This window comes from Candidatus Accumulibacter phosphatis (assembly GCF_012939955.1).
GTDB lineage: Bacteria > Pseudomonadota > Gammaproteobacteria > Burkholderiales > Rhodocyclaceae > Accumulibacter > Accumulibacter delftensis.
In genome coordinates, this window is the sequence record NZ_SPMY01000014.1 from 1 (window position 1) to 46,533 (window position 46,533).

At 62.1% G+C, this 46,533-nt stretch carries 40 protein-coding genes, 2 rRNA genes and 4 pseudogenes; 21 read left to right on the plus strand and 25 right to left on the minus strand.

From position 1 onward, the window contains the following. Positions 1-400: 400 nt before the first annotated feature. Positions 401-880: a PEP-CTERM sorting domain-containing protein gene (locus E4Q23_RS04910; RefSeq protein ID WP_169065601.1), complete on the minus strand. Its 480-nt coding sequence runs from the start codon at positions 878-880 to the stop codon at positions 401-403. Between the two features lie 607 nt (positions 881-1,487). On the opposite strand from E4Q23_RS04910, the pseudogene E4Q23_RS04915 reads away from it, so the two are divergent. From E4Q23_RS04915 to djlA, 3 genes and pseudogenes are all read left to right on the plus strand, one after another. Next, positions 1,488-2,174, plus strand: a pseudogene (locus E4Q23_RS04915) (ribonucleoside-diphosphate reductase, adenosylcobalamin-dependent); the annotation flags it as partial. Positions 2,175-2,528: 354 nt separating this feature from the next. Further along, on the plus strand, positions 2,529-3,095 hold the full coding sequence (locus E4Q23_RS23585) for a PEP-CTERM sorting domain-containing protein (RefSeq protein ID WP_248595253.1): 567 nt from the start codon (positions 2,529-2,531) through the stop codon (positions 3,093-3,095). A gap of 648 nt (positions 3,096-3,743) precedes the next feature. Next, on the plus strand, positions 3,744-4,517 hold the full coding sequence (gene djlA / locus E4Q23_RS04925; RefSeq protein WP_169065602.1) for a co-chaperone DjlA: 774 nt from the start codon (positions 3,744-3,746) through the stop codon (positions 4,515-4,517). A gap of 60 nt (positions 4,518-4,577) precedes the next feature. Here the strand turns inward: djlA and E4Q23_RS24485 are convergent, their stop codons facing one another. From E4Q23_RS24485 to E4Q23_RS04935, 3 genes are all read right to left on the minus strand, one after another. Further along, the gene (locus E4Q23_RS24485; RefSeq protein WP_272873632.1) at positions 4,578-4,703 is read right to left on the minus strand and encodes a hypothetical protein; all 126 of its coding nucleotides are present in this window, start codon (positions 4,701-4,703) and stop codon (positions 4,578-4,580) included. A gap of 53 nt (positions 4,704-4,756) precedes the next feature. After that, positions 4,757-5,533 (minus strand): DUF4239 domain-containing protein, encoded by a 777-nt coding sequence (locus E4Q23_RS04930; RefSeq protein WP_169065603.1) that lies wholly within the window; start codon positions 5,531-5,533, stop codon positions 4,757-4,759. Positions 5,534-5,617: 84 nt separating this feature from the next. Then, positions 5,618-5,827, minus strand: a complete 210-nt coding sequence (locus tag E4Q23_RS04935) for a hypothetical protein (RefSeq protein WP_169065604.1) — start codon at positions 5,825-5,827, stop codon at positions 5,618-5,620. 386 nt (positions 5,828-6,213) lie between these two features. On the opposite strand from E4Q23_RS04935, the gene E4Q23_RS24490 reads away from it, so the two are divergent. From E4Q23_RS24490 to E4Q23_RS04970, 7 genes are all read left to right on the plus strand, one after another. Then, positions 6,214-6,624, plus strand: coding sequence for an outer membrane protein transport protein (locus E4Q23_RS24490; protein ID WP_169065605.1), 411 nt, complete (start codon positions 6,214-6,216; stop codon positions 6,622-6,624). After that, positions 6,614-7,573 carry an OmpP1/FadL family transporter gene (locus E4Q23_RS04945; protein WP_336511607.1) on the plus strand — a complete coding sequence of 320 codons (960 nt, stop codon included), beginning with the start codon at positions 6,614-6,616 and terminating at the stop codon, positions 7,571-7,573. The genes E4Q23_RS24490 and E4Q23_RS04945 overlap by 11 nt, the downstream gene beginning before the upstream one ends. A gap of 134 nt (positions 7,574-7,707) precedes the next feature. After that, positions 7,708-9,936: a DUF3604 domain-containing protein gene (locus E4Q23_RS04950; protein WP_169065607.1), complete on the plus strand. Its 2,229-nt coding sequence runs from the start codon at positions 7,708-7,710 to the stop codon at positions 9,934-9,936. Then, the gene (locus E4Q23_RS04955; RefSeq protein ID WP_169065608.1) at positions 9,933-10,871 is read left to right on the plus strand and encodes a peptidyl-prolyl cis-trans isomerase; all 939 of its coding nucleotides are present in this window, start codon (positions 9,933-9,935) and stop codon (positions 10,869-10,871) included. The genes E4Q23_RS04950 and E4Q23_RS04955 overlap by 4 nt, the downstream gene beginning before the upstream one ends. A 50-nt stretch (positions 10,872-10,921) precedes the next feature. Then, positions 10,922-11,890 (plus strand): HupE/UreJ family protein, encoded by a 969-nt coding sequence (locus E4Q23_RS04960; protein ID WP_423753308.1) that lies wholly within the window; start codon positions 10,922-10,924, stop codon positions 11,888-11,890. Positions 11,891-12,032: 142 nt separating this feature from the next. Beyond that, the gene (locus E4Q23_RS04965; RefSeq protein ID WP_169065610.1) at positions 12,033-13,136 is read left to right on the plus strand and encodes a diguanylate cyclase; all 1,104 of its coding nucleotides are present in this window, start codon (positions 12,033-12,035) and stop codon (positions 13,134-13,136) included. 327 nt (positions 13,137-13,463) lie between these two features. After that, positions 13,464-14,003, plus strand: coding sequence for a flavodoxin (locus E4Q23_RS04970; RefSeq protein WP_169065611.1), 540 nt, complete (start codon positions 13,464-13,466; stop codon positions 14,001-14,003). A 220-nt stretch (positions 14,004-14,223) separates the two neighbouring features. On the opposite strand, the gene E4Q23_RS04975 is transcribed toward E4Q23_RS04970, so the two are convergent. Then, the gene (locus E4Q23_RS04975) at positions 14,224-15,861 is read right to left on the minus strand and encodes a DUF1254 domain-containing protein (protein WP_169065612.1); all 1,638 of its coding nucleotides are present in this window, start codon (positions 15,859-15,861) and stop codon (positions 14,224-14,226) included. Positions 15,862-16,400: 539 nt separating this feature from the next. On the opposite strand from E4Q23_RS04975, the gene E4Q23_RS04980 reads away from it, so the two are divergent. After that, the gene (locus E4Q23_RS04980) at positions 16,401-17,030 is read left to right on the plus strand and encodes a class I SAM-dependent methyltransferase (RefSeq protein WP_169065613.1); all 630 of its coding nucleotides are present in this window, start codon (positions 16,401-16,403) and stop codon (positions 17,028-17,030) included. Between the two features lie 162 nt (positions 17,031-17,192). After that, positions 17,193-18,047 (plus strand): penicillin-insensitive murein endopeptidase, encoded by an 855-nt coding sequence (mepA, locus tag E4Q23_RS04985; RefSeq protein WP_169065614.1) that lies wholly within the window; start codon positions 17,193-17,195, stop codon positions 18,045-18,047. A 402-nt stretch (positions 18,048-18,449) separates the two neighbouring features. On the opposite strand, the gene E4Q23_RS04990 is transcribed toward mepA, so the two are convergent. The 3 genes from E4Q23_RS04990 to E4Q23_RS05000 form a co-directional block, all read right to left on the minus strand. Further along, the gene (locus tag E4Q23_RS04990) at positions 18,450-19,190 is read right to left on the minus strand and encodes a DUF47 domain-containing protein (RefSeq protein WP_291995773.1); all 741 of its coding nucleotides are present in this window, start codon (positions 19,188-19,190) and stop codon (positions 18,450-18,452) included. Between the two features lie 104 nt (positions 19,191-19,294). Continuing rightward, complete coding sequence (locus E4Q23_RS04995) at positions 19,295-20,308, minus strand: inorganic phosphate transporter (protein WP_169065615.1); 1,014 nt, start codon at positions 20,306-20,308, stop codon at positions 19,295-19,297. Between the two features lie 13 nt (positions 20,309-20,321). Further along, a complete protein-coding gene (locus E4Q23_RS05000; RefSeq protein WP_169065616.1) occupies positions 20,322-20,960 on the minus strand; it encodes a DUF47 domain-containing protein in 639 nt (212 codons plus the stop codon). 1,255 nt (positions 20,961-22,215) lie between these two features. On the opposite strand from E4Q23_RS05000, the gene E4Q23_RS05005 reads away from it, so the two are divergent. After that, positions 22,216-22,527 carry a methyltransferase domain-containing protein gene (locus E4Q23_RS05005; protein ID WP_272873634.1) on the plus strand — a complete coding sequence of 104 codons (312 nt, stop codon included), beginning with the start codon at positions 22,216-22,218 and terminating at the stop codon, positions 22,525-22,527. 519 nt (positions 22,528-23,046) lie between these two features. Here the strand turns inward: E4Q23_RS05005 and E4Q23_RS05010 are convergent. The 9 genes and pseudogenes from E4Q23_RS05010 to E4Q23_RS25110 all read right to left on the minus strand — a co-directional run. Beyond that, entirely contained in the window at positions 23,047-23,337 is a 291-nt protein-coding gene (locus tag E4Q23_RS05010) for a putative quinol monooxygenase (protein ID WP_169065618.1), read from the minus strand. A gap of 73 nt (positions 23,338-23,410) precedes the next feature. Continuing rightward, a complete protein-coding gene (locus tag E4Q23_RS05015) occupies positions 23,411-24,319 on the minus strand; it encodes an oxygenase MpaB family protein (RefSeq protein ID WP_169065619.1) in 909 nt (302 codons plus the stop codon). A gap of 706 nt (positions 24,320-25,025) precedes the next feature. Beyond that, on the minus strand, positions 25,026-27,719 hold the full coding sequence (locus E4Q23_RS05020; protein WP_169065620.1) for a DEAD/DEAH box helicase: 2,694 nt from the start codon (positions 27,717-27,719) through the stop codon (positions 25,026-25,028). Next, the gene (locus E4Q23_RS05025; RefSeq protein WP_169065621.1) at positions 27,716-27,895 is read right to left on the minus strand and encodes a hypothetical protein; all 180 of its coding nucleotides are present in this window, start codon (positions 27,893-27,895) and stop codon (positions 27,716-27,718) included. Before E4Q23_RS05025 ends, E4Q23_RS05020 begins: the two co-directional genes overlap by 4 nt. Continuing rightward, a pseudogene (locus tag E4Q23_RS05030) lies at positions 27,892-28,419 on the minus strand (zeta toxin family protein). The gene E4Q23_RS05025 and the pseudogene E4Q23_RS05030 overlap by 4 nt, the downstream one beginning before the upstream one ends. A gap of 106 nt (positions 28,420-28,525) precedes the next feature. Beyond that, positions 28,526-30,154, minus strand: a complete 1,629-nt coding sequence (locus tag E4Q23_RS05035; protein WP_169065623.1) for a site-specific DNA-methyltransferase — start codon at positions 30,152-30,154, stop codon at positions 28,526-28,528. A 27-nt stretch (positions 30,155-30,181) separates the two neighbouring features. Next, positions 30,182-30,391 carry a hypothetical protein gene (locus E4Q23_RS05040; RefSeq protein WP_169065624.1) on the minus strand — a complete coding sequence of 70 codons (210 nt, stop codon included), beginning with the start codon at positions 30,389-30,391 and terminating at the stop codon, positions 30,182-30,184. A 52-nt stretch (positions 30,392-30,443) separates the two neighbouring features. After that, positions 30,444-30,596, minus strand: a pseudogene (locus tag E4Q23_RS25105) (hypothetical protein); the annotation flags it as partial. A 56-nt stretch (positions 30,597-30,652) separates the two neighbouring features. Next, positions 30,653-30,916, minus strand: a pseudogene (locus E4Q23_RS25110) (hypothetical protein); the annotation flags it as partial. A 483-nt stretch (positions 30,917-31,399) separates the two neighbouring features. On the opposite strand from E4Q23_RS25110, the gene E4Q23_RS05050 reads away from it, so the two are divergent. The 3 genes from E4Q23_RS05050 to E4Q23_RS05060 all read left to right on the plus strand — a co-directional run bounded on the left by E4Q23_RS05050 (position 31,400) and on the right by E4Q23_RS05060 (position 34,008). After that, entirely contained in the window at positions 31,400-32,053 is a 654-nt protein-coding gene (locus E4Q23_RS05050; RefSeq protein ID WP_169065625.1) for an SDR family oxidoreductase, read from the plus strand. A 102-nt stretch (positions 32,054-32,155) separates the two neighbouring features. Continuing rightward, the gene (locus E4Q23_RS05055) at positions 32,156-32,815 is read left to right on the plus strand and encodes a DUF998 domain-containing protein (protein WP_169065626.1); all 660 of its coding nucleotides are present in this window, start codon (positions 32,156-32,158) and stop codon (positions 32,813-32,815) included. A gap of 350 nt (positions 32,816-33,165) precedes the next feature. Then, positions 33,166-34,008 carry a putative RNA methyltransferase gene (locus tag E4Q23_RS05060; RefSeq protein WP_169065627.1) on the plus strand — a complete coding sequence of 281 codons (843 nt, stop codon included), beginning with the start codon at positions 33,166-33,168 and terminating at the stop codon, positions 34,006-34,008. A gap of 106 nt (positions 34,009-34,114) precedes the next feature. On the opposite strand, the gene E4Q23_RS05065 is transcribed toward E4Q23_RS05060, so the two are convergent. The 4 genes from E4Q23_RS05065 to E4Q23_RS05080 form a co-directional block, all read right to left on the minus strand. Then, positions 34,115-34,639: a peroxiredoxin gene (locus E4Q23_RS05065; protein WP_169065628.1), complete on the minus strand. Its 525-nt coding sequence runs from the start codon at positions 34,637-34,639 to the stop codon at positions 34,115-34,117. Positions 34,640-34,753: 114 nt separating this feature from the next. Continuing rightward, complete coding sequence (gene gor / locus E4Q23_RS05070) at positions 34,754-36,112, minus strand: glutathione-disulfide reductase (RefSeq protein ID WP_169065629.1); 1,359 nt, start codon at positions 36,110-36,112, stop codon at positions 34,754-34,756. A 96-nt stretch (positions 36,113-36,208) separates the two neighbouring features. Beyond that, on the minus strand, positions 36,209-37,306 hold the full coding sequence (locus E4Q23_RS05075) for a hypothetical protein (protein WP_169065630.1): 1,098 nt from the start codon (positions 37,304-37,306) through the stop codon (positions 36,209-36,211). Between the two features lie 103 nt (positions 37,307-37,409). Continuing rightward, positions 37,410-37,886, minus strand: a complete 477-nt coding sequence (locus E4Q23_RS05080; protein WP_169065631.1) for a TerB family tellurite resistance protein — start codon at positions 37,884-37,886, stop codon at positions 37,410-37,412. A gap of 119 nt (positions 37,887-38,005) precedes the next feature. On the opposite strand from E4Q23_RS05080, the gene E4Q23_RS05085 reads away from it, so the two are divergent. Both E4Q23_RS05085 and E4Q23_RS05090 read left to right on the plus strand, forming a co-directional pair. Beyond that, complete coding sequence (locus tag E4Q23_RS05085; RefSeq protein ID WP_169065632.1) at positions 38,006-40,243, plus strand: thioredoxin domain-containing protein; 2,238 nt, start codon at positions 38,006-38,008, stop codon at positions 40,241-40,243. Between the two features lie 38 nt (positions 40,244-40,281). Then, positions 40,282-40,638: a hypothetical protein gene (locus tag E4Q23_RS05090; RefSeq protein ID WP_169065600.1), complete on the plus strand. Its 357-nt coding sequence runs from the start codon at positions 40,282-40,284 to the stop codon at positions 40,636-40,638. 85 nt (positions 40,639-40,723) lie between these two features. Here E4Q23_RS05090 and E4Q23_RS05095 read toward each other — a convergent pair whose 3' ends face one another. Next, the gene (locus E4Q23_RS05095; protein WP_169065633.1) at positions 40,724-42,340 is read right to left on the minus strand and encodes a 4-hydroxyphenylacetate 3-hydroxylase family protein; all 1,617 of its coding nucleotides are present in this window, start codon (positions 42,338-42,340) and stop codon (positions 40,724-40,726) included. A 93-nt stretch (positions 42,341-42,433) separates the two neighbouring features. On the opposite strand from E4Q23_RS05095, the gene E4Q23_RS05100 reads away from it, so the two are divergent. The 3 genes from E4Q23_RS05100 (at position 42,434) to E4Q23_RS05110 (ending at position 44,820) form a co-directional block, all read left to right on the plus strand. Then, positions 42,434-43,114 (plus strand): TetR/AcrR family transcriptional regulator, encoded by a 681-nt coding sequence (locus E4Q23_RS05100; RefSeq protein WP_169065634.1) that lies wholly within the window; start codon positions 42,434-42,436, stop codon positions 43,112-43,114. A 103-nt stretch (positions 43,115-43,217) separates the two neighbouring features. After that, on the plus strand, positions 43,218-43,871 hold the full coding sequence (locus E4Q23_RS05105) for a DsbA family oxidoreductase (protein WP_169065635.1): 654 nt from the start codon (positions 43,218-43,220) through the stop codon (positions 43,869-43,871). Positions 43,872-43,899: 28 nt separating this feature from the next. After that, entirely contained in the window at positions 43,900-44,820 is a 921-nt protein-coding gene (locus E4Q23_RS05110; RefSeq protein ID WP_169065636.1) for a transglutaminase family protein, read from the plus strand. Between the two features lie 58 nt (positions 44,821-44,878). Here the strand turns inward: E4Q23_RS05110 and E4Q23_RS05115 are convergent, their stop codons facing one another. The 3 genes from E4Q23_RS05115 to E4Q23_RS05125 all read right to left on the minus strand — a co-directional run. After that, complete coding sequence (locus E4Q23_RS05115; RefSeq protein ID WP_169065637.1) at positions 44,879-45,652, minus strand: hypothetical protein; 774 nt, start codon at positions 45,650-45,652, stop codon at positions 44,879-44,881. 422 nt (positions 45,653-46,074) lie between these two features. Continuing rightward, a 5S ribosomal RNA gene (rrf, locus tag E4Q23_RS05120) occupies positions 46,075-46,188 on the minus strand. 106 nt (positions 46,189-46,294) lie between these two features. Further along, positions 46,295-46,533 (minus strand): 23S ribosomal RNA (locus tag E4Q23_RS05125); the annotation flags it as partial.

Sequence of the window (46,533 nt, forward strand, 5' to 3'; positions counted from 1 at the left end):
GTTAATGTGAAAGTCGCGTATGCGACTCACGAACCTCCCTTCTCCCCCTGCGGGAGAAGGGGCAGGGGGAAGAGGGAAACGGTCATGACTTTCATGATTTGGGGTGTCTCCACGTGTCATGACCGTTAATGTGAAAGTCGCGTATGCGACTCACGAAACGCCCTTCTCCCCTCGCGGGAGAAGGGCCGGGGGAAGGGGGGCGGTCATGACTTTCATGATCAGGGGTGTCTCGACATGTCACGACCGCTAGAACAGGAGGGCCGGTGCGCTTACGTGAGATACCGCACGCCTGTCCTCTACTCTACCCATGTCCGCGTGACCCCGTGTCCGTGCGTGTCCGTGGCGCAAAAGCAAAAAGGCCCCGCCGGGGCGGGGCCTGTAACGGGCCTTGCTCGGGACCTCAGGCCGCCTTGCGGCGGCCCAGCGCTGCCAGCAGCGCCGCGCCCACCAGTGCCAAAGACCCCGGCTCGGGCACGCTGATCGAGCTCAGCGTGATGTTGCCCGGCCCCTGAATCTCGGTACTGTAGGCTCCGAAGTCGCTGTTGCTGAATCCGGTCTGAACGAGGAAGTAGTTGACCCCTGCCACCAGGCTGTAGGTGAAGCCGGCGAGGCCGATTGAGGGGTTGTCGTCGTTGCCGATGAGCACGTTCAGAAGCTGCTGCGTTTGGTCGAACGCGAGCTGGTACAGGAAGCTGTAGTTATCCCAGCCGAGGGGGTTGGTCGCCGTGCTCTGAAAGGTGTACGAGCCGCTCTGGTCCACAAAAAACCCATTCACATCGTATGGCGTGTTGGTGCCGACGCCAGACAACACGGTTGGCGGGTTGCCGGCGATGGGCCGATTCCAAGTGGGAGCACCGGCCGTAGTGTCGTTGAAGCTCACGACGCCAGCTGAGGCCAAGCCGCAGCTAAGCATGGCAACCGCTGCAACGGCGCCGCGCGCCGCTAGGTGGGATGCAAATTTCTGAAAAGCCGTACGCATTGTGACTCCGTGAAGTTATGAATTGAACTGCCAAGCACGTGGCCTGCAAGATTCGCACCAAACCGTGATACTGATCGTTTGCGGGCGCCGGGATGACCGGGTTCATTAGAACGGGGGCGCCGGTTCGCTTACGTGAGATACCGCACGCCTTGCCAGAATTGTCCGCGCCGGGGCGAAATCGGCGTCCACGAGCCGACATATATCTGCTGCGAGCAAGGCGGGACTGGGGCCTGGAACCTTTGGTTTGAGCGCGAAGAAAAGTGGGCCGAGCCACCGAAGAGAGGGCGATTGGCGCAGGCTGGCAGCGGACGGGCCTCGACGCTCACGAAACCTGACCCTTTTTCGCTCACTTAATGTGAAAGTCGCGCAAGCGACTCACGAAACTCCCTTCTCCCTTGCGGGAGAAGGGGCAGGGGAAGAGGGAAACGGTCATGACTTTCATGATTTGGGGTGTCTCCACGTGTCATGACCGTTAAACGAATCCATGAGATCCACGGAAGTTGGCGATCTGCGCGACGCCGCCTACCTGGCGTCGGTCGAACTGGCCAGGGAGCGCGGCCACTTCCCGCTGTTCAACGCCTAACTTTATCTCTCCGGCAGCAACTTCGCCTCACGACTGCCGAACGACATCAAGAGCCAGATCCGCAAGCACGGCCTGCGCAACTCGCACCTGTTGTCGATCGCACCCACCGGCACCATCTCCCTGGCCTTCGCCGACAACGCCTCGAACGGCATCGAACCGCCGTTCTCCTGGACCTACAGCCGCAAGAAGCGCATGGCCGATGGCACGCTCAAGGAATACGCCGTCGAAGACTACGCCTGGCGGCTCTACAAGCACCTCGGCGGCGACGTTGAAAAACTCCCCGATTACTTCGTCACGGCGCTGGAAATCTCGGCCAAGGCGCACAAGGACATGGTCGCCGCCGTCGCCCCGTACATCGACACCTCGATCTCGAAGACGGTCAACGTCCCCGCCGACTACCCCTACGAGGAACTCCAGGGCCTCTACATGAGCGCCTGGAAAGCCGGCCTCAAGGGCCTCGCCACCTACCGCCCGAATAGCGTCATGGGCTCGGTGCTCTCGGTCGAATCGAAGAAGCAAGCCGAAGAGAAGAAGCAGCCGCAGAACTTCGTCAGCGGCGACGCCAACCGCCGCCTGTCGATCAAGACCCTGCCGGCGCCGGTGCTGGCCAGCACCGGCCGCGGCTAGCGGCTACCGGGACGGGAGTTCCACCCGCTAAACTACACAACATTGCCAAGCCGCAACCAAGACCTGGCCCCGATTCTCGATTCCGTTCCTGATCGCTGCAAAGGATTCGTGCGGCCTTGCTGGCGGCGCTGGAGTGTCGACTTTTTTTTACACTGGCCGACCGACGAAATACCGTAACGATCGTTAACAAACTGTTTTAAAAAGACAAACAGAATCTGGCATAAATCTTGCTTTTGTCTCTCTGGGCCCGCCGGAACGTCGGGCCAACAAGTGCGAACTGCCCGTTTAACAACACGGGCAGAGGTTTTTTTAGTTTAGCTCCCAATGAAGGAATTAATAATGATAAAGAAAACCCTGATCGCGGCTGGACTTGCTGCCGTCTTAGCCGGCCCGGCTTCCGCAATACCCATCGAAGTTACTTTCAACGTCGCTGCTCTCGGCACCTTCACGGCCAATACTGGCGACGTCACGACTGCGAGCACCATTTCCAGTGGCGCTCCTGACTTGGTTGCCGCGATCATCGCGAACAACATCGGCCTGGTCAGCGGAACCACCGTCCTGTTACTTCCGGACCCGCTGCCCGTGAGCGTTGGCGGAGTGTTCACGAAGCAGTTTGAGACTCCCTTCGGGACTTTTCTTGAAACCCTGACAGTGACGTCGACCACCCCTGGGATGAACTCTTTGGGCGTGTTGGCCGTAGGCACGATCAGCCAGATCGTCGGAGTTGGATTCGATCCGACGCCGGTCTACTGGTCAGCCGCCTACACGCAGAATGCTGGTCCCGGCGGACAGATCAACGGGTCGTACAACAGCTCCACCACGCCGCCGGGGGACGTTCCGGAACCCGCTACACTCGCCCTCCTCGGCATTGGTTTGGTGGGCATGGCTCTCCGCCGCCGCGGCTAACCCACGGTGGGCAGTATGTAGTTACGATCGGGTTGCCGGTTTTTCGGCATCCTGATCGCTGGGGCAGGTCCTGATCGAATTGCCGGCAAGCGTTGCCAAGCAAGCGGATCAGAACCTGCCCCAGTCTTTTCCAGTTTGCCAGCGAAACGTGCGTTAGACGACTACGGTCGTGCCCCCTGGCAGATCGAGGAGAGCCATGGGGTAGTGTGGAGGACAGGCTTTCGCCTGCCCTGCCCATCAAACCGTGCATGCCGTTTCCCGCACACGGCTTTCCGAGGGTTTAGGTCGTTTCGTGTGGGACCGACCCCGGTAAGGGGGATGCCCCTGCCGAGCCCTGCAGGCGCTTCCACCCCTAGCCCCGCCCCCGCGGGCGGTGAAGTCCTTTCCGCCGGACGAGCTCGGGCGCCGGCCGCGTAGTCGCAACCCATTTGCCCTGTACTATATAGTGACGGGCGAAGGAGCTGGCAGAATGCGGGGAGGCGGGCTGAAGCACCGTGCCTGCGTACTGCGAACGGTCGGACTTTCCCTTGGCCTCCACAAGCGGATCTTTCGCAGCCATCGGATATCGCCCGATGAATCGGGCGGTCGAAGGCTGTTTTTGAGGGTAAGTACGCCCTGCCGTTTTCTTGAATGTTATCGGGAGTCGCCTTGTTCAAGCTAATTGGCGTCGTTGCAGGGTTCTACTTTTTCGGGTTCTTCGGAGCGCTTCTCGGCCTTTTTCTCGGGTCGATCATCGATCGTGCGCGCGCCTATGGTGCGGGCGGCATAAACCCGCTGCAGAATGCGCTTCGCCAAGCCGTTTTTCTCGAGACGATGTTCATCTCGATGGGCAAACTGGCCAAGGCAGATGGCCATGTCTCGCCAGCCGAGATCGAGCATGTCGAGCTATTGATGCAGAAACTGGGCATGACCCCGGAACATCGCGTTCAGGCGATCGCCTTGTTCAAACGGGGCGCCGACCCAGCGTTCGCCATCGACTCGACCTACGCCAGGTTCATGTCGGTTTGTGGTCACACCCGGCATTTGAAGCAGGTCTTGCTGGTCTATCTGATCTCGATGGCGACGGCTGACGGAGATATCAATCCGCCCGAAGAGGGCGTCCTTGCCGACATCGCCCACCGTCTTGGCTTTGATCAGACCACGTTCAAGCAATTGATCGACATGGTCCTGAATCAATCCCACTTCGCCGCGGGCCAACCCAGTACGGAAGCCGCGCTGGATGACGCCTACAGGGCTCTGGGCGTGACCAAAGACCATACGGACCAGGAAATCAAGCGCGCCTATCGCAAGCTGATCAGCCAGTACCATCCGGACAAGTTGATCGGACAAGGCCTGCCGGAAGACATGATCGCGCTGGCCAGTGAAAAGGCCAAGGAGATCCAGTTGGCGCACGATCTGATCGAGCGGCACCGGAAGATTTGAATTAGCGAGAAAACTGAGCCAGCCTCTTGTTCAGAAGAATGACTGCGTCGCAGCTTTGGACTAGCTTTCCTTGTGCGCGACGACGACCTGGCGGCGAGCACGCGTCGCCAGCTCATAGGTATTGACGTCATCCATCGTGTGACCATCGAAATGCATGCTGACGGCACGGGATCGCTCAGCCGGCACGCCAGCGCGCCGGTACCAGTCGTGCGCCTGCCGGGCAGGAGAAAGTTCATTGCTTACTTCATGCTGGCGCGGAGATCCTTCATCACCTGGTCGGTGGCCGTCACCCGGATGAGGCCCAGCCGAGGATATTCGATGTCCCGGATGACATAGACGCAGAGCGCAATCGCTGCGGCGAAGCCCAAGATATGCAGCCAACTCCGCTTCGGGTTGGCGGCCATTCCGAATCCTGCGAGCAGCGCGCTGCAAAGTCCCATGGCGAACAGCAGCCCGAAGATCGTCGGCGGCGGATGGATGCGGGTGGCGGCAGTGCGCGACGTGGTGATGTTGTTCATCTCGTTCAACGCACCCAGCACCAGGTTGGTGGTGGCGGTGTCCTTCTTCGCTTCGCAAAGTGCGATGGCCTGCTTCCAGATTTCATCCTGCAAGGCGATCGAGCGGGCGAGTTCCGCCTCCGCCGCGGCGACGTCCGGGAGCTTCTCAAAAGTGGCGATACGTGCATCGGTATAAGCGCGGAACAGGTCGCGCAATCGCCCCTGCTCATTCACCGGGAGCAGATCGAGATAGCTCCAGGCCGTGCCGATGTCATTAGCCTCGTCGATGATCAAATGGCGGCGATCGTCGAAACGCGATGCCGCCCCGGAGAAGGTGAAGGCGAGGAGCAAGCCGAACAGCGCGAAGACCGCCCCCTCGACGGCACCCACACCCGTCGGGGCGCGTTCCGGAGTATCCGCGTGCATGCGTCGGCCGATGCGCCTACCGAGTTCGAGAAAAAGGACCATGCCCAGGAAAAAGGCAATGGCGAAGGGAGCAGATTCCGGATCCATGAGCATGGCTAGATGAATGTCTCGTTGATTGTGACGACGTTTCGCTGATGAAGTCGCGGGCCGCAATTTGGCAGATACGGCGCGCGTGTTTCACAATTGAAGCCAGGGCTTCGTGCGCTTGAACACAGTCTGCGGGAGAGTGTGGACGACGATGGTAGTGGTGTCGGGCGCCACTTCACGAACCACCTCGATGCTGCGCCCGATGATGCAATCCATTTCCAGTATCGAATCCGAGTAGCTGCCGAGGTGCGACATGCCCGGAAACGCCTTGTTCGGACTGGTCGGTTGGTGCATCTTCATGACTGCGAACGAACGTGAATGGATTTTCGCGAAATGTAACTTACACCGGGAGAAGCCGTCAATCGCCAATTTTTAGCCGGCATGCGAGCCCATACCGGCATAGCGGCTGGGGGCGTCCAACGGTCATGACAGTCGAAACACCCCGGATGATGAAAGTCGTGACCGTCCCCCCCTTCCCCCTGCCCCTTCTCCCGCAAGGGAGAAGGGAGTTTCGTGAGTCGCTTGCGCGACTTTCACATTAACGCGATTGCCGTGTCGCTTGCCGTGCCCAGGCGCGCTGCCGTAAGATCGCCAGGGGCAGACCTTCGCCATCGTTTGTCGCGCGTGCGACCCCTGACGAGAACCCAGCGAGGTAATGCAGCCGCAGACATTTCATGGAGGGCAGCATGTTATTCCAGCGTCGCTTCAAATCTACCCCCACCGACTGGCGCAGCGAAGTTCCCGGGCACTACTGTTCGCTCGTCGCCCTCGCTGTCGCCACCTTGGCAACTGGTCAGGCGTTCGCTGGCGGCATGCTTGCCTACGAAGTCGGGACGGCCGATGTCGGCCTCGCTTCGGCGGGTTACAGCGCGCGTGCGCAAGACGCGTCGACCGTCTTTACCAATCCCGCCGGCATGACCCGTCTGGAAGGCACGCAGGCCCTGGCCTCGGGGCAGCTGCTTTGGGCCAACACCAAATACTCGATCGGCTCGGGGACTTCGCCCCTGCTGGGCAACGACAATGGCGGCTACGCGGTTGGATCGGGCGGCTGGTTTCCTGGCGGCGGCGCTTTTTTTCAGCTACAGCGTGTCACCTGAACTGAAACTCGGCTTCGCCCTGGCCGGCAATTTCGGCGCACCATTGAAGTACGACAACGACTGGGCAGGCCGTTACTACGTCCAGAGCACGACGATGCTCGGCCTCTCCTTGCTGCCCAGCATCGCCTTCAAGGTCAACGACAAGCTTTCTCTCGGTTCGAGCCTGAATGCCATGTACGGGATGTATACGAACCAGGTGGCAATCAACAACCCTGCGCCGATCTTCGGCGACGGCAAGCTGAAGCTGGATGACAGGACCTGGGGCTGGGGCGCCAACCTCGGTCTTCTCTACGAGATCGACGAGGGGACCCGAATCGGGCTGACCTGGAATTCGCAGGTCGATCTCGACTTCGAGGGGCCGGCAAAGTTCTCCAAGCTCTCGCCTGGTGTCGCAACGGCATTGAACAACGCCGGTCTGCTGAACTCGACGATCAAGGTCGGCATCAAGGTTCCGCAACAGGTGATGGCCAGCGTATTCACGCAACTTGACCCGCGATGGGCGCTGCTCGGCAGCGTCGGCTGGCAGCAGTGGTCAAAATTCGGGGCCATCCACATCGGTATCGACGATACCTCGAATCCGGTCAGCCTGACCACCGACATTCCCTTCAAGGACACCTGGCACGTCGCCACCGGCGCGCAGTATCGCTTGAGCGATCCGTGGCTGCTCAACTTCGGAGTGGCCTACGACTCGGGTTTCCAGCCGGATGGTTCGACGGTCTCGCCGCTGATGCCCTTGAACACCGCCTGGCGTTTCGGCGCCGGTGGCCAGCAACAGCTGAGCAAGACAACCGTATGGGGCGTCGCCGCGGAATACATTTATGGCGGGACGCTGAAGACGGATTTGCAGGGCACCGCGCCGGTCGCCCTTGGCGGTCGTGGCAACCTGATCGGCTCGTACGACAACACCGGCACGCTGGTGATGAGCGTTTACGGCAACTGGAAGTTCTAGCGTCTGTCAGCAATGGACTCGGCATGCCCAAAGCCAGCCAAGGTGCTGGTCGCGGAGCGACACCGTTCCAAGCTCTGGCGCAGCTGGCGCGCAACATGAAACTGCAGCACTTCCCCGTGAGGAGAAAAAAAACCATGCGAAACAGACCGACAAGCATCGTCCCTGCCTTGCTCGCCATCGGACTCGTGGGTCTGACGTCAGCACCGAGCTTCGCACAGCAGAAAAACCCCGAACGCAATGTCTACTACGGCGAAACCCATTTACATACCAGCTGGTCGTTCGACGCCTACGCATTTGGCGACACGCAGACCGGGCCCGAGTCGTTCTATCAGTACGCGACGGGCAAACCGACCTTGCATCCGGGCGGCTACCAGGTGCAGATCACCAAACCGCTCGACTGGGGCGCAGTCACCGAGCATGCCGAGTACATGGGCATGGTCCAGGAAGCCATGGATCCCGAGTCGCCGCTGCGCAAGAGTTCGCCGCTGCTGGCCCGGGCCTTCGAGGACGGCGTCAGGGCCGATGGGCTGCTGGCTTTCAAAGTGCTGTCGCTGGCGATTGCCAAGGGACTGCCGATCAAGGAATTCAGCGATCCGGCCGTCGTCGCGCCGGTCTGGAAGCGGGTCATCGACATCGCCGACAGGTACAACAAGCCGGGCAAGTTCACGACCTTCGCCGCCTACGAGTGGACTTCCACCCCGGATTCCAAGAACCTGCATCGCAACATCTTCTTCCGCGATTCGAAAAAAGTACCGCAAGTGCCGTTCACGCCCCTGGACTCGCCCGATCCGCGTCATCTCTGGAGCTGGATGGACCAGCAACGCGCGGCAGGCAACGACTTGCTGGCCATCTCGCACAACGCGAACCTGAGCAACGGCACGATGTTTCCGACCGAAGTCGATCACACCGGCCGACCGATCGACCGCGCCTGGGCGGAGGCTCGCCTGCGCAACGAGCCGCTGACCGAGATGAAGCAGGTCAAGGGGCAATCGGAGACGACGCCGGGGCTTTCGCCCAACGACGAGTTCGCCAACTACGAAGTCTTCGTCTGGCATCTGCTCGGCAAGAAAGGCCCGCCGCCGAGCGAATACGGCAGCTACGTACGCCAGGCCTACAAGGACGGCCTGGCCATGGAGCAGGCACGCGGTTTCAATCCCTACAAGCCCGGCGTCGTCGGCGGCTCCGATTCGCACGTCAGCGTCGTCCCCTACCGTCAGAAGAACTTCTTTGGCGTGCACGGTACGGTCGACGACACCATCGAGAAACGCATCAACGGCGCCACGGTGCTCGGACTGAACAGCCTCTGGGTCACCCCTGCCGGTCTGAGTGCGGTGTGGGCCGAGGAGAACACGCGCGACGCACTCTTCGACGCGATGCGACGCAAGGAGACCTACTCGACCAGCGGCGTGCGCATTCCGCTGCGTTTCTTCGGCGGCTGGGGGCTGGATGCCGGCATGCTCAAGCAGAAGGAGTGGCTGAAGACAGCCTACGCCACAGGCGTCCCGATGGGATCCGATCTGCTGCAGCCGACAAGCAAGGCGCCCTCCTTCGTGGTCTGGGCGGCGAAGGATCCCGACAGTGCCAATCTCGACCGCGTCCAGGTCGTCAAGGGCTGGAGCATCAACGGACAATCGTTCGAGAAGATTTACGACATCGCCTGGGCGGGGGCACGCAAGCCCGATGCGAGCACCGGCAAGGTGCCGGCGATCGGGTCGACGGTGGATCTCACGAAAGGCACGTACACCAACACCATCGGTGCGGTGGAGCTGAAAACAGTGTGGACGGACCCCGACTTCGACGCAGCCCTTGATGCTTTCTATTATGTCCGCGTGCTCGAGATTCCGACGCCGCGCTGGAGCAGCATGCAGGCCGTGAAACTGGGCAGGGTTCCCCCGAGCGGCAGCGGGTTCACGGCAGTGATCCAGGAACGGGCATGGAGTTCGCCGATTTGGTATACGCCCAGTGCAGAGGCGCGCAAGGCCAGCAAGCCAGGGTTGACCATCGCTGAGCTGAGCAAGCAGGGCGCGCAGATGCTCGGCGACGCGCAGCTCAAGGAACTGCTCGTCGGCAAGACGGTGAAAGTGCGCAACTCGGTGACCGGCCAGCACTTCGAGATCCTGCACGGCGCCACCGGCCGGCGCCTGATAGCGTCGGTCGACGGCAAGGCAGCGGACTTGCGCGAAGTAGGCGAGATGATGCACGGTGGTGACCCTGCCTACGAGATTCGCGACGGGCGCCTGCGCACGGACATCAACGGTAGCGAATTCGATGTCGCGGTCTACCGGCTCGGCGACAAGTACCTGGCGGCGCGCAGCAACGAGTTCGGTTACGCGAACTACGAGGTCGAGCCGGTAAAGGAATGAGCAGCGCTCCCGCTGCAGCCAGCGTTCCGCAGCCATCACGCGTGCAGCGCTGGCTGCGAGAGCCACTGCTGCAGTTTCTGGTCATCGGCGGTGCGCTGTTCGCGGTCTATGGCGCACTCAACCCGCAGACTGTTGTTCCATCCCAGGCCAATCAGATCCGGCTCACGCGCGACGATCTGCGCCAGATGGCAATGGTGTGGGCGGCAAAGTGGCAGCGCCCGCCGACGCCGGAGGAACTGCACAGCCTGATCGAAAACAAGATTCGCGAAGAAATCCTCTATCGCGAGTCGCTCGCACTCGGCCTCGACCAGAACGACACCATCGTCCGCCGTCGCTTGGCGCAGAAGATGGAATTCCTTGCCGAAGACACGTCCTCGATCCGCGATCCCGCTGCCGCGCAACTGAAGCTGTGGTTCGCAGAGAACCGGGCGAGCTTCACTTTGCCGGACCGGATGTCGTTTCGCCATGTGTACTTTTCACCCGACCAGCGCGGCCTCGGGGCGCGGGATGCGGCCGTCGAAGCACTGGGAAAGCTCGTCGGCAAGCCCGCCGACTCGCCGCTAGTCGCCGAGATTGGCGATCGTTTCATGTTCCAGGATTACTACGCCGAGCGCGTAGCGGAGCAGGTGGCCAGTGTGTTCGGAACGGCATTTTCCCAGTCGCTGTCCGGGCTTACGCCAGGCGCCTGGATCGGGCCCATCGAATCGGGACTGGGCTGGCATCTGGTGTTCATCGATTCGATCACACCGGGACGGGTGCCGACATTTGACGAGATCGAGCCGGAAGTGAAAGCCGAATGGATCAACGTGCAACGCGCCGAAGCCAAGCGCAAGGTGTTCGCCGCGATGCGCGCGCGCTACGAAGTCGTGCTGCCGCCGCCGGATGAAAAGGATGCTCCCGTCGCCGGAACGGAATCGACCACAAACACTCGATGAACAGCGGCATGCGGATGTTGGCGCTGTTGCGCTGGGCATTGCTCAGCGCGATGCTATCGATCCTCCTCGCGTCGGCTGGCGCCTGGGCGCACGAAACGCGTCCCGCCTATCTCGAAATCAACGCCACCGCGCCGGGCCGCTACGACGTGCTGTGGCGGACGCCGGTGCTATCGGGAAGGCCGCTGCCAATTGCGCTGAAGTTCGCTGAGGGCACGTACAACGTCACCGAACCCGCTCTGCGCGAACTGTCCGATTCTCTGCTCGAGCGTCGCGTGATCGAAGCTCCCGGCGGCCTTGCCGGCACGCGTATCGACATCGTCGGCCTACAAGCGACGATCACCGATGTCCTGGTGCGTGTGCAGATGCACGATGGCAGCCATTCGACCACTCTCGTCCATCCCTCGCAGCCGTGGCTGGAAATCGCCGCGGAGCGCGGCTGGCTGTCGGTCAGCGGCGCTTACCTGCGGCATGGCATCGATCATATCCTTTTCGGCTACGACCACCTGCTGTTTGTCCTGGCACTGATGCTTATCGTGCGTCAGACTCGCATGTTGCTGTGGACGATCACAGCATTCACGGTCGCGCACTCGATCACGCTGGCACTCGCAACGCTTGGACTGGTGCACCTGGCGGGCCCGCCGCTTGAGGCCAGCATCGCACTTTCCATTCTGCTGCTGGCCAGCGAGGTCGTTCGCTTGCAGCGCGGCGAAGCGAGCTTGACGGCGCGCTTGCCATGGCTGGTCGCGTTCTCTTTCGGCTTGCTGCATGGACTCGGATTCGCCAGCGCGCTGGCCAGCATCGGCCTGCCGCGCGGCGACATTCCGCTCGCCCTGGTGGCCTTCAACATCGGCGTTGAACTCGGTCAGCTCGCTTTCGTTCTCGTCGTGCTGGCGTGTTTGGCGTTAGCCAGGCGAATCAAGCTGGCGACGTCATTGGTGCGCTACGGCCGCGCCACCACGCCCTATGTGATCGGGATTCTGGCATCGTTTTGGTTCTTCGAGAGGCTGGCGACGTTCTGAGCAACTGATGCCCTTCAGCAGCTTGGCGACGTCGCAACTTGCGCGACCTGCGCGCGTCGCGAGGCGCTACACTGCGTTCTCGCAAGCACCAGACAAGACGTCATCCACCCACCCCGGATATGCCAAGACAATGCGCCGCAATATGTCCGTAAATCAGTACCTTGGCGAGCTGTTGCTCGGCACCGACCCGGCCATGCGCTTGCGCGTGGCGCAGACCGGACTGGGCCTCTTGCTGATGCTCACCGGCATGGCGGTCGTACTGTGGGCAGCTTGGGCGCTGCACTTGCCGCGTGCTCCGCTGCATCTCTGGACGCTGAGTTCGTTGTTCGCCATCGTCATGGTCTATATGACTATTCGCTGCGGTTGGTCACAGCACTTCAAGGACCCCTCTCTTACCTTGCCGCAGATGGCCATTGCCATTATCTGTAGCGCCAGCGGTTATGCGCTGATGGGCCCGGTGCGCGCAATTGCGTTCCCTAACTTGCTGATCATTCTGATGTTCGGCATGTTCGGCCTACGCGCGGCCAGCGCCTTTGGGATCAGCATTTTTGCTTTATTGGCCTTTGGCCTGAGCATGGCTTTGATGACTTCGATCGATCCCGATAGCTACCCGCCGACCGTCGAATTGGCGCATTTCATGATGCTGAGTATCGTCGTTCCCGCGGTTTCGGTCCTGGCCGGGCGTTTGAGCCGCATTCGCCGCCGCCTGGGCCAGCAAAAGCAAGAGCTGACGGTGGCGCTCGAACAGATCAAGCTCATGGCCGCACACGATGACTTGACTGGCTTGTTGAATCGCCGCCACATGCAGGTCCTGCTCGAGCAGGAGACTCAGCGCAGTCTGCGCTCCGGACGGGGCTTTTGCTTGGCCCTGCTCGACATGGATCATTTCAAGCGCGTCAATGACCGGCATGGCCACGCCGCGGGTGATGCCGTACTGCGCGCCTTTGCCAATAGCGCGCAGGCGGTCTTGCGCCGCTCGGACGTACTGGCGCGCTGGGGTGGTGAAGAGTTCGTCTTGATGCAGGCGGACACCAGCATCGAGTTTTCTAGAGCCACCATGGAGCGGCTGCGTGAGCAGGTGACGAAGCTGGAACTCACTTTTGGCGAAAAGCGCTTGCACGTCAGCTTTTCGGCCGGACTGACCGAACACCGTGCCGGTGAGAGCGTGACCCAGACCCTGGAGCGCGCCGACCGCTTGCTCTACGACGCCAAGGCACAGGGCCGCAACCGCGTGCTGGCGGACTGACCGAGCCAGCAGGCCAGGGAGGCAAGGCGAGCAGCGAGCCTGCTCGGTGCGCGCCACGGAATCCCCCCCTCTCGCCTGCGCCAAGCTGAGCACTCCGGAGGAGACTTCGATGCCGGCCCTGCCCGCGCCGCCAGCCGGCAAAGCGTGGAATCGGACGCCCTCGAACACGGCACGCTCCTTGCTTAGGGATCTTCATCGACAAGGAGATCACATGGAAAACATTCACTATCCGACGCCCTATCTGCTCTACACCGCCGACGCCATCGTCAGCGATGCCTGCCTGCCGAAGGCAGCGAAGCACAATCGAACCCTGGCGGCGTGACGATCATGACCAAGATCGGCATTTTCTTCGGTACCGAGAGCGGCCGTACGCATCTGGTCGCCAAATACATCGCCAAGAGTCTGGGTGACGCAGCGAGCACGCCGATCGATATCGGCCGCGCAACGCTGGCCGACTTCCTCGCCTACGACGCCCTGATCCTTGGTAGCCCGACGCACGGCGGCGGCCAGCTGCCAGACCGCTCCGTCGCCGCGTGCCCGCCAAGTTGGCAGGCATTTCTGCCGCAACTGGCGGGCGCCGACCTGTCCGGAAAGGTAGCTGCCATCTACGGTGTCGGCGACCAGAAACAATATCCTGGCGCTTTCGTCGACGCGATCGCTGTTATCCAGAGCACCCTATTGGCAAGCGGAGCCCGCGTCGTCGGGCGCTGGCCGACCACCGGCTACGATTTCGCTGCTTCTCGGGCAGTCGCCGGCGAGCATTTCCTTGGCCTGGCGCTTGACCAGATCAACCAGCCGGGATTGACCGGACAACGCGTCGAAAGCTGGCTGGCGCAGGTCCGACCGGCCCTGCTGCCGGGTGTGTGATGACGACGCTTGGCGTTTTGGCAAGTCTGCAAGCTTGCCGCGCCTTGCTGATCGTCGGCGCGCCCGCCCCGGAAAGCGGCGGCAGGAGGGCGCAGTCCGGTCCCTGCAGCGATCGGCTGAGGTCTCCCGGAATGCCCGCAGATGGTGCCCTCCCAGCTCGGTTTTGCACCACCACCGAGCACCTGCCGCAGAGAAGTGACGCTGCTCGGGCAGAAATCGCCTACGACTTGCTGCCCCCCTTGACCAATTCGATCTCGCTCGGGCGCCAGGCCTTGGTAAAGAAGGATTCAAGCGGACTGTAGAGACGCAGGATGGTGAACCAGCCTTTCCCCGGCAGGGTCTGGATCCAGTTGCCGCGCTTGATGCCTTCCGGCTGGGTAGGAGCGAAGTAGATCGTCGTCGAGCCATCGGCGTTGGCTTCGGCTGCGGGTGACGGGTAAGTCTGGCTGCCGGCGCGCGGGTAGCGCTGCGGCGTGTCGAGCATCGAACGTGTCTGATTGTCGTAGACGGTGAACGACCAGAAGGCACGCGCGGGGATATCCTTCGGCAGGGTCAGCTTGTAAGTCTTGCCGCCGTCGAAGGGCTCGCTGTTGGCGTCGAGAAAACCCATCAGGTACTGCGAACCAACGTCCGGGATGCGCATGATCATGCCCGGGGAGTCGAGGGTGTAGCCATAGTAGAACGCCGTCCGCGAGTCCAGCGTGCGCGCCCCGGTCGGCGGTAGCGGCTTGAACATGCCCTCCTTGGTCAATTGCGGCGGCGGCGTCTCGAAGTTCGCCCCGCCCTCCCACAGCATGTTGCCCCACTGCGACCCCGGATAATAGTTCCAGTCATGCGCCTGGCTGTAACGCCAGTTCAGGGCGCGCCCTGCGGCGTTGCCCACGGCCGCCGCGTCGGTGAGAATCTTTTTCATCCGCTCGTCAGGATTGAAAGGCTTGCCTTTGACGATGCCGATTGCCGCCAGTTGCCCGCTGAGTTCCACGTCGTAGCTGCCGGCCGGCTCCTGCTGGACGTTTTCGTTGATCATTTCGAAGAACGAGTAGTCGTTCGGCGGAATGGTGTTCATCACCCGGCCACTGGCCTCGACAAATCTGGTCTCGGGAATCGCCGCGTTGCGTCCCAGGCGGACCTCGCCGGCGAGCGCGGTGGCAATGCTGGTACCGACGCCGCCCGCGGTGTAGGGGTAGATCTTGATGCTCTTCTTGATCAAATCGACGGCCGGCTTCGGGTCGTTGTCCACCAGGAAGGAACGCGCGGCGTAGAGTACCCGTGTCGTCTGCGCACGTGCGATGAAGAAACCACCATCCGGAAGCGGGCCGTCGTAGCCCGGTGGCAAAAGCAGGTACTTGCCGCCCTCGCCGCGGTCAGGCCCGGGGAAGCCGATATCGATGACCCAGGAGAACCACATGTCGTTGATCGTGCCCAGACCCTGCGGCGGCTGTTCGACGACCATCGGCCCTTTGCTCAGATCCACCACCGCCATATAATAGACCGTGTCGGCGTTGGCGGTGAGAAACAGCGACTTGGCATCCATCAAGTCGGGGAAGATGACCACCGTGTTGTCCTCGGCACCAATGCTGAGGAAACCCTTGCGAATCGCATACGCCGAAGCGCCACGAAAGCTGTTGTTAAAGACGTTCAGGGCACGCGTGAAGTCGAGCGTGTCATAGACCTTGCTGGCCGTTTCCACGCTCGGCGCACCATCCTTGAATTCGAGCGTGCCAATGCGCGTCTCGACCTTGTCGGGCGTCGTCAGCGAAGCCGGGATGGCGCTCTTTTCCTGTGCGCTCGCCAGTTGGGGAAGCGCCAACAGCAGGCACGAGGCGAGAGTAGTCAGCGGTTTGATGAGTGGCTGCATTGCTTTGTCTCCTTGAGTATCGGTCAGTCTGACGCGCCAGCAGCGTCGTGGTTCTGTGCCCACCGGAAGGCGATGCGGGGAGCCGCGCAGCCCACGGCCAGCCGGGAACTGGCGTCTATCTGCCGGGCCGAAAACGCCCACCTCGGTCTCAGTAGCGGGCGCTGCACGGCAGATGGGACGTGCTGGACGGGATCGCCGATGGCGATCAGCAGAGCGATTGTAGGGCGGGATCGGCCAAAGTCAATCGTTCAGCATAGAGGAAGCAAGCGTCGATCATCGCTCTACACCGAGCGCTGTTGCGAAGAACATGCCCCCTGGAAGAGCGCGCCCAGCCAGCACCGCTTCCCCTGCCGGCTGCTTCGTATTACGCTCCGTACTGGCGGTCGTGCTTCGTCCCTCCAGGGGAGCCAGGAAAACCCAGCGAGTCACGGTCGATCCCGACAAAGCACTGGGGTGGTCGCGCCGAGCGCCGAAGCGAAACGTAGCGACGACACCCGTGTACATCCTCCACTACTGGCCCAAAAGCCACTGCCCGTGACATGACAAACACAAGCGCGCCCAATTATTTCGATCTCAACGCCGCCACCTGGGATGCCGATCCCGCCAAGCAGTCCCGCGCGCTGGCGGTCGGCAAGGCCATTCAAGCCCAGATAGCCCTGTCGCCGCAGATGCAGGCGCTGGAATACGGCTGTGGAACCGGTTTGCTCAGCTTTGCCCTGCAGCCGCAGCTCGGCAACATTACCCTGGCCGACAGCTCGGAAGGAATGCTGGCGGTGTTGAACGAGAAGATCGCCGCCCACGCCATCACCAACATGCGCGCCACGAAGCTCGACCTGGTCACCGATCCCCTGCCCCCGGATCGCTATGCGCTGATCTACACCTTGATGACCTGTCATCACATCGCCGACACCGACGGCCTGCTGCGCAGCCTCTACGCCTTGCTGGCGCCTTCAGGCTACCTCTGCATCGCCGATCTCGACGCCGAGGACGGGTCTTTTCATGGTCAGGGATTCGCGGGCCACAATGGTTTTGATCGTCGCGAACTGGCGGCAAGAGCCGAAGCGGCGGGATTTGAAAAGGTGGCTTTCACGACCGCATTCAGCATGACCAAGGGCGCAGGCGCAGCGCAACGCGAGTACCCGGTCTTCCTGATGGTGGCGCGGAAGTAGGGCCGTCCACACGCGCATCGCCTGCCCGACCGGGGACGATGCCTGGTCTGCTGGTGCTCCCACCGCCCCTCCCTTGATTGCTTTATCTCCTTTGCACTGAACGCCGCCGCGCGCAGCCGCACTTTCCTCGCCAGCAAGCATCTACTACGCAGACTTTCAGCCATGAATCGAAACCTCCTGCCAGCCCCCATCACCCGCGCCCTCCTGCTCGCCACCTGGCTCACTGCCGGGGTGACCGGCACTGCCCTGGCCGGGCCCTGGGCTGAGGTAACGACCCCCAGCGCCGGCCCCACCAAGGTCATCGGCGGGGTTTCCAGCGGCTGCATTGCCGGCGCCCAAACGCTCCCCGCCGAAGGCGACGGCTACGTCAGTATCCGCCGCTACCGTAACCGCTTCTACGGACACGCAGATCTGTTGCACCTGGTCTCCGACCTCGCCCGCAAACAGGCCACGCGCGGCCCGGACCTGATTATGATCGGCGATCTGAGCCAGCCCCGAGGCGGGCTGATGTCCAGTTCGCACCGCAGCCATCAGAACGGACTGGATGTGGACATCTGGTTCCAGCTCGCCCCCTCCGCCGCCGTCGCCAACCGTGATACCGCCAACCAAGCCGACCCGCCAAGCATGGTCACCCCGGACGGCGAGGGCTTGAGCGCCCTCTGGGGCGACGATCAGCTGGCCCTGCTCCAGGCCGCAGCCGAAGATCCCCGCGTGGAGCGCATCTTCGTCAACGCCGCCATCAAGCGGGCGCTGTGCGCCAGCGATGGCGACAGGGCGTGGCTGCGCAAGCTCCGCCCGTGGTTCGGACACGACGCCCACTTCCACGCCCGCTTGCGCTGCCCGCGCGACAGCAGCGAGTGCACGCCGCAGGCCGCCATCCCGGCCGACGACGGTTGCGGCAGTGAACTGGACTGGTGGTTCAGCGCCGAGGCCCGCCAACCGGCGAAAAAAAGCTCAACTCCCAGGGCCGAGCCGGCGACGCCGGCAGCTTGCCGGCCGCTCCTCTCGATCAACTGAGAGCACGGGGCCGCGGCGCAGATCGCTGCGCCGAGAAGCGCTTTTCTCATCGCCCCCGATGGCACGCTCACAGCTTTTTTGATCACCCCCTGCTCGGGTAAATTGATGACTGACTCCGCTCTCGGACGGGCCGGCAGCGACCATCGGCCAGCTTTGTCGTGCCTCCACCTTGACCGCTTCCGGCTCAGCGATGACCGCTAAGTTTGACGAAACCAGCGTCCGTAGCAAGTCGGCGAGCCGACGCTAGGCGCAAAGACGCAGCAGCAACGAGCGCCATATTCTCGCCGACCCTTTGCTCGGCTCACACAAGGAAGCCCCCGGCAAAGCCGGAGGCTTCCTGTAGCGGAGACTGATCAATCCGGCAACGCTCGCTTGCCGTTACGCCGCCACTCCACCGTGGCCTCAGGAGTTTTCGATCAGGATCCCTTCAATGATCTGGGCTGATTCCTTGCAGCGGGCGAGCACCCTTTCCTGCTGTGAGTAAAATTGCCGCATCCGAATGGCCAGCAAAGCGGCATTGTCGTCGCCCTCATTCTCGAACAGCGTCTTGATCGCCCGCTGCATCACAGCGTCGGCCTTTTCCTCGATACGTTCGATTTCCAGGCACAGGTTGACGGTCTCTTCGCTACGCTCCTTGTCCTTCAGTGAATTGATGGCGCGATTGAGGCGGGTACAGGCGTCAACGGCCATCGAAGCCAATTCACGCGAGGCGGGCGTGGCCTCCGAAACATCGTAGATCGCCACCGACTGGGCAACATCCTGGGCTGCGTTTACCACAGCGTCGAGTTCGAGGGTCAGTGCATAGACCTGTTCCCGATTGAGCGGCGTGACGAACGCCTTGTGCAGCATGTTGAGCATGTCCTTCTTTATCTGGTCGGCGCTGGCTTCGTTCATGTTGACTTCTTCGACCAGGGCGGCGACATCGTCCTTGCTGACGCCCAGGCTGGTAACCAGGCGGAGCACGGCGTTGGCACTTGCCAGAACGCGCTCGCTATGTGCTGTGAGAAGAGAAAAAAACTCGGAACGCTTTGGTAACATGGCTAGTTCCCCTTGATAGGCATTTGTATGACAAATTTTGGTGACAGGAAGCAATGACTGCGGCAATACACCAGAAGCGAGCGGGCAATGGCGATCCGCGCTCACTATGGGCTCCGCAGCCCCCCTGACGTGGCGCTGCAGCGATGGCGCGAGCAAGGCGGGACGGCGCCCAGGCGGGGCGCCGTTCCCGACCAATACCGCGTCGGGGCCTAGAATGATTTGGTTCCGATATACCAGAAGACCGCCGCCATCAGCCCGGCAGCGGGAATCGTCAGGATCCACGCAACCAGGAGATTGGCGGTGATCGCCCAGTGCACCGCCTTGACGTCGGTCGCCGAACCAACACCGATGATGGCGCCGGTAATGGTGTGCGTCGTCGACACCGGAATGCCCCCGAGCGTCGCCAGTCCAAGGGTGATCGCGCCGCCCATCGAAGCACAGGAACCACTGACCGCATTGAGCTTGGTGATCTTGGTGCCCATGGTCTTGACGATTCGCCAGCCGCCCAGGTAGGTGCCCCAGGCGATCGCGAAGTAGCACGAGTAGATCACCCACGTCGGCAGGGTGGCCACGTCCTTGGTTGCGACCCCGGCCGTAATCAGCAGCAGCCAGATGATACCGATCGTTTTCTGCGCATCGTTGCCGCCGTGACCCAGGCTATAGGCCGCCGCCGCGAACAACTGGCCGCTCTTGAACCATTTCCCCGCCTGATGAGGTGAGTGCTTTCGGAACACCCAGGAGACCAGAACCATCAGCAGCCCCCCGATGATCACCCCGACCAGCGGTGAAATGATGATGAACGCCAGGATCTTGCCGAACCCCTCCCAGACGATGGGCGCACCCGAGCCAGACTTGGCGACCGTCGCGCCAACCAGGCCACCGACCAGGGCGTGCGAGGACGACGACGGGATTCCGTAGAACCAGGTGATGATGTTCCAGGCCAGCGCCCCCATCAAGGCACCGAAAATGACGTAGTGATCAACGAACTGCGGACTCACCGTGCCCTTGCCGATCGTGGCCGCCACCTTGAGCTCAAAAACCCATAAGGCGGCAAAGTTGAAAAAGGCGGCGAAGATTACCGCCTGCTTCGGCGTCAGCGCACCGGTGGCAACAATTGTCGATATGGCATTCGCGCCATCATGAAATCCATTCATGAAGTCAAACGCCAAGGCGATCGCGATCAGCAACCCCAGCACCCAAATGCTGATAGTCAAACCTTCCATCTTGGCCTACCTCTCAGGAGTTTTCGATCAGGATCTCTTCGATCATTTTGGCTGCGTCCTGGCAGCGATCCAGGACGCCCTCTTGAAGCGAGTAGAACTCCCGCATCTTCATGGCTTGCCAAACATTGACCCCATCCTGGAAGAGGGCGGTGATCGCCTTGCGCTGCACCCGGTCGGCCTTGCTCTCGATCTCCTCGATTTCCTTGCACAGATTGAGTGTTTCCGCGCTGCGCGTCTTGTCGGACAGGGCCATGACGGCGCGGTTGAGGCGCATGCAGGCATCGGCACTGAGAGACGCCATTTCGCGGGCTTCGACGGTCGATTGCTTGATGCTGTACATGCCCAGGGCGTTGGCGACGTCCTGCAGCGCATTCAGCGTCTTGTCGAGATCCGTGGTCAGTGCGTGAATCTGGTCACGGTTGATCGGCGTGGTAAAGGATTTGTGCAGTCGCTCGATCAAGGCGGCCTTGATCTTGTCGGCCTCTTTTTCATTGAGGTTGACCTCGGCGACCAGAGCCGGAATATCCTCGCCACCGTCACCCAGGCCGTTGATCAGGCGCAAGGTCGCGTTGGCCCCTGCCACTACTCGTTCGGAGTGTGCGGAGAGAAGTTCAAAAAATTCTTTGCGCTTCGGCATCAGACTACTAAACATACGACTAACCCCCCGTGCTATCTGCCCTCTCGGGCACCCACCAGTAAGAACCCCCACGCCGAGCGAAGCTCGGCACCCTTTGCGGCGACTATCAGATCAACCACCGACGGTTTTCGACACCTTACCGATTCCTCTCGGCCGGAAATCCACCATCTGGACGACTCCAACACATCGCCCGTACCGCAAGCTGACTCTTGTTATCAGCCCTTCTGCTTGCTCTCTTCGTTCACGACGCGCTGCTCCGGCCCTTCGCCCTGACCATGGAACCTCGAACAACGCGAGTATCTCGCCGGGTTTCTGCGCGCCAAAGCCGGCCGGTTGCGGGGCGGAATCGCCGCACAAACGGCTGGCCATGCAAGCTCGCCGACCGAGCACGCCATTTGCGGCGTGCCTGGTTCGGCGACAACGTCACTGCGCAATGGATGGCCTTGCGCCACCCGCATGGACCTCTCCTGCGGACTCCCGAGCACCGCGAACTGGTCTTCGAGGGCCTCGCCAGAGTCCGAAAAGCTAGCCCTCCCGACCAAGAAGCACGCGCCGGGTGCCATCTCCTGCGAAAGTACGAACTCCCGTCCTTCGCGCCGTCGCTGCTGGTGGAAGCGCAACACCCCGTGCTGCCCTGGCGAGCGCCTGAACCGGAATTCGACGCATGGCCTGGGGGCTAAGCTTGCCGTTGCCTTGGCGGTAGAGATGGCGATGTGCGCCCGCGCTGGTGCGGCAGCCGCACTGACGGGGGAGGAACGATCACCATCGGAAAACGCGGTCCCGGACACGCCGAAGAGCGATGCTTTGGCTCCTGCCAGGCAATCGCTCAACGTATCGCGGGAAGGCGTGGCGAAGGCACAGATGCACGACAGACGCAGACAGGCTGCACGGACACGCACACCTTTTATTCGAGCGTTACGAACGTGATCGCCATTCACCTGACAAGAAATACGTGGCACTCGCGGCAAAGACAAAGGCATCAACGTTCTCAAAAAACCAGTTTTGTAAGCGAAGCGAAAAGTGACCGCAATTATGCCACCCACGAAAGAAGAAAACAGTAAATATGTAAAGTTGTTTTTTGTATTTTTTTAGCCTTCGGAGTGGAGATTTCTGCTCGGCGCCAAAGACATCCCCCTAAGGAGGAAACTTGCCGCAGCAGAGCATCGTCGAGCACGGGGAAGCTCCACACGACCAATCTATCGCCGATGGTTCGCCGCGGCCACGCCGTGAGGCGGTCGATTGAACGTGACCCGCCGGCCGCATACTCGATCTGGTCTCCGATCCCCCGCCCCCAGAACGCTATGCGCCGATCTACACCTTTATGACCTGTCATCACATCGCGGACACCGACGGCCTGCTGCGCAGCCTCTACGCCTTGCTGGCGCCTTCAGGCTACCTCTGCATCGCCGATCTCGACACCGACGGCGGGTCTTTTCATGGTCAGGAATTCGCGGACCACAATGGTTTTGATCGTCGCGAACTGGCGGCAAAAGCCGAAGCGGCGGGATTTGAACAGCCAGGTTTGACGACCGCGTTCAGCATGACCAAGGGCGAAGGCGAAGGCGCGGCGAACCGCGAGTAGCCGGTTTTCCTGATGGTGGCGCAGAAGTAGGGCCGTCCACCAGGAGTCCCCAGGCCACGGCCTGTCTGACCGAAGCTGCAGCATTTTCCGCTGCGGCCACCATACCCACCCTCCCCACCCTCCGTCATTGCGAGGAGGCGCAGCCGACGCGGCAAACTAGAGGTTTGGCTTTTCGCATGGCCACTGTATCAATGTGCCAATCTGTCACTGCGGCGGAAAAGAGTGAGGCGATGAAACTGGATTGCCACGTCGGCTGCGCCTCCCCGCAATGACCTGCGGGCAGATTGCCGCGCCGAGAAGCGCTGTTCTCACCGCCCGGGATGGCACGCTCACAGCTGTTTTGATCACGCCCTGGTCGGGTATCTGATGACTGCCCCGCTCTCGGACGGGAGGCCCGTCGGCAGGCCGCCAGCAACCTGCTATGTCGTGCCCCCCTTGGCCCGACGAGCGCAATGCGAAGCATGACCGCGCTTTCCGCCACGACGATGGTCGCCGATGGTCGCCGATCGTGCGCCGCCGTCAGGCGAGCTGCCTGAAGCGGTGAATCAAGGGTGGCTGCGCCAGCAGCGCGCTGGCCAGCCTGACAGCCTCGGCGACATGCGGCGTCGCCAGGTGCGCGTCGGCGGCGGCCTGATCGCTCCACTGCTCGACCGTCACGAACTCGCATGGGTCGTCCTGATTGTGGAACAGGTCGTAGCCAAGGCAGCCGCCTTCGTCACGACTCGGGCCGCACAAGTCGCGCAAGATCGTTGCCAGCACTGCCTCACTGCCTGCCCGGGCTGTCAGCCGGGCCATGATCCTGATCGCCATTACCTCGTCCTCCTTGGTCCTGCTTCGATCCTTGCTCCTGGGCGCGGCGTGCAATGGCCATGCCGCAGCTTGATTATCTCTCCGTAGCCCTTCCCACGACCCTGTTCTCGCCGGAAAACGGGCAGCGCAGCGTCGCCGCCCCGTCCGCCGGACCCGAGGGTGGCGGCCCCAGCCCTTCGATCCGATAGCCACCGGGATAGTCGCGTCGTGGCACTTGCGTGCGCAGCTTCGGCTGCCGGCGCTTTGGCAGCCAGCGCAGCACCCGGGCGCGTGTGCGCAGCGCGTTTTCCGCGAGCCATGCCAGCCAGCGCGGAGCCGGGCGCAAAGCGAGCGCGGCAAGCAATGGCGGATCGAGCAGGGCGTGAATGCTGTTGCGGACCAGTGGCCGCAGTAGCGCGGGAAACCAGGCGGCAAAGAGTTCACGCGTCGCCAGGGCGACGCGCTGGCTGGCGGCCGTGCAGTGAAAATTGTCGGCTTCGTATTGGCGGCTATAGCCTTCGAATTCCGCATAGTCGTCGGGAATGTCATGGATCGACATGTGCTCGCCGACCTGCCGCCAGAACCAGAACCAGAACCAGGCCAGCTTTTCGGTTTCAGTCATGCGCCGCCAGCCAAAACGCGCGTTCCAGCGGATGGGCTCGAAGACGAAGCTTGACAGCACGTACAGATAATCATCGTTGGCGATCCGAAAACGTCCATGCAGGGCGTTGATTCGCGCGATGGCTCGCGAGCCGCGCGGACTGTCGCAACCGTGCTCAATGATCTCGCTCACCAACAGATCGGTGTCGTCGTAACGTTTCTGGGCACGCCTCTCGAATTCCCCGCTGCCGTGCAGCAAACCGCCAATGCGCGCTGCCGCAAAGGTGCGGAACAGGGCCAGTTCGAGCGCCCGCGTGGTGTCCCAGGGAAAGGTAATGGTTGCCAGCCGACGGGCAATCGTCTGGCAGTCTCTGCGGGGATCGGGTTCCTGCTCGGTGGCCATCGGCTTCGCCTCGCGACCTTATGTACGCACATCATTATAGGCGGCACCGGGTCGGCGCGGCGCTGCCATGGGAATGGCCCGCACTTCTCGCCGCCACGGCCTGGACGGCGAGAGCCGGAAGGTCCCGGTTGAGGAGTCGATGGAAGCACTACACGAAGTTTCAACGGCCCAACAGGGCGAGCGCCTGAGGACAACTCCACAAACTGAATCGTCGTCCGCCAGCTTTCTGGTGTCTGGCGGTCATCGGAAAGGGTTCGCTTGCCGGCAGGTCATCGCCCAGAACTGACGGTGATGGCCTATTGCGCCTACGACGGGTATCGAGTCGTTCAGCGCCTGCAACGGGGGACGGCGTTAGCGGCGGCGTCGAAGCGCACGGATTTGGCGGCGATGAATGCACGCAAACGCAGTCGGAGCGACGACAATCAGCGTCCGGTACTTGCTGCGAAGCGGGCATTCCGAGAGGAACGGTCTTCATCTGGTCGTCTGCCTGAACGGACCTTGGCTACTCAAGCCGGTTCAGGCCGCGATGAATCGCGTGGCGGACGCTTTACGAGCGTAGGGCTTGCCTCAGCAGCGCCGATCGTTAATGTGAAAGTCGCGCAAGCGACTCACGAAACTCCCTTCTCCCTCGCGGGAGAAGGGTCAGGGGAAGAGGGAAAACGGTCATGGCTTTCATCATCAGGGGTGTCTCGACATGTCATGACCGTTAGCTTCTGCCACCGAACCGCAGCGCCAAACCATCCAAGGTCATGTTCTCCACAATCTCGTCATGCGGTATCAGTAGATATCGCCACGGCTTGCCGACATGGTTCGCCGCATGATCTGAGGCATTAGTGCACCACTTGACGGCGGCCTCCTTCTTGGCAATGACAATCGGGTCGTCAAGCTCTATGCGCTTCTTGGGTTCCAGCACGTAGATCGTGGCCGTCGTTTCAGCAACGAAGTCGGGCTGGTATTCGAAGTCCTCCGCGCCGTTCCGGTAGTAGATCTGGAACTGGCCCTTGGCCGCCTTGAACCACTTGAGAGCATCGCGTTCCAGAATCACGGCCAGTTTACGTTCCGAGTCGGAGTCGAATTTCTGCACCGGGTACAGGCATTTCGAAAAGCCGCCGAACAGGTATTTCGCCATGTTGCTCTTGTCCGCCGGCTCCACCCGGTAATTGGCAGGCGGTTCCTGCACCGAATAGGTGTAGGCGCTCTGCTTAAGCTCGGTATAGCCCTTGCTGATCTTCACTTCGTAGCCAGCCACGTCTTCCCAGTAATGCGCCTGCATGTGGGCATGGATGAAGCGCGCAATGTCGCGCTGGTAGCAGCGCAGCACCTTGCGGGTATCGTCCTCGGACAGGTAACCCTTGAAATGCTGCACCGTTTGCGTCGCCAGTTCGTAGAGCAAGTCGGCGTGTTTGTCGTAGGAAATGTCGTCGAAGTCCACCAGGCCACTGACCACATAGTCTTCGACGCGGGCTTCCTCGAAACCATCACGGCGCAAGGAAACGACATCCAGCTGATTGGTGCGCAAGTGCTGAATCCATAGCTCGTCAGATACCGCCGGATATTTCAGCGTGGCCAGCTCCAGGGTAAACGGTTTGAACCCGGATTTAACTTCGCCTTTTGGCACCACCAGGATGCGCGGAATGTCGATGGTTTGCTGCGTCACCAACTCGACGGTCATTGCCACCACAGCCGCAAAGTCCGGCTTCTCGGTCACACCCTCCAGCTCCAATTGGGTCGGCTGATGCTGTTCCTCGACCGCTTTGACGATGGCGGCCTGAATTTCCGGTTTCTTCAGATACTCGATGGTGGGCACAGTCTGCGGCTGGTTTTCCAGCTGGCGGATGATCTCATAGGTGATCTGCGCCACTTTCTGCTCTGCCGGCTTGGTGAACACAGGCGCCTGATCCCGCCCGGCCACCGTCGTGCTGCTCGTCGCGTGGGCTGGCCTTAAGCCCAGCTTGGTGGCCAGTTGCGATTGCGACACCAGCGTGGTCGTCTTCTGCCCAAGGGTATCCGTATCCAGTACCACCGCTTGCAAGTGAATCGCCGAGTCGGGCTTGTTGGCCTCGCTGATGATTTCCTGGAACTTGTCATGGGCAACGATGTTCAGCCGATCCACAACCGTTACGCCGGTGCGTTTGCCATAGGGCAGGCGCAGGCCGCGCCCGATGGATTGCTCGATGAGGATGCGGGCGTTGGCCGCCCGCAGCGGCACGATGGTGTAGAGGTTGGTCACGTCCCAGCCTTCCTTGAGCATGTTGACGTGAATCACCATCTCCGTTGGCTCGTCGGTGCGCTCGACCTTGAGCAGGCGGCCAATCATCGCCTCTTCTTCCGCACCGGTCTTGCTCGAATCCACCTGGATGACCTTGTCGCGGTAGCGCCCCGCGAAAAAGTTGTCCGACTTGATCAGCTCGGTCAGTTGCCCGGCGTGGGTGGTATCGCGCGCAATCACCAGCAGAAAGGGTTTGACGATGGCGTTGTCGCTCTCGCGGGCGTACGTCTCCAGCTCGACCTTCACGCTTTCATGCAGCCGAACGCCGTCTTCCAGCTTCAGCCGCTCTATCTCCTCAACCGACATGCCCGCAGGATTGAAGTTCTTGCGCGTTACCACGGCCGGTTCCTTGACGAAACCATCCTTCATTGCCTGACCCAGTGGATAGTCGACAATCACGTTCTTGAACGCCACGGCACCTCGCGGGGTCTCGACAAACGGCGTGGCGGTCAGCTCCAGCCCCAGGATCGGCTTCAGCTCGTTAATGGCGCGAATACCGGCGCTGGCCCGATAGCGGTGTGATTCGTCCATCAACATCACCAGATCGGGCAAGCCGGCCAGATAGTCGAAGTAACTTTCGCCGATGTACTCGGAAAGCCGCTTGATACGCGGCGACTTGCCGCCGCGTACCTCGGAATTGATCTTCGAGATGTTGAAGATGTTGATCCGGACGCCGCCGAAGAGCGTACCGCTGCGCGGGTCACGCTGATCGTAGTTGTCGCCGGTGATGATCGAAGGTGCATCGATGGCGAATTCCGCGATACCCCGGAACACGTATTTGGGATGATTGCGGTCGCTGAAGTCGGCGATCAGCTTGTTGTAGATGGTCAGGTTCGGCGCCAGCACGAAGAAGTTGTCGATGCCGTGCGCCAGGTGCAGATAGCTGATGAAAGCCCCCATCAGCCGCGTCTTGCCGACGCCGGTGGCGAGCGCGAAGCAGAGCGAGGGAAAATCGCGCTCGAAGTCCGTCACCGAAGGAAACTCGCTGCGGATGGCTTCCAGCGTTGCCGCGACATCGGCGCCCTTTGCGGGCGGAGCAATCTCCGTAATGCGGTCGAGAATCTCCAGCGAGCGGCGCTGCGGATGGCGCAGGCTCAGGCGGCCGGCAATGGCGTTGACGTGGCGGTTCATCGGGGCATTGGCTTTGCGTTCGGCTTCACATGCACGCACTCGCCGTTGCGCTGGACGACAAGCTCGGTATTCGTACTCAGCGCCACTTGCTCCGCCCGTTTTGCAGCACGGCGGATGGCAACCCAGGAAGCCGCCGAATCAGGGTCTTTCGCGAGTTCGATTTTTTTCTGGTTCATGGTTTTTCTCCCCAATTGCTCAGCACCGGCTCATCGCCCGCATTGTCATAGATGGCCCAGGCATCCACTGCATCGCGCTAGACCTGCTCAAGATTCCGTAGCCCCGCCACAAAACGCCTGCGGATACCATCATCGGGCACGTCATGCCCACCCTGGCGCACGCGCTCTGCCACCCGGTCAATCGCCATTTCCGAGTTTGGCAATGACAGGAAAAACAGCGTGACGTGATAGCCGGCCTCGCGCCAAAGGCGAACGCGGCGCGCATAAGCCACACCGGAAAGTGTCGTCTCGAAGGCAAAACTCGCGCCACGTCGTTCAAGCTGAGCCATGCTTTCCAGCATGATGCGCGCCGCCTTCAGCGCCGCCACCTCCGGCGCAAACGGCGATAATCCGGCCGCAATCAGATCGGCATTGATGAACTGCGGACATTCCGCCTCATTGGGCAGAAACTCGCGCGCGAAGGTCGTTTTCCCCGCACCGTTCGGCCCGGCAATGATGATGATTTTCTTCATGGCAGCATCCAGCACCTTCCGAGAGATTTCCGACACGCTGCGTCGGAATTCGCCGCCAGCATCAGTTGCAGACAGGCCCGGCATGTGCGGCGGCGCAGCGCCACTTTGTACACGCCAATCATGTCTCGTCCCCGTCAAAAAGGCTCCGCTGGCCGGGTTTGTGTGGTTCCTTGGGCAGGTTTTCCACCTGCAAGGAATAATCGTCGTGCCCCCACTCGCAGCGGGCGAGCACCTGGTTGGGAATCTTCTTCACCGTCAGATTGGGGTAGGCATCGGCTGCATTTATCCCCATCACGCGGAATGACGTGCAAAGGACAAGCAGCGACCGATCCGGTCCGACCGCGTCGGAGAGTTGCTGCAATTGCTCGTGGGTCAGGCTGGCGGTAGTGACATAGACGAAGTCCCGCTCGGTGGAACGGCCGTGCTGCCAATACACCGCGTCCGAAGGCGCATAGGTGAATCCTTCGAGCTTGCACAACGCCTCGGCCAGCATGGCGGCGTTGTAGTCGTGGTTGATGACCCAGTTGCCCCACTTGTCCTTTTCCAGCAGCGATGGCGCCAGACGGTAATAGCGGAAACCGCCGCCGCCTTTCCAGATCACTGCCTTGCTGATACCGCCGGTGTCCTCGCCGTCGATGACCTTTTTCAGGCGCGGAATGATGTGCGTATGGCAGTGCTCGCCCAGTTCGACCATGATCCAGCGCCGGCCCATCTTGTGAGCAACGGCGCCGGTGGTGCCGGAGCCGGCGAAGGAGTCGAGGACAAGGTCGCCGGGGTTGGTGGCGATCTCTATAACGCGCTTCAAGAGGCGCTCGGGTTTGGGAGTGCCAAAAGATTCGTCCTCTGGGAACAGCGAACGCATTTCATTTTTCGAGGTGCGATTGCTTCCCACATCGTCCTTTGACCACAAGGTCCGTGGAACCAAGTCGCCAACTTCCGACAGATACCGTTTTATACTCGGCCGAGCATTTCCGGTCGGGCCCCACCAGACTCGCCCATCCTTGTCCAGCTCACGAAGTTTCTCTTCCGAAATTCGCCAAAACCGGCCTGCCGGCGGCGAAAACTCCCGACCAGTCGGTCCTGTTATCTTGTATTGACCTTTGGAGTACGGCTTGTTGGCATATGGGTCTCCCGGTAACCAAGCCCCTCGTGGGTCGTTGTCTTGATTTGCATAGATCGAATTTGCCGCATCAGTGCGCGCAAGCTTTCTAGGAATCCAATCTGGAAGCTTTGAGTAAACCAACAAGTGGTCATGGTCAGTTGAAAACTGTCGGGCAGAGTTTCGAGGTGAGTCTGCTTTCTCCCAAATAACATTGCAGACGAAGTTCGCGCGCCCAAACACTTCATCGCACAACACCTTCAGGTAATGCGCCTCGTTGTCGTCAATGGTGATCCATAGCGAGCCGTCCTCCGACAACAGCCGCCGGATGATCTCCAAACGATCCCGCATCAGCGACAGCCAGATCGAATGCTCGACGCCGTCGTCGTAGTGCGTGAAGGCGCTGCCGGTGTTGTAGGGCGGGTCGATGAAGACGCATTTCACCTTGCTTGAAAACTCGGCCTCCAGCGCCTTCAACGCCAGCAGGTTGTCGCCGAAGATCAGCCGGTTGTCGAAGATGTCCTTGTCGCTCATTCGATGGGCGGCGTGATAACACCGGGCCGGGTCTTCCAGCAGGATGCGCGGCTCCAGCTGCGGCCGGTTCTCCTTGCCGATCCAGGTGAGTTCGAGTTTTTGTTTTTTGCTCATTGCATTGCTCTTCTCGATATTTTTTGGTCAAGCACCTTGAGGCGGCGCCTGAACCTGCTGCTGGGCATCCTGCTCGGCCAGTCGGCGCAACACATGGTTGGCGCGTGGCTGAAAATCCGTGCGATTGCTCTTGGCGCTCACCACGAAGTCGATGGCGCTGGTCGGCCTGGGGTGCTGCCGAAGTTCGGCGGCACTTCTGACCTTGAAGCCCTGGCAGGCCAAGGCGACGGCGGGCACGGGTGATTTTCAGGCCGATTTCGTCCGCACCGTTAGCGATCTCGATGCGGGTCACCAGCAGCTTGGCATCCGGCGAGATTGCGCCAGCCAAGGTCGCGTTGAAAATAGCCCCCGCCGTCTGTGCACCGTTGACGATGGAGAGCTTCTTGAAGCCGAAAGTGCACCTTTCCGGGGCTCCTGCCGCCGGCGTGATGGTTTCGGCCATGGCCGTGATGCCGTTGTTGAGATAGAAGAAGTCGCCGGGGCGACTGCGTACTGTCTAGCACCCAGCACCTCGTCGCTGGCGCCGAAAACGCCTTCGAAGAGCTGGAACTCTTCTGATAGCAAGTCGAAGACGCGTTGGTCGGCGAGCAGGGCGCCCTTCGATAACGGCGAATTGAATGTGAACAGAGCGCCATCCACCTGGTGCGGCTTGAGATCGACTTGAGCATCGACCAACACTCCGGCCAGCTTTTCGCCGCTGTCCGGCGGGCAGCGGCGCGTCAGCTCGCAGGCAAGATATTGGCGGTGGTAGGCGGAAATCACTAGCCGGGTTCTATGGGTATTTTGGGGATTGTCCTGCAACGCAGAGGAAAATCCAAAATAATCTCGAAGGGAAGTGTAGCGCTGCTTTCCTGAAGATGGAGACGCTTTCGGCAGACGTGGAATCGGCGCTGAATCCTGGCGCTGCTGCAATTCATAGTTGCCGGTGGGGCAGGTTTCAGAATTCAGCCGACGCTCAAGGCGCATACCCCCAATGACCGCAGTGGCCGACCAGTGGTCGTTGGAAGCGAGCTTGACCTTCCCCAGCGTCCAAGCTCGCCCTTGTGCACGCATCGATCCGCCCGGCAACGATGCAAAGCGATTGACCTCTAGCGAAGCGGCCTTAAAATCCGAATGACGACCGCCATCCTGGCGATTCAATCTGTCCACCAGGAGTCATTTGCCACCAGCCGCCGGCGGTCAGGCTGAGCGCTTTTGGCGCGACAGATCAACACTATCAGGCCGCAGATCGCAGAGGCACCGATGATGCTCCGCTCCGTCTTCGTTACGGGTGCTACCGGGTATATGGGGAGCGCTCTCGTTGCGGCCCTGTTGGCGCGTGGTCATCGGGTTCAGGCGCTCGCCCGAAAGGAAAGCGCACACCGCATCCCGCCTGGCGCGGAGACGGTATTGGGAGACGCCCTGGATTCGGCGTCCTTCGCAAGTGCCATCGCGGCCGACACCCTGGTGCACTTGATCGGTACACGCCACCCCAGTCCGGCGAAAGCCGCCAGTTTCCAGGCCGTGGATTTGGCCTCGGTCGACGCCGCACTGGATGCTGCTCGTGACGCAGGCATTCGGCACCTGGTCTATGTCAGCGTGGCCCATCCCGCGCCGCTGATGCAGGCCTACATCGCCGCGCGGCAAGCTGCCGAAGACCGTATTCGCTCGAGCGAAATCAGTGCCTCCATCCTCCGTCCGTGGTACGTGCTGGGTCCCGGCCACCGCTGGCCGGTTCTGCTTGTTCCCTGCTACGCAATGCTGGAACGACTGCCGGCGACCCGAGAAACGGCTCTGCGCCTCGGCCTGGTCACGCGCGAGCAGATGCTGCGCGCGTTGGTCGCCTGCGTCGAGCAGGGGCCGTCCGGGATACGCGTGCTCGACGTTGCGGCAATCCGGAGCGCGCGTGAAACCGCCTGAGCTATTGCTGCCGTTCGCTTTACTGCCTTGCGCCGGCTGTGCCACCGGGCACCCCGTTAACACCGTCCTCCGTCTTGACCGAGGAAGCGTTGCGCTGCGGCCATGAGCCTGCGAAAACTTGGCCTCATTTGCGGCATCCTGAGCCCGCTCCTTTGGCTGGCACTGATCGGGGTGGCAGGAGCGATGCGCCCGGAGTTCAGTCACCGCACGCACTACATCAGCGAACTCGCGGAACATGGCAGCTCCACGGAATTCATGATGCGGATCGCGGCCTTCGGATTCACCGGCTTTCTCTACGTCTGTTTCGCCCTGGCTTTACTGGCGACCTTTCGGGACGGGGAGTGGGGATGGCGCACACTGACGGCCGTGCTCATCGCGCTGGATGGCGTCGGGCGGATAGGGGCCGGCGTGTTCGCCTGCGACCCGGGCTGTGCGGGGTTCTCGATGAGCCAGGAACTACACCGGCTTTTCGCCACGCTGGGCTTCCTCGCGGGCATCCTGGCTACCCTCGCCTGGGGCATCGCTTGCCGACGCCACGCCTGGTCGCCGGCCCTGAGCGGGTACTCTGTCGGCAGCGGGGCCCTGGCGCTGACTTGCCTCCTGCTCATGTCGTGGACGCGAAATCCGGTGCCTGCTCCCGGCCTGTTCGAGCACCTCGCCACCTTGATTCTTTCCTTGTGGGTCCTGGTTCTCGCCGTGCGCTTGCTGCGCTCCCCGGAGCGGTCCTGCCAGGGCAGCTCCCGCAGCCGCGGGGCTGACTGATCGGCTCACCGGCGGTCTCTCTCCGGCAGCCCCGACGCCACAGCGAGTGCCCGCCTGAGCCTGAGGTGGCGCCGAATCTGCGCGACGAGGCGATCAGCAGCTCGTGTAGGGCAGGAACTTGCCCGACATGACGATGCTGACGCGGTCACTCGCTGGTGAAATAGGGGCGGCGGCCGATCGAATACGCATCCGCCGGGCGTAGAATGGCCGGCGTCAGCCGCTCTCCATCGCGGCCCGGCTCGAGGGCGCCTCACTTCAGCAATGCGCCACCGCCAGTTCCCTCGCCGACACCAAGCCCGCTTGCCGCGACGGGCGAACCTCCTTCCTCACGCTTGCAGCCCCCACCGTTCATGAACATCACCCCCTTCCAGGCGCTGGCCTGCCCGCTCGACGGCGCACCGCTGCAGCGGTGCGGCTCGACCTGGCGTTGCCAGGCCGGGCATAGCTTCGACATTGCCAGCCACGGCTATGCCCACTTGCTGCCGGTGCAGCACAAGCGCTCGCGCGACCCGGGTGACAGCAAGGAGATGGTCGCCGCGCGCCGCCGTTTTCTGAATGCTGGTTACTACCAGCCGATTGCGGCCGCAGTCAGCGCGGCCGCACTGGCGGATCTGCCCGCTACGGCAAGGGCTGCTTGCCTCGACGCCGGTTGTGGCGAGGGCTACTACCTGCGCCAGTTGGCGGCGGCTACGGGAAAGGGACAAACGCTGGCCCTGCTCGGTCTGGACATTTCCAAGTGGGCGATCCTGGCGGCAGCGAAACAGGAGCCGCGGCCGAACTGGGTCGTCGGCAGCAACGCCCGCTTGCCGGTGCAGACGGGCAGCATCGACCGCCTGCTGTGCCTGTTCGGCTTTCCCGCCCATGCCGAATTCGCCCGCGTCCTCAAGCCGAACGGCCAGTTGCTGCAGGTGGATGCCGGCCCGGATCACCTGCGCCAACTGCGCGAAATCATCTACCCAAGGCTGAAACCGGAAGCGACGGCCAAGGTGCAGCCACCGCCCGGCTTTGCCAGCCTGGCGAGCGAAAACCTACGCTACGCGCTGCACCTCGCTGGCCAGGAGACGATTGCCGATCTGCTGGCGATGACCCCGCACCTCTACCGGGCCAGTACCGAGCGCCGTGCGCTGGCGGCAGAACTGACGACGCTGTCACTCACCGTCGATGTGCGCCTGACGCGCTTTGTCGTAACTTAAAAAAGGTCGCGCACACGACACAGCGGGGACAAGGAAGGACCACGACGCCTGCCGCTGCGTAACAAGGCCTCCCGTTCCCCGGCGCTGGTGATCAGCGGCTCTTCAATCAGCGGCTCTTCAGATACTTGAGCATGGTGTCGGCGTCGGATACTTCGAAGGGGTCGGTCGGGCAGTTGTCGGTGAAACCTTCTTCGGAAAACAGGCGCTTGATTTCACCGTTTTCGACATACATCGAGTAGCGCCAGCTACGCTGGCCAAAGCCCAGATTGTGCTTGTCGACCAACATCCCCATCTTGCGGGTGAACTCGCCATTGCCGTCGGGCAGCAGGAAGACATGCTCGGCATTCTGGCTCTTGCCCCACTGGTACATGACGAAGGCGTCGTTGACCGATATACAGACAATGGCATCGACACCCTGCGCCTTGAACTCGTCATAGAGCGCCTCATAGCGCGGCAGATGCGAGGTCGAGCAGGTCGGCGTGAATGCGCCGGGCAGTGAAAACACAACGACGTTCTTGCCCTTGAAGATCTCGTCGCTGCTCAGATCCTTCCATTCGAACGGGTTCGGCCCACCCAGGGCATCATTGCGTACGCGAGTCTTGAAAGTAACACTAGGGACAGCATGCGACATCTTGTTTCTCCTTCGTTGAGTTTGAAAATCAGCAGTTCTTGCGGGTCAGACGAAAATTATTGTATGCCATATTCGGCTTCGACCAGGGGTCGGCAAGGCATTAAACAGCCACCATCAGTCTTCCCGCCAGGCTTCGCGCATGGTGACGAATTCTTCGGCCGCGGTCGGATGGATGCCGATCGTCGTATCGAAAACGGCTTTGGTGGCCCCCGCGCGCATGGCGATGGCGATTCCCTGCATGATCTCGCCGGCGTCCGGACCCATCATGTGCGCACCGACGACCCGGTCGCTGGCCTTATCGACAATCAGCTTCATGAACGTCTTCTCTTCCCGCCCACTGATGGTGTGCTTCATGGGCTTGAAGGTGGACTTGAACAAGCGAACATGGCCGAACCTGGCGTGCGCTTCCTCTTCGGTAAAGCCGACCGTGCCGATATTCGGCTGGCAAAACACGGCCGTGGGGATGAAGTCATAGTCGACCGTGTTTTCCAGCCCGCCAAACTGGCGCCTGGCGAAAGACATGCCTTCGGCCAGAGCCACCGGCGTCAGCTCGATGCCGCCGGTGACGTCGCCAAGGGCGAAAATGCTCGGCTCGGAAGTGCGGAAATCCTCGTCGACCTTGATCGTGCCATCATCGTTGAGGGCCACGTTCACGCTTTCCAGACCCAGGCCTTGCAGATTCGCTTTGCGCCCGGTCGCGTAGAGCACGGCATCGACTTCGATGACCGTATCGTCGCTCAGACTGAGCTGCAGGCCACCGGGTCCCGGGGTGATGGACTCGACATTGACTTCGAAACGCAGGTCTACGCCGGTCCTGGCGATCTCCTGCGCAGCATGCGCACGGATATCGGCATCGAAGCCGCGCAGGAACAGGGGGCCGCGGTACAACTGCGTGACGCGCGCCCCCAGGCCGTTGAAAATGCCGGCGAACTCCACCGCGATGTAGCCGCCACCGACGATGGCCAGGCGCTCGGGAAAAGTCTCCAGGTCAAAAACCTCGTTGGAGCTGATGGCGTGCTCGCTGCCCGGGAAGTCCGGGATATGCGGCCAGCCGCCAGTGGCAATCAGGATCTTGCCTGCCGTGTAGCGCCGCTCGCCGACAGCCACGCCATGCGCGTCGACGATGCGTGCACGGCCGTTGATTACCTCGGCCTGTACCCCGCTCAACAATTTGTCATAGATCCCGTTGAGGCGCGAGATTTCCGCTTTCTTGTTGTCGCGCAGGGTTGCCCAGTCAAAAGCGGGGGTTTCACTGGCCCAGCCGAAATTGCGCGCGTCCTTGAAGGACTTGCCGAATTCGGACGCGTAAACGTAGAGTTTCTTGGGCACGCAACCGACATTGACGCAGGTGCCTCCCAGGTAGCGATCTTCGGCGACCGCCACCCTGGCGCCAAAACCGGCCGCCATGCGCGCAGCTCTTACACCGCCCGAGCCGGCGCCGATCACGAATAGATCATAGTCATAGTTCTGCACAGGTATTTCCTCCTGATTTGTGCACTCCAGCCTGCTGGTTCCGGCGACCTCGCCAGGCACCCGACAAGGCGTTCAAATCCAGGGCAGCGCAAGCACTCAATCGGCCCGCACACCCTTGATCGCAAAGTCTACCCTGAACGATTTTCCCGCCAGGCACGACACCCTCTCGTTGCTGTCCTCGTAGAGCCAGTTTGGCCCCAGAGGCCCGACGCGAAACTCCTGATTCCCGGGCACATTCGGAAAACTGTAGCTTCCTTGCGCATCGACTCGCGTGCTGAGGGCCGGTTGCCGTTCGCCGGGAACGAAGACCCCTACGTGCGTCAGCTTGAAGGTTTCCAGCGGCCCCGCGGGAGAGAGGCGAATGCGCACCGGCGTGCCGCTCACTTTCCCGAAGATCCGGCAGCTGACTGACTGCCCATTGAGCAGCCGAACCGTCGTCGTCGCCGCCACCCGCCGCCCCTGACGATCCACCGCCAGCAGCCTGAAGGTCGTTGCCTTGTCGATCGACAGGGACTCTGAACCCGAGATCGACAGCGGCCGGCCGCGCTGACCGCCAGGAACCAGGTTCCTGGTCTCGACCTCGCCGGAATCGTCGAACAGGCGAACGCCGTCCGCGTCCTGCACTTCCCAGGATAGGTTTACCGAGCCGCCGCGCTGGACACGATCAGGCGTCACTTTGAACGACAAGATCTGCGGTGGTCCCGCTTTTTTCTCCGGCTCGTTCGCGCTCTCTTTCGCGCTCTCTTTCGCGGTCTCTTTCGCTGGATTTCTCGCTGCTTCTTTCGCTGCTTGTTTCGCTGCATCGCTGTCGCAGGTGCTGATCTTTTCCAGGCGGATCCCGGCCGGAAACGGCAAAGCCTTGCGGTAGGCAACAGTCGTCTGCGAGCCCAGATCTTTCACTTCCACAGAAAGCATTCCAAGACGCTGCGACGGCTGCCCGGGAGCCTTCTGATCGAAGCGCGTGAATAGGCCGAAGTCGAGAAAGACGCAGGAGAAGTCGTGCCTGGCCGTCTTGCCCACCTTGCTGACCTCACCGACGACGAAACCGGCGCCTTTCTCGCTACCTTCAGTCGAGAAGCTCACGTGCACGTCGCGCTGCGGCTCAAGCTCGGCCGCCAGCGCCTGAGCGACAGGCAGGAGGCAGACCGAAACCAGTAGAAGTGCGCGACTGACAAGCTTGGCTGATCCGGGCATGACTGTTGACCTCCACAAAGAGTGAGCGGTGACGGCTTGCCGCGCCGCACCTCTGCTGCACGCTGCACGCTGCACTCCGACCAGATAGCGGGCGAAATCGGGCCTACCTTGCCGGTGGCACACCCATCGCCTCGCGCGCCCGTTGTTTGGCAGCGATATAGTCGCCGTGGCCGACGTAAAGCAGGTTGGCAATCTTGCGCATCAGGTGCGCTTCGTGGGCGTCCAGGTGGCCGTCGGCCAGCGCGACCTGCCACATATTCTCGATGATGCGGATCTTCTGTTCCGCACCACAACTGGCATTGATCAGCGACGTGAACTGATAGTAGCCGCTGGCCCCACGGGCTTCCTGTTCGGCAAGGTCCATCAAGGTCTCGAGCTCTGCGGCATCAAGCTTGAACTGCACACGCAAGGCGCTGGCGATGGCCACCTGTTCTTCATCGGTGATGCGATCGTTCATGCGCATCATTTCCAGGAGCAAGGCGGCCGTGGCTACCTGCAGGCCATGTGCGGCGCCCGCCGCGCCCTGCCGCGTGCCGGGTTCGATGAACTGGTTGAAGAATTCCTTGATGGTGGCGATCATGTCTGTTTTGTCGCGTGGCTGGCAAGCGACGTATTCTAGCAGCCTGCTCGCTCGCGCGTTTTTTCGGGTCGGCTGCCGGGCAGTGAACCACTGCTTGACCCATCGACTGGAGAAAGACAATGACTGACGGAACCCCGCCTGGAAGCGCGCCTTTTTCCGACCAACTGGCGAAGACGCTCGGCGCAGCGATTGCCCGGCGCGGCGCGGACTATGTGCCGCGCACGCATCACCTCGACGACGCAGGCCGGCCCCGCTTCAGCAACCGCCTGGCGCTGGAGAGCAGCCCCTACCTGTTGCAGCACGCGCACAACCCGGTCAACTGGTTTCCCTGGGGAGACGAGGCCTTTGCTGAAGCGCGGCGACTCGGCCGACCGGTATTCCTGTCGATTGGCTATTCGACCTGCCACTGGTGCCATGTCATGGAAGCCGAGTCCTTCGAAGACGAGGAGATCGCCCGCTTCCTCAACCAGCATTACGTAGCCGTCAAGGTCGATCGCGAGGAGCGTCCCGACATCGACGCGGTGTACATGAGCGCCGTGCAGCAACTGACCGGCTCCGGCGGCTGGCCGATGAGCGTCTGGCTGACCGCCGCGCGCGAACCGTTTTTTGCCGGCACCTATTTCCCGCCGCGTGACGGCGTCCGCGGTGGCTCGCGCGGCTTCCTGTCGCTGCTCGGCGCCTTGTCCGAGACTTTTCATCGCGATCCCGAGCGCGTCGGCAAAGCGTCGGCGGCACTGGTCGACGCAGTGCGCCAGGACATGCAGGGCACGGCCGCGGTGAACGGAGAGAACCCAGGGAACGCCGCGAAAGACATGGCCGAGCTGCCCGCCCGTCAGCTGATAGCCGCCACCGTCGCGCATTACAAGGCCTCCTTCGACAGCGCGCACGGCGGCCTGCAGCGGGCGCCGAAATTTCCTTCACACGTTCCGCTACGCCTTCTCCTGCGGCACGTTCAGCGCACGGGCGACAGCGACGCGCTGCACATGGCGACCCTGACGCTCGAGAAAATGGCTGCCGGCGGGCTCTATGATCAGCTCGGCGGCGGCTTTCATCGCTACTCGACCGACACGCAATGGCTGCTGCCGCACTTCGAAAAAATGCTCTACGACAACGCCTTGCTGGTCGTCGCCTACGCCGAGGCCTTCCAGGTCAGCGGCCGCGCCGACTTTGCCCGCGTCGCGCGTGAGACCTGCGACTACGTCCTGCGCGAAATGACCGACGGCGGCGGCGCTTTCTATTCCGCCACCGACGCCGACTCGGAAGGTGACGAAGGACGCTTCTTCGTGTGGACCGAGGACGAGATACGCCGCGAACTGGCCCCGCTTGGCAGCGAGACGACGCGGCTGTTTCTCGCCCACTATGACGTACGAACCGGCGGCAACTGGGAGGGGCGCAGCATCCTCAACGTCCCTAGCCCCGATGAAAGCCGCTGGGCAGCGCTGGCCAAGGCGCGTGCCATCCTCTACGAGGCGCGGGCGCGGCGCCTTCCGCCCTTGCGTGACGACAAAATCCTGGCCGCCTGGAACGGCCTGATGATCTCGGCACTGGCGGTCGCCGGACGGATTCTCGACGCACCCCGCTACATCGCCGCGGCGGCACGCGCGGCCGATTTCGTGCTCGCCCATTTGCGCAGCAGCGACGGCGAACTGCAGCGCAGCTTCAAGGACGGGCAGGCGCGGCACCCCGCTTTTCTCGACGACCACGCGTTTCTGGCCGCCGGCCTGATCGACCTCTACGAGGCGAGCTTCGACGCGCGCTGGCTGGCAGAAGCGCTGACTCTCGCCCAAGCCACCGAGCGCCTGTTCGCGGACCCGACGGGCGGCTGGTTCATGAGCAGTCCCCGGCACGAAACGCTGATCGCGCGCGAAAAACCGGCCTACGACGGCGCCGAGCCGTCGGGAACCTCGGTGGCGCTGATGAACGCCCTGCGCCTGGGCGTGTTCACCGGCGACGACCACTGGCGACAAATCGCCGAACGCGGCCTGCGAGCGCACGCCCAGGTCCTCCGCGAAAGGCCGATCGCCATGACCGAAGCACTACTGGCACTCGATTTCCTGACCGACACGCCGCTCGAAATTGCCATCGTCTGGCCCGAGAGGGTGGCTGACACGGCCAATGCGGCCGACGCGGCGGCGCCGCTACTGTCGGTCCTGCGTCAAACCTACCTGCCGTCACGCGCCATCGCCGGCGGCCCGGAATCGGCGATCGCAGCGCTGGCCGAGACCGTCACCTTCGTGCGCGGAAAAGTGGCGCAAGGCGGTCGCCCGACGGCCTACGTCTGTCGTCAGGGTCGTTGCGAGCTGCCGGTCACCGATGCCGCAGGGCTCGCGGCGCAACTCGGGCGAGGTGCTCGCTGAGCAGACCGCTCGCTTGTCATTTTCTTCCTGGAGCGATCATGAACGACATCAAGGAGTGGATCTTCGACGTCTTCGGCACCCTGGTTGACCGGCGTACGGCGATCGCCAGCGAGGCCCGGATGCAGCGGTCGCCACTCGGCATCGAAGTCGACCGGCTTGTCCCCTGCGCCAACGGCAACATCGCGCTGATTGTCGCCGCGCATTCCTCGGCCGTCGGATTTGGCAGCCGCCGCGGCGGCAGGCCTGCGCACCGCCTTCATTGCCCGCGCCGACGAGTACTGGCCAAATTCGGTGGAGAGCTCGGCAAACGTTCCTGTCGATGCTTCGGCAAGCAGCCGGCCCGACCTTGGTCGCCTTCTCGCGGGTTGCAAGGCAACGTTACTGTACTGAGTTAATTTACTCACAACAGTAATCGAGACCAAGATCGGAGCGAGAACCAACACTGCGGCCCCGCTCTCACGACCGAGGGAGGGAGAATAGTCAGTCAATGCCACGATCTTCACGAGCCGGCAGCGACACCATCGCCGCCTGCCCCGGCTGCGAACAGCCGCTGTCACAGCAGCGCCCCGGCTGCCGGTTGCGGGTAATCGGCCGCGCGGGGTCATCGACCAGACCGCGATCGAGCAGGCGTTCGACCAGCGCCACTTTGTCGCCGACCGGGTAGTTGCGCCAGATCTCCTGCTTCATGGCTGCCGGTGAGCCGCCGCCGTGCAGGCTGATCACCGAGTACCAGCCGGCCTGATATGAGGCCGTGAGGTCTTCCATGAAACGCGCCACTTCGATGCGTTTTTCATAGGGAACGTCGGGATTGGCGCGCAAGACTTCGGCCAGGCGGGCGGCAGTAGCCGGATTATGGTCTTCGTCCGGGCCCGGCAGGGCGACGATCAGGCCGCCGGAAACTTCGTGCGCCAGGCGGTGCATGTCGTAGATTTTGGTCGCCAGCAGCAGCTTGCCGATGTTGGCGAAGACCGGGTCGGGCATGAAGCTACCGCTGGCCTCGTCGGCCTGGCCATAGACACTGGCCGCGACGCCGCAGGCGAAGAAGCTCTCGGTGATGGTAATCAACTCGACCATTGCTTCGCGCAGATTCGACTGCGCACCGGGATCAGGGAAGCCGTTGGCCTCGCACATCAGGGCGCCGGCGCCGATCAGGAGATCGCCGAAACCGGCCCGTGCGGCGATGCAGCTATGGCGGTGGTGGGTGGCGTAGTTGTAGGTCAGCACTCCCGAGTGCTCCCAGTCGCCGGCGTAGAACACCCGCTCCCAGGGGACGAAGACGCGCTCGAAGAGGACTACTGCGGTGGCCTGGCCGTAGCGACGCGAAAACAACGGCTGGCCGTGTTCGGGCTTCTCACCCGGCCGGCCGGCCGGCCGCGAGACGATGGTGACACCCGCGGCGTCGACCGGTACGGCGCAGCACACGGCAAAATCGGCGTCTTCCGCTCCCATGTTGCGACAGGGCATGACCAGGAACTCGTGCATGTATGCGGCGCCGGTGACGATCGCCTTGGCGCCGGAGATGACAATTCCCTTGCCATTGCGTTCGACGATGTGCAGGTAGGAATCCGGATTGCTCTGTTGATGCGGGCGCTTGCTGCGATCCCCTTTGGCGTCGGTCATGGCGATACCGAGCGACAGATCCTGATCCTGCACCTGCGTCAGGTATTCGGCGAAGCGCGCGCGATGCTCGCTGCTGCCACGCGCATCATCGATGCGCGCGCTGACCTGATGGATGGCATTGAGCGCGTCGTGCGCGAGATAGCGCTGCGCGCAGCCGGTTTCCTGGCACAGCAGACGCACCGCTTCGAGCTTGTTGAGTAAATCGCCGGCCGATTCATTGATGTGCAGCATGCGGTTCACCGGGCTGGCGCGCTGCGCCTGGCGGGCGATCATCAAGGGCGCTTTGGCGGTGTCGAGTGCGAAATCGTAAGTCACTGCCAGCGCGTTGATCCCTGGCTGCAGTTCCGGCGCATCGGCGACCGATGCGATCTGATGGCCATCGACATAGACGAGTGGCCGATAGCGGCGCAGCGATTCACGGTAGTCGCTGCCACTCATCAGCAGCCCGGACGAAGCTTCCTGCGTTGCGCGGTTCATGGTCCTGGCTCCTTCCATCGAGGCCACCTTTGAAGAGAAATTGAACGGCGTTCAGTTTTTTAGCAAGCGTATAATGCGCTCATGCGAAAGTCAATGAAGAGCTCGGCGGACACCACCGCAACGGCGGCACCCGGCGCGCCCGAGGCACGCAGCGACGATGCGCGTCGCCTGCGTACGGACACCATGGCGCAGCGGCGCCGCGAACTGATTCTCGATGCGGCGCGCGCCGCTTTTTTCGAGTTGGGGCTGCAAGGTGCCAGCATGCGCGAGATCGCCAAGCGCGCCGGTTATACGCCGGGGGCCATCTACAGCTATTTTGCAAGTCGGGAGGAAATCTACGCGGCCCTGCTCGGCGAGTCGCTGCTGCGCCTCAACGCGCAGGTCGCCAGCGCGCCAGGTGACGGAAACGCGGCGGAGCGAGTGCGCAGCAAAGCCAGCGCCTTCTTCGATTTCTACCGCGACAACCCGCGCGATCTCGATCTTGGCTTCTATCTGTTCCAGGGCGTGCGCCCGAACGGCCTGACTCGCGAACTCGACGCGCAGCTCAACGAGCAGTTGCGCGCCGCGCTACAGCCGACCGCCGAGGCACTGCGCGACTTCGACCTCAATGCCAGCGCCTGCGAAACCGAGGTCACTGCGCTGTTCGTCCACATGGTCGGCTTGCTGGTGCTGATCCATACCGGGCGTATCCGCATATTTCGGCAACACGCGCCGCAACTTCTGGCGCAGTATCTCGACCAACTGACGGAAAGACTGCAGCGCGCCGGGCACTGACGATGAAAAGGCATTGTGTTATGGTGCGCCGATACTCCCGCTCCCCCTCGCCGCCCCTTCCCACACACGTCACTGATTGCCAGGCAACTCGACACCGATCCCCATGAATGTGACCATCGACATTGCTTCCGACCTCGTCTGCCCCTGGTGCTTCGTCGGCAAACGAAGACTGGCGCAGGCGGTCGCACTGGTCCAGGCCAGCCATCCCGAGAGCCGCTTCCAGTTCAACTGGCTACCGTATTTTCTCAACCCGAACACCGCGCCCGAAGGCGAACCCTACCGCGCTTTTCTGGAAGCCAAGTTCGGCAGCTCGGCCGCGATAGACAAGATGCAGAGCGATGTCGCTGCTGCCGGACATGAGGCGGGCGTCGACTTCGACTTTGCGCGCATCGTCACCCGCCCGAACACGCTGCGTGCGCACCGCCTGGTCTATCGCGCACAGTCCATCGGCCATCGACCGGCGACCATCGAAGCGCTGGTCGAGCGGCTATTCGTGGCGCATTTCCAGTGTGGCGAAGATATCGGCGACGTCACGACGCTGGCCGATATCGCCGCTGCCTGTGGCGATATCAAGAAGGACGTTGCCGATTATCTGGCCAGCAGCGAAGGCGAAAAGCCGGTGCGGTCACTGGCCGACAAGGTCACCGCGCTTGGCGTAAGTGGTGTGCCGTTCTTCATCATTCAGCGCCGCCTGAGCATCTCCGGCGCGCAAAGTGGCGAAGTGCTGGCGGCGGCAATCATCGAAGCACTGCAATAGAACCGAACCGCGGGAGGCGAGGCTAGCGATGCACGTCCATTACAACATCACCCATACCACCTGCTACCGTTACAGCTCGCTGGTGACTTTCGGCGAACACCGGGTGATGTTCCGCCCGCGCGACAGTCACGACCAGCGCGTGCTGGCCACCGACCTGCGGGTCAGCCCGGAAGCGGTGGTGCGCATGATCCAGGATCCGCACTCCAATTCGGTGGCGCTAGTGACACCGCTCGGTGCCGCCACCGAACTCAAAATCGTCTGTTCATTCACCATCGAGCACGCGCTGAACCCCTACCCGGAACTGCAGCTCTCGCCAAGCGCGCAGATCTTCCCGTTTGCCTATTCGGTCGAAGAGCGTTTCGACCTCGAACACTACATGCGCCCTCACCACGACGACCCCGAGGGCGTGTTGACCCACTGGGCTCGCCAGTTCATGCGCACCGATGGTCCGACCGGAACGCGTGAACTGTTGCTGAACATGAACCAGTTCATTCGCAATTATTTTGGCTACGCCCAACGCGAACAGGAAGGCACACAGACACCCTTGCGGACCCTCGAACTGGGGACCGGAACCTGCCGTGACTTCGCACTGCTGATGATGGAGGCGGTACGCCGCCTCGGTGTCGCTGCCCGCTTCGTATCCGGCTACCTTTACGATCAGGCGCTGGACAGTGGCAACGAAAGCGGCGAAGGCGGTGGCGATGCTAGCGAAAACACCATCGGCGCCGGCACCACCCATGCTTGGCTGCAAGTCTATCTGCCGGGCGCCGGCTGGGTGACTTTCGACCCGACCAACAACCTGCTCGGCAGCAACCAGCTGATCCGCGTCGGCGTCGCACGCGACCCTGGCCAGGCGTCACCAATCTCGGGAAACTGGTTCGGGGCGGCGAACGCCTACCTCGGAATGACGGCAACGGTGCAGGTGCGGCGGGTAACGCCCGGCGACTGAGCGCGCCAACGCACGCTGCGGCTCGTTCAGGATTTCTGGACTTGCGGAGTTCAAAAGCTCAGGACGGCACTGCCGGGTCGATGCCTACGACCTTGCTGCCGTGAGTTCGTCCCGGCGAAAGAATAGCTTCGATCGCACGCCCGTCGTCATCGCCGAGCAGCCGCTCCAGACGCAGCTCGACTTCCACTTCCAGCACCAGCGTGCGCTGTGCCGGGCCAGGCGACGCGCCCGAGCTGAACCTCAGCGTCTTCAGCGTGCCGTCAGCCTGATAGCCACCGGCAGTCCAGCAAAAGGAGGCCGCACGCTGAAGTGCTTCGCGGTTCATCACTAGCACAGCAAGCGAGAGGGCGAAGGCTCGCTCGGCACTCTCGGCGTCCGCGCCGGTAATCTGCAAGCCCAGCTTGTGTAGCGACTTCAGGCGTGTCCCTGCGGCGATGACGCCGTACATCACGTGCAGATAGTCGAATCCCGAGAGAACCCTGCCGGCGGCGGGAACAACCGAGAACGACGCCGCGTCAGCGACGTTCCAGACAACCTCGGTGTTGCGCAAGGCCACCAACTCGCCACTGGTCGAGCGCAGGTAGACACGTTTCGGGCCCGGATACGGCAGCCGCGTCAGCGCGTAGGGACCGGCCGGGGCTGCTGGGTCGAAGAGCAGCTCGTCGACCGCGTCCTCGGGCCCCGGTTCGCCAGCGATCGGATCGGCCGCGAGGCGATCGAAATCCCAGCTGTCGGCGGAAAAAGTCGCTGCCGCCGCGCCGCTACCGGTGAACAGCGACGGCAACGCGCTCTTCAGCAACGTGTCGATGGCGTTTTCTAGCACAAGCAGCATGAGCGTCTACTCAGCGTCTATTTGGCAACGGCAAGCGAAGGAGGCCGGAGCGATTCGCCATCAGCCTGCCGTTCGCCAAGGTCCTCCGCGACAAGCTTGACGGCAGCAGCGATGCACGCACGCCTCTCGAAGGCTCGTAAGGCAAACAAAGATCAGAAACGGAGAGCGCTCAAGTGACGGTACGCGACGAATATCCCAGAAACGCCATACGCGGTCAACCGCCGTCAGCGCGGCATTCGCATAGAGTAACTGGATCAAACTGACTGGCCTTTTTGAGATTCATGGCCTCTATGGGCTTGCAGCCATGGCCAGCCGCCGTGCCGCAGCAGGAGCTGAAAGGCCGCTTGCGCCGGCCTCTTTAAACGACCGGTCAACGCACAAAGCCCCCGACGGGAAGTTGTCGGGGGCTTTGTCAATGGGGAGCCTGGCGGTGACCTACTTTCACACATGAAGTATGCACTATCATCGGCGTACCTTCGTTTCACGGTCCTGTTCGGGATGGGAAGGGGTGGGTCCAAAGGGCTATTGCCGCCAAGCATAACTGTCTCGCACACCGCGGTTGGCGGGGTGCGCAAAATGGGAAGAAGGTTTTTGTGCAGCGTTGTGATTGCACTTCGTTGCTGAGTTGCTGCTTAAGGTTATAGGATCAAGCCTCACGGGCAATTAGTACTGGTTAGCTTAACGCATTGCTGCGCTTCCACACCCAGCCTATCAACGTGGTGGTCTACCACGACCCTTCAGGGGGATCAAGTCCCCAGGGAAATCTTATCTCAAGGCGAGTTTCACGCTTAGATGCTTTCAGCGTTTATCTCTTCCGAACTTAGCTACCCGGCAATACGACTGGCGTCATAACCGGTACACCAGAGGTTCGTCCACTCCGG

What these genes read in the sequence shown, in the direction of transcription:
- E4Q23_RS23585 (WP_248595253.1), top strand. Translation starts at nt 2,529, where the DNA reads ATGATAAAGAAAACCCTGATCGCGGCTGGACTTGCTGCCGTCTTAGCC.
- E4Q23_RS04930 (WP_169065603.1), bottom strand. Translation starts at nt 5,533, where the DNA reads ATGCTCATGGATCCGGAATCTGCTCCCTTCGCCATTGCCTTTTTCCTG.
- E4Q23_RS04935 (WP_169065604.1), bottom strand. Translation starts at nt 5,827, where the DNA reads ATGAAGATGCACCAACCGACCAGTCCGAACAAGGCGTTTCCGGGCATG.
- E4Q23_RS24490 (WP_169065605.1), top strand. Translation starts at nt 6,214, where the DNA reads ATGTTATTCCAGCGTCGCTTCAAATCTACCCCCACCGACTGGCGCAGC.
- E4Q23_RS04950 (WP_169065607.1), top strand. Translation starts at nt 7,708, where the DNA reads ATGCGAAACAGACCGACAAGCATCGTCCCTGCCTTGCTCGCCATCGGA.
- E4Q23_RS04955 (WP_169065608.1), top strand. Translation starts at nt 9,933, where the DNA reads ATGAGCAGCGCTCCCGCTGCAGCCAGCGTTCCGCAGCCATCACGCGTG.
- E4Q23_RS04960 (WP_423753308.1), top strand. Translation starts at nt 10,922, where the DNA reads ATGCTATCGATCCTCCTCGCGTCGGCTGGCGCCTGGGCGCACGAAACG.
- E4Q23_RS04965 (WP_169065610.1), top strand. Translation starts at nt 12,033, where the DNA reads ATGTCCGTAAATCAGTACCTTGGCGAGCTGTTGCTCGGCACCGACCCG.
- E4Q23_RS04970 (WP_169065611.1), top strand. Translation starts at nt 13,464, where the DNA reads ATGACCAAGATCGGCATTTTCTTCGGTACCGAGAGCGGCCGTACGCAT.
- E4Q23_RS04975 (WP_169065612.1), bottom strand. Translation starts at nt 15,861, where the DNA reads ATGCAGCCACTCATCAAACCGCTGACTACTCTCGCCTCGTGCCTGCTG.
- E4Q23_RS04980 (WP_169065613.1), top strand. Translation starts at nt 16,401, where the DNA reads ATGACAAACACAAGCGCGCCCAATTATTTCGATCTCAACGCCGCCACC.
- mepA (WP_169065614.1), top strand. Translation starts at nt 17,193, where the DNA reads ATGAATCGAAACCTCCTGCCAGCCCCCATCACCCGCGCCCTCCTGCTC.
- E4Q23_RS04995 (WP_169065615.1), bottom strand. Translation starts at nt 20,308, where the DNA reads ATGGAAGGTTTGACTATCAGCATTTGGGTGCTGGGGTTGCTGATCGCG.
- E4Q23_RS05000 (WP_169065616.1), bottom strand. Translation starts at nt 20,960, where the DNA reads ATGTTTAGTAGTCTGATGCCGAAGCGCAAAGAATTTTTTGAACTTCTC.
- E4Q23_RS05010 (WP_169065618.1), bottom strand. Translation starts at nt 23,337, where the DNA reads ATGGCGATCAGGATCATGGCCCGGCTGACAGCCCGGGCAGGCAGTGAG.
- E4Q23_RS05015 (WP_169065619.1), bottom strand. Translation starts at nt 24,319, where the DNA reads ATGGCCACCGAGCAGGAACCCGATCCCCGCAGAGACTGCCAGACGATT.
- E4Q23_RS05020 (WP_169065620.1), bottom strand. Translation starts at nt 27,719, where the DNA reads ATGAACCGCCACGTCAACGCCATTGCCGGCCGCCTGAGCCTGCGCCAT.
- E4Q23_RS05025 (WP_169065621.1), bottom strand. Translation starts at nt 27,895, where the DNA reads ATGAACCAGAAAAAAATCGAACTCGCGAAAGACCCTGATTCGGCGGCT.
- E4Q23_RS05035 (WP_169065623.1), bottom strand. Translation starts at nt 30,154, where the DNA reads ATGAGCAAAAAACAAAAACTCGAACTCACCTGGATCGGCAAGGAGAAC.
- E4Q23_RS05050 (WP_169065625.1), top strand. Translation starts at nt 31,400, where the DNA reads ATGCTCCGCTCCGTCTTCGTTACGGGTGCTACCGGGTATATGGGGAGC.
- E4Q23_RS05055 (WP_169065626.1), top strand. Translation starts at nt 32,156, where the DNA reads ATGAGCCTGCGAAAACTTGGCCTCATTTGCGGCATCCTGAGCCCGCTC.
- E4Q23_RS05060 (WP_169065627.1), top strand. Translation starts at nt 33,166, where the DNA reads ATGAACATCACCCCCTTCCAGGCGCTGGCCTGCCCGCTCGACGGCGCA.
- E4Q23_RS05065 (WP_169065628.1), bottom strand. Translation starts at nt 34,639, where the DNA reads ATGTCGCATGCTGTCCCTAGTGTTACTTTCAAGACTCGCGTACGCAAT.
- E4Q23_RS05075 (WP_169065630.1), bottom strand. Translation starts at nt 37,306, where the DNA reads ATGCCCGGATCAGCCAAGCTTGTCAGTCGCGCACTTCTACTGGTTTCG.
- E4Q23_RS05080 (WP_169065631.1), bottom strand. Translation starts at nt 37,886, where the DNA reads ATGATCGCCACCATCAAGGAATTCTTCAACCAGTTCATCGAACCCGGC.
- E4Q23_RS05085 (WP_169065632.1), top strand. Translation starts at nt 38,006, where the DNA reads ATGACTGACGGAACCCCGCCTGGAAGCGCGCCTTTTTCCGACCAACTG.
- E4Q23_RS05090 (WP_169065600.1), top strand. Translation starts at nt 40,282, where the DNA reads ATGAACGACATCAAGGAGTGGATCTTCGACGTCTTCGGCACCCTGGTT.
- E4Q23_RS05095 (WP_169065633.1), bottom strand. Translation starts at nt 42,340, where the DNA reads ATGAACCGCGCAACGCAGGAAGCTTCGTCCGGGCTGCTGATGAGTGGC.
- E4Q23_RS05100 (WP_169065634.1), top strand. Translation starts at nt 42,434, where the DNA reads ATGAAGAGCTCGGCGGACACCACCGCAACGGCGGCACCCGGCGCGCCC.
- E4Q23_RS05105 (WP_169065635.1), top strand. Translation starts at nt 43,218, where the DNA reads ATGAATGTGACCATCGACATTGCTTCCGACCTCGTCTGCCCCTGGTGC.
- E4Q23_RS05110 (WP_169065636.1), top strand. Translation starts at nt 43,900, where the DNA reads ATGCACGTCCATTACAACATCACCCATACCACCTGCTACCGTTACAGC.
- E4Q23_RS05115 (WP_169065637.1), bottom strand. Translation starts at nt 45,652, where the DNA reads ATGCTGCTTGTGCTAGAAAACGCCATCGACACGTTGCTGAAGAGCGCG.